At 66.2% G+C, this 54,938-nt stretch carries 55 protein-coding genes, 3 tRNA genes, 1 pseudogene and 1 riboswitch (1 of these 60 running past the window's edge); of the genes and pseudogenes, 43 read left to right on the top strand and 16 right to left on the bottom strand.

Annotated features, from left to right (window positions below):
• The 5 genes in view from LK10_RS17145 to LK10_RS17125 are tightly spaced (at most 55 nt apart) and all read right to left on the bottom strand, a layout consistent with a single transcriptional unit that may run on beyond the window.
• Positions 1-282, bottom strand: the 5' end (the start) of a protein-coding gene (locus tag LK10_RS17145; RefSeq protein WP_043126320.1) for a VOC family protein. It extends 357 nt beyond the left edge of the window; only the first 282 of its 639 coding nucleotides appear in the window; the start codon lies at positions 280-282; the stop codon falls past the left edge of the window.
• Between the two features lie 47 nt (positions 283-329).
• Positions 330-1,352 carry a sensor histidine kinase gene (locus LK10_RS17140; protein WP_043126317.1) on the bottom strand — a complete coding sequence of 341 codons (1,023 nt, stop codon included), beginning with the start codon at positions 1,350-1,352 and terminating at the stop codon, positions 330-332.
• Positions 1,349-2,017, bottom strand: coding sequence for a response regulator transcription factor (locus tag LK10_RS17135; protein WP_231567814.1), 669 nt, complete (start codon positions 2,015-2,017; stop codon positions 1,349-1,351). Before LK10_RS17135 ends, LK10_RS17140 begins: the two co-directional genes overlap by 4 nt.
• Positions 2,018-2,072: 55 nt before the next feature.
• Entirely contained in the window at positions 2,073-2,729 is a 657-nt protein-coding gene (locus LK10_RS17130; protein WP_052207511.1) for a DedA family protein, read from the bottom strand.
• An 18-nt stretch (positions 2,730-2,747) separates the two neighbouring features.
• Positions 2,748-3,485, bottom strand: coding sequence for a phosphatase PAP2 family protein (locus tag LK10_RS17125; RefSeq protein WP_052207510.1), 738 nt, complete (start codon positions 3,483-3,485; stop codon positions 2,748-2,750).
• Between the two features lie 232 nt (positions 3,486-3,717).
• On the opposite strand from LK10_RS17125, the gene LK10_RS17120 reads away from it, so the two are divergent.
• The 5 genes from LK10_RS17120 to LK10_RS17100 all read left to right on the top strand — a co-directional run bounded on the left by LK10_RS17120 (position 3,718) and on the right by LK10_RS17100 (position 8,803).
• Positions 3,718-3,942: a helix-turn-helix transcriptional regulator gene (locus LK10_RS17120; protein WP_043126313.1), complete on the top strand. Its 225-nt coding sequence runs from the start codon at positions 3,718-3,720 to the stop codon at positions 3,940-3,942.
• Positions 3,939-5,159, top strand: a complete 1,221-nt coding sequence (locus tag LK10_RS17115; protein WP_043126311.1) for a type II toxin-antitoxin system HipA family toxin — start codon at positions 3,939-3,941, stop codon at positions 5,157-5,159. The genes LK10_RS17120 and LK10_RS17115 overlap by 4 nt, the downstream gene beginning before the upstream one ends.
• 60 nt (positions 5,160-5,219) lie before the next feature.
• Positions 5,220-5,332: riboswitch (SAM riboswitch) on the top strand.
• Positions 5,333-5,344: 12 nt separating this feature from the next.
• Complete coding sequence (locus LK10_RS17110; RefSeq protein WP_043126308.1) at positions 5,345-6,715, top strand: bifunctional o-acetylhomoserine/o-acetylserine sulfhydrylase; 1,371 nt, start codon at positions 5,345-5,347, stop codon at positions 6,713-6,715.
• Positions 6,712-7,869, top strand: a complete 1,158-nt coding sequence (gene metX, locus LK10_RS17105) for a homoserine O-acetyltransferase MetX (RefSeq protein ID WP_052207509.1) — start codon at positions 6,712-6,714, stop codon at positions 7,867-7,869. The genes LK10_RS17110 and metX overlap by 4 nt, the downstream gene beginning before the upstream one ends.
• A gap of 28 nt (positions 7,870-7,897) precedes the next feature.
• Positions 7,898-8,803 carry an FAD:protein FMN transferase gene (locus LK10_RS17100; protein ID WP_052207508.1) on the top strand — a complete coding sequence of 302 codons (906 nt, stop codon included), beginning with the start codon at positions 7,898-7,900 and terminating at the stop codon, positions 8,801-8,803.
• 6 nt (positions 8,804-8,809) lie between these two features.
• Here the strand turns inward: LK10_RS17100 and LK10_RS17095 are convergent, their stop codons facing one another.
• Complete coding sequence (locus LK10_RS17095) at positions 8,810-9,391, bottom strand: hypothetical protein (RefSeq protein ID WP_043126306.1); 582 nt, start codon at positions 9,389-9,391, stop codon at positions 8,810-8,812.
• Between the two features lie 9 nt (positions 9,392-9,400).
• Positions 9,401-10,285, bottom strand: a complete 885-nt coding sequence (locus LK10_RS17090; RefSeq protein ID WP_052207507.1) for an SGNH/GDSL hydrolase family protein — start codon at positions 10,283-10,285, stop codon at positions 9,401-9,403.
• Positions 10,286-10,417: 132 nt separating this feature from the next.
• Here LK10_RS17090 and LK10_RS17085 point away from each other — a divergent pair, with 132 nt between their 5' ends.
• Positions 10,418-11,107, top strand: a complete 690-nt coding sequence (locus LK10_RS17085) for an alpha/beta hydrolase (protein ID WP_043126303.1) — start codon at positions 10,418-10,420, stop codon at positions 11,105-11,107.
• Between the two features lie 22 nt (positions 11,108-11,129).
• Here the strand turns inward: LK10_RS17085 and LK10_RS17080 are convergent, their stop codons facing one another.
• Positions 11,130-11,345: an RNA-binding S4 domain-containing protein gene (locus tag LK10_RS17080; RefSeq protein ID WP_043126301.1), complete on the bottom strand. Its 216-nt coding sequence runs from the start codon at positions 11,343-11,345 to the stop codon at positions 11,130-11,132.
• 85 nt (positions 11,346-11,430) lie between these two features.
• On the opposite strand from LK10_RS17080, the gene LK10_RS17075 reads away from it, so the two are divergent.
• From LK10_RS17075 to LK10_RS17065, 3 genes are read left to right on the top strand one after another with little or no spacing between them, the layout of a single operon-like run.
• Positions 11,431-12,816 carry a glycine--tRNA ligase gene (locus LK10_RS17075; RefSeq protein WP_043126300.1) on the top strand — a complete coding sequence of 462 codons (1,386 nt, stop codon included), beginning with the start codon at positions 11,431-11,433 and terminating at the stop codon, positions 12,814-12,816.
• A 52-nt stretch (positions 12,817-12,868) separates the two neighbouring features.
• Positions 12,869-13,870, top strand: a complete 1,002-nt coding sequence (locus LK10_RS17070) for a GNAT family N-acetyltransferase (protein ID WP_043126298.1) — start codon at positions 12,869-12,871, stop codon at positions 13,868-13,870.
• A gap of 3 nt (positions 13,871-13,873) precedes the next feature.
• Entirely contained in the window at positions 13,874-15,202 is a 1,329-nt protein-coding gene (locus LK10_RS17065) for a YibE/F family protein (RefSeq protein ID WP_052207506.1), read from the top strand.
• Positions 15,203-15,208: 6 nt separating this feature from the next.
• Here the strand turns inward: LK10_RS17065 and LK10_RS17060 are convergent, their stop codons facing one another.
• A complete protein-coding gene (locus tag LK10_RS17060; RefSeq protein ID WP_043126294.1) occupies positions 15,209-15,856 on the bottom strand; it encodes an NADPH-dependent F420 reductase in 648 nt (215 codons plus the stop codon).
• Between the two features lie 68 nt (positions 15,857-15,924).
• Between LK10_RS17060 and LK10_RS17055 the strand changes: the two genes are divergently transcribed.
• The 13 genes from LK10_RS17055 (at position 15,925) to LK10_RS16995 (ending at position 26,992) form a co-directional block, all read left to right on the top strand.
• A complete protein-coding gene (locus LK10_RS17055; protein WP_052207505.1) occupies positions 15,925-16,782 on the top strand; it encodes an ATP-grasp domain-containing protein in 858 nt (285 codons plus the stop codon).
• A 151-nt stretch (positions 16,783-16,933) separates the two neighbouring features.
• Positions 16,934-17,881, top strand: coding sequence for a hypothetical protein (locus LK10_RS17050; RefSeq protein ID WP_156144232.1), 948 nt, complete (start codon positions 16,934-16,936; stop codon positions 17,879-17,881).
• Complete coding sequence (gene dusB, locus LK10_RS17045; protein WP_231567812.1) at positions 17,878-19,071, top strand: tRNA dihydrouridine synthase DusB; 1,194 nt, start codon at positions 17,878-17,880, stop codon at positions 19,069-19,071. Before LK10_RS17050 ends, dusB begins: the two co-directional genes overlap by 4 nt.
• On the top strand, positions 19,055-20,356 hold the full coding sequence (locus LK10_RS17040; protein WP_081998634.1) for a deoxyguanosinetriphosphate triphosphohydrolase: 1,302 nt from the start codon (positions 19,055-19,057) through the stop codon (positions 20,354-20,356). The genes dusB and LK10_RS17040 overlap by 17 nt, the downstream gene beginning before the upstream one ends.
• Before the next feature lie 26 nt (positions 20,357-20,382).
• Positions 20,383-22,260 carry a DNA primase gene (gene dnaG / locus LK10_RS17035; protein WP_043126286.1) on the top strand — a complete coding sequence of 626 codons (1,878 nt, stop codon included), beginning with the start codon at positions 20,383-20,385 and terminating at the stop codon, positions 22,258-22,260.
• A gap of 65 nt (positions 22,261-22,325) precedes the next feature.
• A tRNA-Asn gene (locus LK10_RS17030) sits at positions 22,326-22,398 on the top strand.
• Positions 22,399-22,436: 38 nt separating this feature from the next.
• A tRNA-Asn gene (locus LK10_RS17025) sits at positions 22,437-22,512 on the top strand.
• 22 nt (positions 22,513-22,534) lie between these two features.
• On the top strand, positions 22,535-22,945 hold the full coding sequence (locus LK10_RS17020; protein WP_043126284.1) for a hypothetical protein: 411 nt from the start codon (positions 22,535-22,537) through the stop codon (positions 22,943-22,945).
• Between the two features lie 149 nt (positions 22,946-23,094).
• Entirely contained in the window at positions 23,095-24,024 is a 930-nt protein-coding gene (locus LK10_RS17015) for a phage holin family protein (RefSeq protein ID WP_043126282.1), read from the top strand.
• Between the two features lie 31 nt (positions 24,025-24,055).
• Positions 24,056-24,715: a CDP-alcohol phosphatidyltransferase family protein gene (locus tag LK10_RS17010; protein ID WP_043126280.1), complete on the top strand. Its 660-nt coding sequence runs from the start codon at positions 24,056-24,058 to the stop codon at positions 24,713-24,715.
• Positions 24,715-25,632: a DMT family transporter gene (locus LK10_RS17005; RefSeq protein ID WP_043126278.1), complete on the top strand. Its 918-nt coding sequence runs from the start codon at positions 24,715-24,717 to the stop codon at positions 25,630-25,632. The genes LK10_RS17010 and LK10_RS17005 overlap by 1 nt, the downstream gene beginning before the upstream one ends.
• 23 nt (positions 25,633-25,655) lie before the next feature.
• Positions 25,656-26,864, top strand: a complete 1,209-nt coding sequence (locus LK10_RS17000) for a glycosyltransferase (RefSeq protein WP_043126275.1) — start codon at positions 25,656-25,658, stop codon at positions 26,862-26,864.
• Positions 26,865-26,918: 54 nt separating this feature from the next.
• A tRNA-Ile gene (locus tag LK10_RS16995) sits at positions 26,919-26,992 on the top strand.
• Positions 26,993-27,393: 401 nt separating this feature from the next.
• Here LK10_RS16995 and LK10_RS16985 read toward each other — a convergent pair.
• Positions 27,394-27,891 carry a hypothetical protein gene (locus LK10_RS16985; protein ID WP_043126272.1) on the bottom strand — a complete coding sequence of 166 codons (498 nt, stop codon included), beginning with the start codon at positions 27,889-27,891 and terminating at the stop codon, positions 27,394-27,396.
• 662 nt (positions 27,892-28,553) lie between these two features.
• Here LK10_RS16985 and LK10_RS16975 point away from each other — a divergent pair.
• The 4 genes from LK10_RS16975 to LK10_RS16960 all read left to right on the top strand — a co-directional run bounded on the left by LK10_RS16975 (position 28,554) and on the right by LK10_RS16960 (position 32,120).
• On the top strand, positions 28,554-28,814 hold the full coding sequence (locus LK10_RS16975) for a hypothetical protein (protein ID WP_043126266.1): 261 nt from the start codon (positions 28,554-28,556) through the stop codon (positions 28,812-28,814).
• A 22-nt stretch (positions 28,815-28,836) separates the two neighbouring features.
• The gene (locus tag LK10_RS16970) at positions 28,837-29,628 is read left to right on the top strand and encodes an ABC transporter ATP-binding protein (protein ID WP_052207503.1); all 792 of its coding nucleotides are present in this window, start codon (positions 28,837-28,839) and stop codon (positions 29,626-29,628) included.
• A 268-nt stretch (positions 29,629-29,896) separates the two neighbouring features.
• Positions 29,897-31,390 carry a hypothetical protein gene (locus LK10_RS16965; RefSeq protein WP_043126265.1) on the top strand — a complete coding sequence of 498 codons (1,494 nt, stop codon included), beginning with the start codon at positions 29,897-29,899 and terminating at the stop codon, positions 31,388-31,390.
• 226 nt (positions 31,391-31,616) lie between these two features.
• Positions 31,617-32,120, top strand: coding sequence for a hypothetical protein (locus LK10_RS16960; RefSeq protein WP_156144231.1), 504 nt, complete (start codon positions 31,617-31,619; stop codon positions 32,118-32,120).
• A 2-nt stretch (positions 32,121-32,122) separates the two neighbouring features.
• Here the strand turns inward: LK10_RS16960 and LK10_RS23085 are convergent, their stop codons facing one another.
• On the bottom strand, positions 32,123-32,428 hold the full coding sequence (locus LK10_RS23085) for a protease inhibitor I42 family protein (RefSeq protein WP_197061973.1): 306 nt from the start codon (positions 32,426-32,428) through the stop codon (positions 32,123-32,125).
• A 112-nt stretch (positions 32,429-32,540) separates the two neighbouring features.
• Here LK10_RS23085 and LK10_RS16955 point away from each other — a divergent pair, with 112 nt between their 5' ends.
• Positions 32,541-33,719 carry an acyl-CoA dehydrogenase family protein gene (locus LK10_RS16955; protein ID WP_043126259.1) on the top strand — a complete coding sequence of 393 codons (1,179 nt, stop codon included), beginning with the start codon at positions 32,541-32,543 and terminating at the stop codon, positions 33,717-33,719.
• A 21-nt stretch (positions 33,720-33,740) separates the two neighbouring features.
• Here LK10_RS16955 and LK10_RS16950 read toward each other — a convergent pair whose 3' ends face one another.
• Positions 33,741-34,343, bottom strand: coding sequence for a M23 family metallopeptidase (locus tag LK10_RS16950; RefSeq protein WP_043126257.1), 603 nt, complete (start codon positions 34,341-34,343; stop codon positions 33,741-33,743).
• A 435-nt stretch (positions 34,344-34,778) separates the two neighbouring features.
• On the opposite strand from LK10_RS16950, the gene rpsB reads away from it, so the two are divergent.
• The 6 genes from rpsB (at position 34,779) to LK10_RS16920 (ending at position 39,801) form a co-directional block, all read left to right on the top strand.
• Positions 34,779-35,660 carry a 30S ribosomal protein S2 gene (gene rpsB / locus LK10_RS16945; protein ID WP_043126254.1) on the top strand — a complete coding sequence of 294 codons (882 nt, stop codon included), beginning with the start codon at positions 34,779-34,781 and terminating at the stop codon, positions 35,658-35,660.
• Between the two features lie 123 nt (positions 35,661-35,783).
• Positions 35,784-36,620 (top strand): translation elongation factor Ts, encoded by an 837-nt coding sequence (gene tsf, locus LK10_RS16940; protein ID WP_043126252.1) that lies wholly within the window; start codon positions 35,784-35,786, stop codon positions 36,618-36,620.
• Between the two features lie 166 nt (positions 36,621-36,786).
• Positions 36,787-37,554, top strand: coding sequence for a UMP kinase (pyrH, locus tag LK10_RS16935; protein ID WP_043126248.1), 768 nt, complete (start codon positions 36,787-36,789; stop codon positions 37,552-37,554).
• 76 nt (positions 37,555-37,630) lie between these two features.
• A complete protein-coding gene (gene frr, locus LK10_RS16930; RefSeq protein ID WP_043126247.1) occupies positions 37,631-38,188 on the top strand; it encodes a ribosome recycling factor in 558 nt (185 codons plus the stop codon).
• Positions 38,188-39,168, top strand: coding sequence for a phosphatidate cytidylyltransferase (locus LK10_RS16925; protein ID WP_081998632.1), 981 nt, complete (start codon positions 38,188-38,190; stop codon positions 39,166-39,168). Before frr ends, LK10_RS16925 begins: the two co-directional genes overlap by 1 nt.
• Before the next feature lie 54 nt (positions 39,169-39,222).
• The gene (locus LK10_RS16920; RefSeq protein ID WP_043126246.1) at positions 39,223-39,801 is read left to right on the top strand and encodes a DivIVA domain-containing protein; all 579 of its coding nucleotides are present in this window, start codon (positions 39,223-39,225) and stop codon (positions 39,799-39,801) included.
• A gap of 9 nt (positions 39,802-39,810) precedes the next feature.
• Here LK10_RS16920 and LK10_RS16915 read toward each other — a convergent pair whose 3' ends face one another.
• Positions 39,811-41,445, bottom strand: a complete 1,635-nt coding sequence (locus LK10_RS16915; RefSeq protein WP_156144230.1) for a sensor histidine kinase — start codon at positions 41,443-41,445, stop codon at positions 39,811-39,813.
• Positions 41,446-41,520: 75 nt separating this feature from the next.
• Positions 41,521-41,994: an Lrp/AsnC family transcriptional regulator gene (locus LK10_RS16910; protein WP_043126462.1), complete on the bottom strand. Its 474-nt coding sequence runs from the start codon at positions 41,992-41,994 to the stop codon at positions 41,521-41,523.
• 163 nt (positions 41,995-42,157) lie between these two features.
• Here LK10_RS16910 and pdhA point away from each other — a divergent pair, with 163 nt between their 5' ends.
• The 3 genes from pdhA to LK10_RS16895 are packed head-to-tail and all read left to right on the top strand — an operon-like array spanning position 42,158 to position 45,680.
• Positions 42,158-43,306, top strand: a complete 1,149-nt coding sequence (gene pdhA, locus LK10_RS16905; RefSeq protein WP_156144239.1) for a pyruvate dehydrogenase (acetyl-transferring) E1 component subunit alpha — start codon at positions 42,158-42,160, stop codon at positions 43,304-43,306.
• Positions 43,306-44,328 carry an alpha-ketoacid dehydrogenase subunit beta gene (locus LK10_RS16900; RefSeq protein WP_043126241.1) on the top strand — a complete coding sequence of 341 codons (1,023 nt, stop codon included), beginning with the start codon at positions 43,306-43,308 and terminating at the stop codon, positions 44,326-44,328. Before pdhA ends, LK10_RS16900 begins: the two co-directional genes overlap by 1 nt.
• Positions 44,325-45,680: a dihydrolipoamide acetyltransferase family protein gene (locus LK10_RS16895; RefSeq protein ID WP_043126239.1), complete on the top strand. Its 1,356-nt coding sequence runs from the start codon at positions 44,325-44,327 to the stop codon at positions 45,678-45,680. Before LK10_RS16900 ends, LK10_RS16895 begins: the two co-directional genes overlap by 4 nt.
• Here LK10_RS16895 and LK10_RS16890 read toward each other — a convergent pair.
• A complete protein-coding gene (locus LK10_RS16890; RefSeq protein WP_052207502.1) occupies positions 45,664-46,305 on the bottom strand; it encodes a TetR/AcrR family transcriptional regulator in 642 nt (213 codons plus the stop codon). The two genes, LK10_RS16895 and LK10_RS16890, sit on opposite strands and share 17 nt — an antisense overlap.
• A gap of 105 nt (positions 46,306-46,410) precedes the next feature.
• Between LK10_RS16890 and LK10_RS16885 the strand changes: the two genes are divergently transcribed.
• The 7 genes and pseudogenes from LK10_RS16885 to LK10_RS16855 all read left to right on the top strand — a co-directional run bounded on the left by LK10_RS16885 (position 46,411) and on the right by LK10_RS16855 (position 54,173).
• On the top strand, positions 46,411-48,018 hold the full coding sequence (locus LK10_RS16885) for a carboxyl transferase domain-containing protein (RefSeq protein ID WP_043126238.1): 1,608 nt from the start codon (positions 46,411-46,413) through the stop codon (positions 48,016-48,018).
• Positions 48,015-50,134, top strand: a pseudogene (locus LK10_RS16880) (ATP-binding protein). The gene LK10_RS16885 and the pseudogene LK10_RS16880 overlap by 4 nt, the downstream one beginning before the upstream one ends.
• Positions 50,135-50,144: 10 nt before the next feature.
• Positions 50,145-51,320, top strand: a complete 1,176-nt coding sequence (locus LK10_RS16875) for an acyl-CoA dehydrogenase family protein (protein ID WP_043126236.1) — start codon at positions 50,145-50,147, stop codon at positions 51,318-51,320.
• A 49-nt stretch (positions 51,321-51,369) separates the two neighbouring features.
• Complete coding sequence (locus tag LK10_RS16870; protein ID WP_043126233.1) at positions 51,370-52,161, top strand: CoA transferase subunit A; 792 nt, start codon at positions 51,370-51,372, stop codon at positions 52,159-52,161.
• Positions 52,161-52,823, top strand: a complete 663-nt coding sequence (locus LK10_RS16865; RefSeq protein ID WP_043126230.1) for a CoA transferase subunit B — start codon at positions 52,161-52,163, stop codon at positions 52,821-52,823. The genes LK10_RS16870 and LK10_RS16865 overlap by 1 nt, the downstream gene beginning before the upstream one ends.
• The gene (locus LK10_RS16860) at positions 52,813-53,355 is read left to right on the top strand and encodes a MaoC family dehydratase (protein WP_081998631.1); all 543 of its coding nucleotides are present in this window, start codon (positions 52,813-52,815) and stop codon (positions 53,353-53,355) included. The genes LK10_RS16865 and LK10_RS16860 overlap by 11 nt, the downstream gene beginning before the upstream one ends.
• An 8-nt stretch (positions 53,356-53,363) precedes the next feature.
• Entirely contained in the window at positions 53,364-54,173 is an 810-nt protein-coding gene (locus LK10_RS16855; RefSeq protein WP_043126453.1) for an HpcH/HpaI aldolase/citrate lyase family protein, read from the top strand.
• Between the two features lie 110 nt (positions 54,174-54,283).
• On the opposite strand, the gene LK10_RS16850 is transcribed toward LK10_RS16855, so the two are convergent.
• On the bottom strand, positions 54,284-54,938 hold a 655-nt coding region (locus tag LK10_RS16850; RefSeq protein WP_043126227.1), incomplete at its 5' end, for an HNH endonuclease signature motif containing protein.

Here is a 54,938-nt window from a genome sequence, read left to right as displayed (position 1 = left end):
GAGGTCCTGAACCTCGACGCACCAGCCCATCCAGCCACCGCCCGCAGCGGACCGCGCCCGGACGGCCTGGCCGAACGGTGCCTTGTCCGAAGCGGGGTGATCGAGGACTTCGACGACCTCGAGGTAGTGGTGCTGCGTGAGCGGGATGATCATATTGCGGGTGCCGAACCGAGGGTGGACGCCGCCCTTGACTGCCTCGACTCCGAGAGCGCTGGCAATCCTCTCCGTTGTGGCGGCCAGGCCGTCGGGCTCGCAGGCATAAGAAACATGGTCCATACGCATGCAGTCATCTTGGCACTTTGTGACAGGGCTCTCAGCTTAGGGTTGCCTTACTTGGAAACCGCGAGCGGAAGTGCCACTTCCATCGTTGTTCCTCCGGCCCCGGTCTCGGCAATCCGGACCGATCCGCCGTTCCTGACGGCGATCTCCCGGACCAGTGCGAGCCCGATTCCGTAGCTCCGGCGGGCATCGAGCCGGGCGGTCGTACCGCCGCGAGAGAACCGTTCGAAGACGCGCTCGGGGCTGGGCCCGGAGATTCCTGGGCCGGTGTCGGCGACCGTGAGCAGCGCCGTCGTACCGCGCCCGGGCGTAGCGGCGGTCCGCACGCCGACCGTCACGCGTCCGCCCTCGGGCGTGTACTTGAGGGCGTTGTCCGCGAGGGCGACGACGACCCGGCGCACAGCTGGAGCCGCAACCGCAACGGGCACCGGCTCAGCCGGAGTCTCGGCGGCGAGGACGATGCGCCGGTCCACGGCCATGACCCCCAGGTCGGCGACGACGGCGCGGGCGAGTTCGGCAAGGTCGGTCGGGCTCTCAGTGAGGTCCGGGCCGGAGCCGGCGATGCCGTGGAGTAGGTCTTCGATGACGGCTGCGAGGGAAGCAGAGTCGCTGCGCAGCTGGGCGAGGACCGGGGCGGCCTCGCTGTCAGGCCCGAGTCGCTTCTGCGCTAGCTGGATGCGCGTGTCGAGCACCGCGAGCGGGGTCCGGAGTTCGTGGCTCGCATCCTGGACGAACCGTCGCTGGAGCGCCAGGGCCTCGCCGAGAGGGCGAACCGCCCGGCGGGCGCTCAGGACCCCGACGATGCCGCCGAGCACAATGCCCGCAATTCCGCCGACGACGAGGATCCCGAGCACATCGACCGTGTCCAGCACGACCTGCGGCTCCGAGCGCTGGAGATGCGAGAGCACCTCTGCGGGCTGCGACTTGGCCCACAGGAAGACGGCGGCTCCCGCGAGGAGCAGGACAACGACGACGGCGACCGCTCCCGCGATCTGCATCCCGACCCGGAGCGCGGCACGGCGGAGCGCCACCTCATCCGAGTTCCGCGCGCGGCGCTGCTTGCCCCAGCTCATTCGAGGCCGCCGAGCTGGTAGCCGACGCCGTGGACGGTCCTGATCACTGACTTGTCCGTCTTCTTCCGGAGATAGTGGACGTAGGTATCGACGACGCCGGGCGTGTCCCCGGCGTCGAACGCATCGGCGAGGAGCTCAGCGCGCGAGTGCACGCGCTCGGGGTCCCGCGCGAGGACGGCGAGGAGCGTCGCCTCGGCGCCCGAGAGCTCGACGCGATGCCCGTACGGTGAGGAGAGAACGCGGGATGCGGGGTCGAGCTCCCACGAGCCGACTGCGAGGAGCTCCGGCCGGTGTGGCGCGTAACTCCGCGTCATCGCCCGTAACCGGGCGGCGAGCTCCTCCGCGTCGAACGGCTTGACGAGATAGTCGTCGGCGCCGGCGTCAAGGCCTTCGACCTTGTCCGGCACGCTGCCAAGGGCCGTCAGCATCAGGACGGGCGTTGGGATTCCCCTGGACCGCAGGGACTTCACGAGGTCGACGCCGTCGATGTGCGGCAGGCCGCGGTCGACGACGAGTGCCTCCCAGTCCTGGCCGGTCGCCAGGCGGAGGCCTTCGCGCCCATCGGCTGTGAGGGTGACCTCGAAGTCCGGGGCGAGGAGCTCGGCGACGAGAGGGCCTAGCTGGCGGTCGTCCTCGACGAGGAGTACGCGGGGTCGGTGGTCCATGGGAGCCATTCTCGCAAGGACCTCCGATCCCGTCCCGTCAGCGCTGCTCCGGCGCCTAGTCCGCTGCCTCCGCGTACTGGGCGTCCTCGTCTGCTGCCTGCTCGGGCTGCCCGGACGCGGCATTCTTCGAGGCGCGCCGGTGGCGCAGCGCCTCGATCCCGATCGGCACGACGGATGCGACCACGATGAGCACCGAAAGGACATCGATGTTGTTCTTGATGAAATCGACGTGCCCGAGCCATACGCCGAGCAGGGTCACCGAAACCGCCCATGCGATGGCACCCAGCACGTTCCAAGCGAGGAACTTCCGGTACGGGTATCGGGCCGCGCCTGCCACAAGCGGCGTGTAGGTGCGGACGATCGGCACGAAGCGGGCCAACACGAGCGCCCGCCCGCCGTATCGGGCGAAGAACGACTCCGCGCTCTCGAGGTGGCTGAGCTTGAGGATCCTCGCGTCTTCCTTGAACCATCGCCTCCCCACGGCCTTGCCGAGCATATAGCCCGCCTGGTCTCCTGCTACAGCTGCGACCGCGACCACGAGGATGAGGGCGGGAAGTGAGAGGCCGAGCTGAGCGTGCAGAAGTCCCACGGTGAAGAGCAGCGAGTCACCGGGGAGGAACGGGAACAGGAGTCCGGATTCGATGAAGACGATGAGGGCGACGACGCCGAGCACCCAGGGGCCCGCGCCGACGAGGAGTGAGGTGGGGTCCATCAGGAGGGTCCTTCGGGGTCAGCGGTACTCGAGGCGCGTCACGAGCGGGACGCGGGCGAGCACCGGGGGAGCGAAGCGGTTCCATAGGCCGCACCACAGCAGGATGCCGGCGATCGAGGCGGGGAACGAGGCGATGACGTCGATGGGGTAGTGCACGCCGACGTACACGCGTGAGATTGCGACGAGGCCCGAGAAGACCATGCCGACAATGAGGACCCACTGCCCCCAACGCTTGTCCCGGAACAGGAAGTAGAGCGCGATCGTGAGCGAGACGGCGAAGCACACGTGGCCGCTCGGGAAGCTGTTGGGGTCCATGTCGGGGGAGATCGGGTTTGCCAGAAGGCTCGAATCGGGACGCTGACGGTGGACGGCGTACTTGAACAGCAGGCTGAAGACCCAGCCGAATCCCGTTATCGACGCGACCGCGAGGGCATCGATCGGGGTCCTTCGGACGAACCACAGGATCGCGATAAGCACGACGAGGATGACGACGGCGCCCGATGGTCCGAGGATCTTTTCGACCGCGAGGGCCAGAGTGTTGAGCCAGCCGACGTGCTCGGTGCTCATCGACTGGTCGATCGCGAGCTCGGCGCCCGTGATGGTCGAGGTCTTGGCGACGAAGCCACCGACGAGCACGATGACGCTGAGCACCACGGGGGCGAGGATCCAATGGCGCAGGCTCGGCAGCGTGGCCAGGCGGCTGCGCGGGGTGCGGTTCACGGGGGCGCTCTGCCCCGCGAAGTCGTATGAGGTCATGGTCCTATCCTGCCTTGTGAGATCTAAGACCGTTCTAAGAACCCCCGAGAAGGTGACGAGGTCAACTCGGGCCATGCGTCGTGGGAGGAGGCATCCATGCGGAGCGGCGGTACGAACGTGCCGATCAGGGGGTGAGTTAGTGGCTTGACGCACAGGGATCCTTCTGAGGATGATCAGATCGGAACGATCGTACCGAGACCTATCCCGTCACTTGAGGGTGGGAGGACCCGAGATGAGCCAAGCGATGGAGGCGATCGCCGCACAGGTGCGCGACCGCCGTCGTGCGTTGGCCCTCACCCAACAGGATCTGGCGGACCTAGCCGGAGTGTCCGAACGCTTCGTGCGCTTCGTCGAGCAGGGCAAGCCGAGCGTCCGCTTGGACGCACTCATCGCGGTGCTGGACGCCCTGGGGCTGGGCCTCGGCGTCGTCTCCCGGACAGCAGGCAGCCCGAGATGAGCCGGCACCGCATTGCGGATGTCTACAAGGCCGGCATTCTCGCCGCACGACTCGAACGGGTGGACCACGGAACGCGCTTCTCCTACATTCCGGCCTATCTGGCTCGAGGTGGCGACCCTGTTGCCACCACCTTGCCGCTGAGCCGCCGTCCGGTCGAAACCCCGGCGGGGGCTGTCCCGGCGTTCTTCACAGGGCTCCTCCCCGAAGGGAGGCGGCTCGCCTCCCTCCGCCGCGCCGTCAAGACGAGCGCTGACGATGAGCTCGGCCTCCTCATGGCTGCCGGCGGCGATCCGGTGGGGGACGTCCAGATCGTCCCCCACGGAGAGCCGCTCTCGAGCCATTCACGCGACCTGGACCACGCAGTCGAGTTCGACGCGCGGCAGCCCCCCGACTTCGCCGCTCTCATCGACGATCCTTCGCTCGTCGACCCCAAGGCGCTCGCAGGAGTCCAGGACAAGGTGAGCGCAGGCATGATCTCGCTTCCAGCCGCGGAAGCCGGCCGCCGCTACATCCTCAAGCTGAACGCCCCCGAGTTTCCGCACGTGGTCGAGAACGAGTACCTCATGTATCGGTACGCCTCGCGGCTCCGGCTCCCGCTGAGCCCCGTGCGGCTCGTCCACGACGTCGAAGGCCGGGCGGGGCTTCTCGTCGAGCGCTTCGACCGGCCGGTGCTGCCGGGGGGAGGCAACGCGCGCCTCGCGGTCGAGGACGGCTCGCAGCTCCTCGGCCTGTATCCGGCGGACAAGTACAACGTCAGCTACGAGGAGCTCTGCACCGCGATCGCCGCGCATTGCGCCGCAGAGCTGCCGGCGCTGCGGAACCTCGCGCTCCAGGGCGCCTTCGCCTGGCTCGTGGGCAACGGTGACCTGCACGCGAAGAACGTCTCGGTGGTTCGCGGGGCCATGCTCGGGGGAGAGTGGACCGTCGCCCCGGTCTACGACATCCCCTCGACAGTCCCCTACGGCGATCGCTCGCTCGCCCTGCCGCTCGGCGGAAAGCGTACTGGGATCTCCCGCCGGCACTTCCTTGCGTGGGCCGTCGAGCTTGGTCTCCCGCCGAGGGCGGCAGTTGCCGTGGTCGAGTCCGCGCTGCGGGCCGCGGGCCCGCTTGTCGCCGCGCTCGAGGCGGACGACGGCGGTCCCTCGCCTTTTGCTCCTGCCCAGACGCGGGCTTGGGTGAAGGAGCTGCGCCACCGCCGGCGGTTGATGGAGGGCTAGCGCTTCACACACGGTCACACACTTGTCCACGCGAATCTCTGGACTCTTAGACTCATAAGAGGTCATGAGCGCCAGCGTCAAACCCCGGTTTGCTGGCCGGCAACCCTCCCGCTGCGGTGGGGTGCCCCGGGTGAGGACCTGGTCCGGCGAGAGCCGCCGGTCAAAGCAGCGCAAAGGAGATTGCTATGTCCGGCAACCCTCAGTGGTCCTTCGAGACCCGTCAGATCCATGTCGGCCAAACCCCCGACGCCGAGACCGGCGCCCGGGCGCTGCCGATCTACCAGACCACGTCGTTCGTCTTCCCGAGCGCCGAGAGCGCGGCCAACCGCTTCGCGCTCGCGGAGCTCGCCCCGATCTACACGCGCATCGGCAATCCGACCCAGGATGCGGTTGAGCAGCGGATCGCGAGCCTCGAGGGCGGCGTCGGAGCGCTTCTGCTCGCCTCGGGGCAGGCCGCAACGACGTACTCGATCCTGACCGTCGCCGAATCGGGAGATCACGTTGTCGCGAGTGCCGCGCTGTATGGCGGCACGTACAACCTCCTCAAGCTGACGCTGCGGAAGTTCGGCATCGAGACGACCTTCGTGGAAGACCCGGACAACCTCGAAGAATGGAAGGCCGCGGTCCGGCCGAACACGAAGGCGTTCTTCGCGGAGTCCATTTCGAATCCGCGCCAGAACATCCTGGACCTCGAGGCCGTTGCGGCGGTCGCGCACGAGGCCGGTGTGCCGTTCATCGTGGACAACACGGTCGCGACGCCGTACCTCCTGCGGCCGCTCGAGCACGGCGCCGATGTCGTCGTGCATTCCGCCACCAAGTACCTCGGCGGCCACGGGACGGCTATTGCCGGCGTCGTGGTCGACGGCGGCACGTTCGACTACGCGAAGGACCCCGAGCGCTTCCCCGGCTTCAACACTCCCGACGAGAGCTACAACGGCCTCGTCTTCGCCCGCGACCTGGGCGTGAACGGCCTCCTCGGGGCGAACCTCGCCTACATCCTCAAGGCGCGCGTCCAGCTGCTCCGCGACCTCGGCTCGGCAGTGTCACCGTTCAACGCGTTCCTCATCGCGCAGGGCCTCGAGACGCTGAGCCTGCGGATCGAGCGGCACGTCGAGAATGCGCTCAAGGTCGCCGAGTGGCTTGAAGCGCGCGACGACGTCGAATCGGTCGCGTACGCCGGGCTCCCCTCGAGCCCGTGGTACGGCCTCGGGCAGAAGTACGCACCGAAGGGGGTTGGGGCCATCGTGTCGTTCGAGCTCGCTGAGCGAGACGGGGTGTCTCGGGCCGAAGCGGGAAAGGCCTTCGTCGACGCGCTGTCACTCCACTCGCACGTGGCCAACATCGGCGACGTGCGATCACTCGTGATTCACCCGGCGTCGACCACGCACGCCCAGCTCTCTCCCGAGCAGCAGCGCGCCGCCGGTGTGACTCCTGGCCTCGTGCGTCTTGCCGTGGGCATCGAGAACATCGCAGACATCCTGGGTGACCTCGAGGAAGGCTTCGCCGGCGTCGCTGCCGCGCAGGGTGCTCCAGCCGCCGTCGAGCCGGTCGCATGACGCTGGTGGATCGTTTCGGAGCCGCCCCGGCCGACTTTCCCGTGGCGGCCCCGGCCGCCGAGGAGGCGCTTGACGGGGTGCTCCGCACGGTCGCAGTCGGCGCGCTCCAGCTTGAGGCGGGAGGCGCTCTGCCCGAGGTCGAGCTCGCGTACGAGACCTGGGGCAAGCTCAACGCGGATGCCTCGAACGCTGTGCTGATCCAGCACGCCCTCACCGGCGACACCCACGTGGCTCAGGGTTCGGGCGCTGAGCCCGGCTGGTGGGATCCGCTCGTCGGCCCTGGCAAGCCGGTCGATACGGACAAGTACTTCGTCGTTTCGGCCAACATCCTTGGCGGCTGCTACGGGAGCACGGGCCCCGCCTCACCGGATCCCGAGGGCCGACCGTGGGGATCGCGCTTCCCATTCGTCACCATCCGTGATTCGGTCCGTGCCGAGGCACGTCTCGCGGACCGTCTCGGGATCCGCCGGTGGCACGCAGTCCTCGGCGGTTCTATGGGAGGGGCACGCGCGCTCGAGTGGGCCGCGACCTATCCGGACCGGGTGCGGCACTGCGTCGTCGTCGCAATCGGCGCGTACAGCACGGCCGAGCAGATTGCGCTCGCGCAGGCGCAGGTCCTCGCGATCCGGCAGGACCCGAACTACCGGGACGGCGACTACTACGACGGCCCCCAACCGGAGGCCGGGCTCGGTCTCGCTCGGCGGATTGCCCACATCAGCTACCGCTCCGAGGCTGAGTTGGGCTTCCGCTTCGGGCGCCGCGGCCAAGGTGCCGAGAATCCGTTCGAGGCTGCAGACGGAGCGGCTTCGCGTGGGCGGTATCAAGTGGAGAGCTATCTCGACCATCAGGCTGAAAAGCTCGTCGGCCGGTTCGACGCGAACAGCTATGTCATCCTGACCGAGGCTCTCATGAGCCACGATGTCGGACGCGGACGCGGAGGGGTCCAGCGCGCGCTGTCCTCGGCGACCGCCGAGTTCTTCCTCGCGGCCGTGAACTCGGATCGCCTCTACTTCCCGGAGCAGAGCGAAGAACTCGCGAAAGCGCTCCCGGGCGAAGTGCCCGTGCATATGATCGACGCGAAGATCGGCCACGACGGGTTCCTCACGGAGATCGGACAGCTCGGGCCCGAACTCAGGCGGCGCGTCTTCCCGTGACCGGAGGCCGGTGAGAGGGAGGCCAACAATGGCTCGTGACATGCCGGTCTCAGCTGATTTCGAGGCCTTTACCTGTGCTTGCCGTCTCGCGGTCGCCGACAAGGGCGTGCTGGGGCCAGCCTTGGCAGACCTCAAGGCGTTCCTGGACCGAGTGGACGAGGCCTGCAGCAGGTTCCGCCCGGACTCGGAGCTGAGCCGCCTCCAGCGCAGCGGGGGAGGTCAAGCAGGGCCCCTTCTGGCGGGTCTCGTCCGAACGGCGCTCGATGTCGCGCAGCGCAGCGACGGCGACGTCACGCCCACGCTGGGGAACGAACTTTCTGACCTCGGATATGGCCCTGCATCCGGATGCAGGCAATTGTCGCCCGGCACATCAGCTCCGCTCATCGCCGAGCGCGTCCTGCCGAGCGAAAGCTGGCGAGGCGTGCGGATCGACGACGGCGTGCTCATCCTCCCGCCGGGAGTCTCCCTTGATCTGGGTGCGACGGCGAAAGCCGCAGCCGCCGATCTCGCGGCGAGGGAACTCCACGAACGATTCGGCACATCGGTGATGGTCTCCCTCGGAGGCGACCTTGCAACGGCAGGACCGGAAGCCTGGGAAGTCTTCGTCCAGGATCTCCCCGACGACCCACACACGCAGGTTCGACTGACCGGCGGGTGGGCCATGGCGACGTCGAGCACTCAGAAGAGGCGCTGGCGCTCAGGCTCCCTCGAACTCCACCACATCCTCGACCCGAGGACCTCTCTTCCGGCTTCACCCGTATGGCGTAGCGTGTCCGTCGCGGCCCCGGACTGTGTGAGCGCGAACATGGCGAGCACGGCTGCAATCGTGCGCGGTGAGGGCGCTCTGCCCTGGCTCCGCGCTCTGGGCTACCCCGCTTGGCTCGTCCGGGATGACGGCCGCGTGCTGGAGATCAACGGCTGGCCCGCCGAGTGATGCAACTCAGCCGCGCATGACCTCGTTCCGGGCCTTCATGTACTCCTCGAGCGAAATCTTCTGATCAGTGAACTTCCGGTCCAGCTCTGCGAGCTTCCGGGCGCGGTAGCCCTGGGGTTCCGAACTCTCCGGCATCGGTGGCGGTTCGGGGAAGGCCTGCCCGGGCATGGTCTGCCCAGACATGGTCTGGTCGGGCAGCCGCGGAGGAACCGGGACGCTTTGTCCCGGTGCCGGCTGTCCCTCCGCGGGCGAGGGCTCCGGGATCGTCTGCCCAGGGAAGCTCCCGGGCGGAATGGGCTGCTGCCACCAAGCGCCCTCGCCGAGAGGCGGCGGGACGCTCTCGCCGGGTGGTGGACCCACGGGCGGGCCCTCCGGCTGTTGAGGGCTGCCCTGCTGATTCGGTCCCTGCTGAGGCGGCGGCTGCATGCCGGGGAAGCCCCGTGGGTATGGGTTTCCGGGATAACCGCCGTAGCGGTTGTAGCCGCGGTCGCGCGGTGGAATCTGCCTGCGGCGCGGATCTTGGCTCATTCGCCGGATGACAATGGGGATCACCCAGCCGAAGACGACGACCAGCCAGAAGAAGCTCACGGCCGCCTCCTACTTTCCCTGACTTTGGTGGTTCAGAATCGCGCCGCCCGTCAATGCGTCGCCCGAGCCCAAGGGTACGCCTATCCCGAACACAGGTGCCGCCGTCGGGCGCTTCGCCGAGACGCCGTCGCCGCTCGACTTGTGACGGATCCTTCTGATCACCCACGGGACAAAGTACTCACGCGCCCACACGAGGTCCTCCGCCCGTGCGGATCGCCACGAACGGTTGGGCAGCGGAGCAGGCTCCATCGGGGAAAGTTCGTGCGGGACGTTGAGCGCCTCGAGCGCCATGATGGCGATCGTGTGATGTCCAAGGGGCGAGAAATGGAGCCGGTCGCTCGCCCACATGCGCGGGTCGGAGAGCTGGCGCAGACTCCACATGTCCGCGATGATCGCGTCGTGGCGGGCGGCGATCGTCCGGAGATGCTCGTTGTAGACGGCAACCTTGCTACGGATGGCGCTGAGCACGGGGGTCGAGCCGACGTCGGGGCCGTTGAAGAGGAGCACGGTCGCACCGCTTTCGGCGAGGCGCCCGACGGCGGTGTCGAGCTTCACGGCGAGGTGGTCGGGATCGGCCCCGGGACGGAGCAGGTCGTTTCCGCCTGCCGAGATGGTCACAAGGTCGGGTGCGAGGGCGAGCGCAGGCTCGAGCTGTTCGTCGATGATCTGCTGCAGGAGTCGGCCGCGAATCGCGAGGTTGGCGTAGGCAAAGTCTTCCTGGCTGCGCGAGAGCTCCTCCGCGAGCCGGTCGGCCCAACCACGGTACCCGCCTGGCGAGTCAGGGTTGGGGTCGCCGATACCTTCGGTGAAGGAGTCGCCCAAAGCGACATACCGATGCCAGGGGTGCGGCTCGGCGTCCATGAGTTCAAGTTCGCGTTGACTGGTCTGAGTCATCTCGCTTCTCGTTTCGCTGCTGATCCCTCTTTTGGAAGTTAACGCGAATAAACCGCAGTCTGTGCCCTCCCGCAATAGTTGACTCTTTAACGTCAACGCTTGAAGCTTCAATAACATGCGAGAATGGTCGTCATGACTGAGGCCTCGACTGTTTCCCGCTACATCGAAAGCTACCCCGAGCCCTATGCCGTCTGGAGCCGCCCAGAGGGGGAGCGCGCGGGGACGCCGCTCGTCGTGCTCCTGCACGGGTACGGCGCCAACGAGGCAGATCTGATGGGCCTGGCCCCGCTTCTTCCCGAGGAATTCACGCTCGTCTCGCTGCGTGCGCCGCAGGTCCTCGCCCCGGGCGCCTACCAGTGGTTCCCGCTCGTCGCGGCTGCCGACTTCGACCTCGCCCAGGTCGAGGCGACGAGCGAGTATGTCCTCAGGTGGCTCGACGAAATCCGCTCAGACCACCCGTCGGTCACGCTCCTCGGATTCTCGATGGGCATGGCGATGGCGACGACTCTCCTGCGCCGCCGCCCCGACGAATTCGCCGCCGTCGTGGGTCTCTCAGGATTCGCGATCGATCCAGCAGCCCAGAACGGCTCCGGTTCATGGGGCTATGTTCGTGACGACGAGCTCAAGGGGACGGTGCCGTTCTTCTGGGGCCGTGATCAAGCGGACCCGGTCATCACTCCGGACAAGGTCGCGTACACCCTCGGCTGGGTCCGGGACCACGTCGACCTCACAAAGGTCGTCTACGAGGGAATCCGGCACAGCATCAGCGGCCCCGAAATGGGCCACGTCGCCGAATTCCTGCGGCTCAAGGTGCTTGCCTGAGCCCGGGCGTCAGGTCTGGGCGTCAGGTCTGGGCTACCAGGCGGACCTTCTCGCCGTTGACCTCGACGACATCGCCCTCTGCGAGCTGACGCCCGCGGCGCTCCTCGATGTCGCCGTTGACCTTGACGAGGCCGTTGCGAATGAGCTCGGCGGCTTCGACGCCGTCCTCCACGAGCGAGGCCAGCTTGAGGAGCTGTCCCAGACGGATGGTGCCTTCGCGGATTTCGACATCGTGCATGGCACTCACTTTAACCGCCGGTAGGCTTGACTGGAGGACATTGCCGGACCGCACCCAGCGGCCTGATCACTACGGAGGACTTCCTTTGGCACCCAAATCCCAACTGGACGCGATCGTCTCCCTGGCCAAGCGCCGCGGATTCGTATTCCAGGCGGGTGAGATCTACGGAGGCTCCCGCTCAGCGTGGGACTACGGTCCGCTCGGCGTCGAGCTGAAGGAGAACATCAAGGAGCAGTGGTGGCAGACCTTTGTCCGCGGCCGTGAGGACATGGTGGGCCTCGACTCCTCCGTCATCCTCCCCAAGCAGGTGTGGGAGGCGTCAGGCCACGTGGCGACGTTCACCGACCCTCTCGTCGAGTGCCTCAACTGCCACAAGCGCCACCGTCAGGATCACCTCATCGAGGCGTACGTCGCCAAGAAGGGGCGCGACCCGGAGAACGGCATGGAATCGATCACCTGCCCCGACTGCGGCGTCACGGGCAAATGGACCGAGCCCCAGATGTTCTCAGGCCTCATGAAGACCTTCCTCGGCCCCGTCGACAACGCTGAGGGCCTCCACTACATGCGGCCCGAGACGGCGCAGGGCATCTTCGTGAACTTCAACAACGTCGTCACGGCCTCTCGGAAGAAGCCACCGTTCGGCATCGGCCAGATCGGCAAGGCATTCCGCAACGAGATCACCCCGGGCAACTTCATCTTCCGCACCCGCGAGTTCGAGCAGATGGAGATCGAGTACTTCACAGCGCCTGCCGAGGCCGACGAGTGGTTCAAGCACTGGGTCGACGCGTGCTGGAGCTGGTTCGTTGACCTTGGGATCAACCCGGACAACATGCGGAAGTTCGACGTGCCCGAGGACGAGCGCGCCCACTACTCTGCGGGCACGATCGACATCGAGTACCGTTTCGGGTTCCAAGGCAACGAGTGGGGCGAGCTCATGGGTGTCGCCAACCGGACGGACTTCGACCTCGGCAGCCACTCGAAGGCCTCTGGCCACGAGCTGAGCTACTTCGATCAGACCACGAACGAGCGCTACACCCCGTACGTGATCGAGCCGTCGTTCGGCCTCACGCGCTCGATGATGGCGTTCCTTGTCGACGCCTACTCGGAGGACGAGGCCCCCAACACCAAGGGCGGCGTCGACAAGCGCACGGTGCTGCGCCTCGACCCCCGTCTGGCCCCCGTAAAGGCAGCGGTCCTGCCACTCAGCCGCAACGAGGACCTTTCCCCGAAGGCCCGTGGTCTCGCGGCGGAGCTTCGGAAGCACTGGAATATCGACTTCGACGACGCCGGCGCGATCGGCCGGCGGTACCGCCGTCAGGACGAGGTCGGCACCCCATTCTGCATCACGGTAGACTTCGACACTCTCGAGGACCAGGCCGTGACCATTCGCGAGCGCGACACGATGTCCCAGGATCGGGTGTCCCTCGACAAGGTCCAGGGCTACCTGTTCGAGCGTCTTGCGAAGAACTGAGACCACGAACTGATCGCGAAGAACCGAAACGGCGAGGAGCGAGGCGAACTGCGTGGCTGAGCTGACCTACCGTCCGTGGCGCGCGGGCGACGACCAGACGCTCCTACAGGTGTGGGGCGATGCCGAAGGGCCGGCTGCGGAGCAGTTCCGTGGCCAGCTCGTTCCGGATGCGGATCGTGACGAGGCGACGGGTACCGTGTGGCGCCGTTCTCTCGTGGCTGAGGACCAGGGAATCCCCGTTGCCGCGGGTGTGGTCTATGAGAGCACCCTTCACCCGGAACGGTTGTGGGCCTACGTCGAGGTCGCGCGGGATCACCGCGGGCGCGGCGTGGGCACGGAGCTGCTCCGGCGCGTCCGAGAGGCCGCGCTGCTGGCCCCAGAGGGCGCAAGGCCGCTTCGGACCAAACTGGCCTCCGGCGGGACGGGGGAGGCATTCGCGGTCGCGCGCGGTTTCGCCCCGCTGCAACGCTCGCGCCACGTTGTCGTCCGCCCCGGCACCCTCAAGCTCCCCGTGTTCGGGGATGGCTCTGAGGAGCAGAGCTCTCAGCTCATTCAGGATCTGGCGACCGGATCGGTCGAGCTGAGCGACGCCGTCGCACGCTACTACACCGCCGTGCACGGGTGGGACCCGCCAGCGCCTCTGAGCGTTGGGAAGGCGCAGCAGCTCTTCCTCTCAGATGCCTCTGGTGCGCACGGGGCCGTCGTGCTGCGCGCTCCGGTTCAGAGTGCGTTCGGCGCAGGCGTACCCGCCACGAAGAAGGGAAGGCTGCGCGCCTTCGCGGTCAGCTACGCCTCGCCGATCCCGGCAGCCTCCGCTGGCGAGGCCGACGACGGCGAAGAACCCACCGAGGTCTTCCTTGGGCACAACGCGGAGCTCGATCCGGGGGATGCACGTGACGCGGTGCGAGGCTTGCTTGCGCTGATCGCCTACCAGCACCCGGTGCTGCTCGAGGTGGACGACTCCATGGAGGCGGTCCGAGCCTCCGTCGATCCCCTTCTGGAAACAGGGGCAGCAGTTCAGCTCGGCCCCGACACGCTCGTGCTCGGCGACTGACGCATGGGCGCTGTACACGGCAGCGCTGGACACGGCAGCGCTGGACACGGCAGCGCTGGACACGGCAGCGCTGGACACGGCGGCGCGGGGCATGGCGAGGATGCGCTCACGCCCGCCGCGGCGGTCGCACGACGGCGGGCGACGTGGATCCTCGCAGCGATCCTCGTCCCACTGGGGCTTACGACCATTGCGGCGATGATCGTCCTTTGGCCCTCGGGCGATCGGGGCGACCTCAAGCTCTCAAACCCGTATGCCGTCGCGGAGGGGGTATCGGTCGACATCGGTACCGTCCAGACGGTCGGGCAGTCGGGGTGCGCCAACGGGCAGCCGGCCTCCCAATGCACTGTCGCCGTGACGCAGCCGGAAGCCGGGGGCGCCCCCGTGCACGTCGCGATGAATCCGGACGTCATGGTCTCCCATGGCGTGAAAGCGGGAGATCGGATCCGGTACCTCAACCTCTCCCGGTTCCAGCCGCCCTCGGCTACGCCTGCAGCGGGCGCACCAGCCGCGCCGTCGTACGTCTTCGTCGACTTCGTGCGCACGGTTCCCGTCCTGCTGCTCGCTGGACTGTACGCCGTCGTCGTCATTGCGGTGGCCCGGTGGCGGGGCCTGCGGGCCCTCGTCGGGCTTGCCGGGGCCTACGCGGTGCTGGCCCTCTTCGTCCTCCCCGGCCTGGTCGAAGGAAGGCCGCCGCTCCTGCTCGCCCTGGTGGGTTCGACCGCGATCATGATGGGCGTGCTCTACTTCGCACACGGCATCTCGGCCAGGACTTCCACCGCGCTGCTCGGGACGATCTTCGGGCTCGGGGTCACAGCCGTCCTTGCCTCATGGGCGGTCGACGTCGGCGACTTGACCGGCGTCGGCTCGCACGACGCCGCGTCCCTCGTGAGCCTCGGAGGCAGGCTCTCGATTTCGGGGATCATCCTGACCGGTCTCGTCATAGCCAGTCTCGGCGCGCTCAACGACGTCACCATCACCCAGGCCTCCGCGGTCTGGGAGCTGTACGAACTCGCCCCGTGCACGCCCGCGCGCAGCCTGTTCTCGTCGGCCCTGAGGATCGGCCGCGACCACATCGCCTCGACCGTCTACACGATCGCGTTCGCTTACGTTGGTGCAGCCCTCCCGGCGCTCCTGCTCGTCATGCTGTACGACCGCCCGCTGCTTGAGGCGCTCACCGGGCCGGAACTCGTAGAGGAGGTCGTCCGGACGCTTGTCGGCTCGATCGGGCTCGTCCTCGCGATCCCACTGACAACTGCCGTCGCGGTGGCGGTTGTCAAGGCCACGGGGGCGGCCCGGCTCGCGCCCGCGGCCGCCCCCGTAACCGTGAGGTGACGTGGGCTACATGTCGCGGTAGCGCTTTGCCGACGCGAGCGCCTTCTCGAGGCCGGCCTTGTCGAGCCGTGGGCCGTACCCGGGCGTGTCCCTCTGGATTCGCCAGCCCTCAGCTAGCGGACCGGCGTCGACCACGTCGAAGCCGAATTCGTCGATGAGGCGAGCGACTTGGGCCTTTGCCCCCTCGTCGTCGCCCGATATCGAGAGGGCGCGGCGGTCGGGCGATCCCGCCGGAAGCGAGTCCGCCGTGAGATCGCGAGCGTAGATGTGGTTGAAGGCCTTCACGACGTGCGACGTTGGCAGATGCGCTTGGAGCAGCTCCGCGGTCGTCGTCTGCTCGGAGTCCAGCTCAGGGATCGAGCCGTCACGTTGCGGGTAGTAGTTGTTCGTGTCGATGACGATCTTGCCAGCCAGCTCTTCGACCGGCACCTTGGCGAGGTTCTTGAGCGGGATCGTCACGACGGCGATGTCCGCCGCGCGGGCGGCCTCGCTGGCGCTCGCTGCCCGAGCGTGGGATCCGAGCTCGGCCACGAGCCCGGAGAGGGTCTCGGGGCCGCGCGAGTTGCTCACGACCACGTCATAGCCCGAGCGCACGGCAAGGCGCGCGAGCTGGGAGCCGATGTGTCCGCTGCCGATGAATCCAATCGTTGTCATGACGGGTGCAACCGCCAAGGACCCGAAGTATTCCCGTTGGACAGGCTTCGGGCAGTAAAATTTTGAGAATGAATCTCAATAGTGAATGGCCCACGCTCCTGCTCGCGTCGTGGCGGGGAAGGCCGGACGGGGAGAACGGGGGAGGGAAGCTCGTCGAAGCCCTCCAAGCCCAGTGCATCGACGCCCGGTGGGTCGTATGGGACGACCCCTCTGTTGACTGGGCGCAGGCGGACGCCGTGGCCATTCGATCCGCATGGGACTACCACGAGCGACTCCCCGAGTTCCTTCGCTGGGCCCGCGGCATCGCAGGCGTGACACACCTGCTGAACGGGGCCGATGCCGTGGCTTGGAGCTCGGACAAGGCGTATCTCCTGGACCTTGCTCGCGTTGGCGTGCCCATCGTGCCGACGATGCAGCCTGAGCGAGTGAGCGCCGGTCTCGCCGAATCTTTCGCGCGCTGGGGTTCGGTCGTCGTCAAGCCGAGGGTTGGCGCAGGCGGGAGCGGCGTGACGGTCCTCGATGCTCCCCCGAGCCTGAACGCGACGCGCGCCGGATGTCACGAGAGCGGCTGCCGGACGTACGACGACGGGACATGGCTTGCACAGCCACATGTCCCTTCTGTTCACACGCTGGGCGAATCCTCTGTATTCGTCTTTGGCGGTGTTCCGGTCACGCAAGTGGACAAGACCGCCCGGAGACGTGCGGTAGCCCTCGATGCGGACCGGGCTGGCGTCGCCGCCGCCGCGGTGCAGGCGGCCGCGTGGAGCATCGGCCGCTTGCCCGACTATGCGCGAGTGGACCTTCTGAACTGGCAAGGCCGCTGGTGCGTCAGCGAACTCGAACTCATCGAGCCGAGCCTCTACCTCGACGTAGAGCCTTCGAATGCCCAGCATTTCGCCGCCCTCGTCCGGGAGTGCCTTCTGTAGGAGTTATCCACATACGACGCCGCTGGACAGCCGGAGGGCCCGGCGTTCCCTTAGCGTCGAAGCAGCGGGGGAGACGCCCCCGCTGACGGTGACTTGGGACGCTCCCGCTGACTGCCGAGATGTCGGGGACGAGCTATCCGGGACTGGGGAAATGGGGGAGACCATGGGCAAGGCGGCGAGGCTGAGAAGTGCGCGGGCGAACGAGACGGACACGGATTCCGCGGACCGCTACATCGAGGGATTCACGGTCGGGCGCGCCGATCGGCTGAGGAGTCACTGCGTCGACGCAATTCGGGGCCTTGGCTACCGCGCATGGGACCGAGAGAGCCACATCGTCATCACTGGGGGTCCTTTCCGGCCCCCGGGGGCGACTCTTGGATTCGCGACCATTGCCCGAGAGGCAAGTCGCGTGGGCGAGGAAGCATGGCCGGGACTCGTGGCGGACATCGTCGGGCACCTCATCGAAAGTGCCCTCGCTGCTCCGCCCCATCTCGGCCGCGAGGAATTGCGCAAGGGGATCTTCCCTCGCTTCTCCGCACCGGGACGCATCCCCGAGGCACGGCTCGTGGATGACTACAGCTATGCCCGCTGGCTCGGCGACATGCCGCTCCTTCTCGCCGTCCGGCACAGTCACGCTTCAGCGTTCCTCGCTGACATCCACCTCTCGAAGGCCGGGGGAGCAGAGAGGGCGTGGAAGGTCGCCGAAGCCAACCTCTTCGAAGCCGGGCTCGGCGAGCTCACTGTTTACACCTCGCCCTCCGGAGCCAACGTCCTTGTGTGCGAGTCCGAGCATCCGCGACAGGCTGCATGGCTCGCGTACCCGGAACGCCTCATGGACGTGCTCGGTCTTGAGATCGGCCCCAGAGGAGTGCTGTTCTGCGCTCCAGCCCATCGGATCCTCGGCATCCACGTCCTCGGTCCGGGGGCGAGCGTAGAGGACGCACGAAGCGTCATCAACCTCGCAGGAATCCTCGGCGAGGACGAGATCGCTCCGCTCACTCAGGAGCTGTTCTGGTGGCGTCCCGGCCACCCGGTGCTCCCTGTCTCACCCGAGGGAGTCATCGAGGGGATCTCCGCGTTTGACACAATAGACGGGTGAATGCCGTGCCCACCGCTCTTCCCGAAGCCCCAGCGCCTGCCCGCCTCGAGCTTCCACCGCTCCGGCTTGGCCGCCTCTCGATCACGACGCCCGTGGTCCTCGCGCCGATGGCAGGCATCACGAACACGGCCTTCCGTCGGCTGTGCAGGGAGTTCGGCGGCGGACTCTACGTGTCGGAGATGGTTACTTCCCGCGCTCTCGTCGAGAGGCACCCGGAGTCGCTCCGGATCATTTCGCACGACGACGACGAGAAGGTCCGCTCGGTCCAGCTCTACGGTGTCGATCCCGTGACCGTCGGCCGTGCGGTCCGGATGATCGTCGAGGAGGACAGGGCCGACCACATCGACCTCAACTTCGGGTGTCCGGTGCCGAAAGTGACCAAACGGGGAGGAGGGTCAGCTCTTCCATGGAAGACCGACCTCTTCACGTCAATCGTCACAACAGCTGTTCGCGAGGCCCAGCGCGGCGATGTCCCCTTGACCATCAAGATGCGCAAGGGCATCGACGACGACCATCTGACGTACCTCGAGGCGGGCCGCATCGCGCGTGATTCGGGAGTGGCGGCGGTTGCCCTTCACGGCCGCACCTGCGCACAGTTCTACTCCGGCACGGCAGACTGGGGCGCCATCGCCCGGCTTCGGGAGGCGCTCCCCGACATCCCCGTCCTCGGCAACGGCGACATCTGGAGCGCCGAGGACGCGATCCGGATGGTGCGGGAGACGGGCGTGGACGGGGTCGTCGTCGGGCGCGGTTGCCAAGGGCGCCCGTGGCTCTTCGGGGACCTGCAGGCGGCATTCGAGGGCAGGGCCGAACGCATCCGGCCCGGACTTGGGGAAGTGGCCGCAGCCTTCTACCGTCACGCAGAGCTTCTCGTGGACTATTTCGAGGACGAGGACAAGGCCCTGCGAGACATCAGGAAGCACGTCGCCTGGTACTTCAAGGGTTACACGGTGGGCGGCGAGCTTCGGGCCAAGCTCGCTCAGGTGCCCACCCTCGCCGTCCTTCGCGGTCTCCTCGACGAGCTCGATGAGGACGCCCCGTACCCGGGCATCGACGCTGAAGGACCACGCGGCCGGGCAGGTTCGCCGAAGCGCCCTGCGCTTCCCGACCGATGGCTGGAAAGCCGGTCGATGAACAATGACCAGACGCGGGACATCGCCGCCGCCGAGCTGGATGTGTCCGGTGGCTGAGGCCCTCAAGGACGGGCGGAACTTGCTGGGCGTCTATACCGAGGACGACAGCAGTCGCTGGGTGAGCGAACCGCCTAAGACGAGCTATCGCAGCGACTTCGAACGGGATCGCGCGCGGGTACTCCACTCCTCCGCACTCCGCCGCCTTGGCGCCAAGACCCAAGTCGTCGCGCCGGACACCGACGACTTCGTCCGGACCCGGCTGACACACTCGCTCGAGGTCGCACAGGTGGGACGTGAGCTCGGGCGTGTCCTCGGGTGCGATCCCGACGTCGTCGATGCGGCATGCCTCAGCCACGACCTAGGGCACCCGCCTTTCGGGCACAACGGCGAAAGCGCCCTCAACGAGATCGCGCATCGAATCGGCGGCTTCGAGGGCAACGCTCAGACGTTGCGGCTCCTCACCCGGCTCGAGCCCAAAGTGCTCGACGCGAATGGACGTCCGGCCGGGCTCAACCTCACGAGGGCTAGTCTCGACGCCGCCTGCAAGTACCCCTGGACCGTGCGGGACGCCCCGCTCGTCCACGGCCAGCGGACGAGCAAGTTCGGGGCCTACGAGGATGATCTGGAGATCTTCGAGTGGATCCGCGAAGGCGCTCCCGCGGGCCGGAGCTGCATCGAGGCTCAGGTCATGGACCTCTCGGACGACATCGCCTATTCGGTCCATGACGTGGAAGACGCCATAGTGGCGGGAAAGTTTCAGCTCCGCTGGATGGCGAACCCGGATCACAGGGCTCGGGTCATCGGCTACACGCAGCAGTGGTATCTCCCGCACAGCGACGCTGGCGAGATCGATGCCGCCCTAGCACGTCTCGAGTCGACGCCCGTGTGGGTTCTCGAGGCGGACGGTTCGCGCAAAGCGATGGCCGCTCTCAAGAACATGACGAGCCAGCTCATCGGTCGGTTCTGCGACAGCGCGCTCAAGCTCACGCGCGCAGCGTACGGTGACTCTCCGCTCACGCGCTACGCGGGCGAGGTCGTCGTGCCCCAGGAGACGGTCATCGAGATCGCAGTCATGAAGGGGCTTGCGACGACGTTCGTCATGACGACGGATCACCGACAGCCGATCTACGAGCGCCAGCGGGAGGTGCTTCACTCCCTCGTCTCCGCGCTGAGCGCTACGGACGACAGGCATCTTGAGCCAATGTTCGCCGCCGACTGGCGAGCTGCCTCCGATGATTCGGCTCGCCTCCGGGTCGTCATCGACCAAGTGGCGTCGCTGACCGATGCGTCCGCGCTTGCCTGGTATGAGCGCCTCGTTGGCAGCCTCCCCAGCCTTTGGTAGGGGCGAGAAGCAACTAAGGTGGTGGAGTGGCAGGCCTGATCAAACCCGACGACATCGCAGAGGTGCGCTCGCGGACTGATATCCGCGAGGTTGTGGAGGGCTACGTCACGCTCAAGGGCGCCGGTATCGGCTCGTGGAAGGGATTATGCCCGTTTCACGATGAGCGCACTCCGTCGTTCCATGTGCGGCCGCAGGTGGGCACGTATCACTGCTTCGGCTGTGGCGAGAGCGGGGACGTCATCAGCTTCGTCATGAAGCTGGACCATACGGGCTTCGCGGAGACGGTTGAGAAGCTCGCAGCCCGGATCGGCTACGAGCTCCATTACGAAGAGGGCGCCGGGCCGCGTCGCGAAGAAGTGGGCCGCCGGCAGCGGCTGCTCGATGCGCACAAGATCGCCGCCGAATTCTTCCGGGACCAGCTGTTGACCCCGGCCGCTGCCGCTGGTCGCGAGTTCCTCTTCGAGCGCGGCTTTGACCGCACCGTGGCTGAACAGTTCGGCGTTGGCTTCGCGCCCCGGGGCTGGGACGGATTGCTCAAGCATCTGCGCGGCAAGGGCTTCCGAGACGATGAGCTCAAGCTCACGGGAATGTTTTCGGAGGGCAATAGAGGCATCTACGACCGCTTCCGGGGGCGTCTCGTCTGGCCCATCAAAGACATTGCGGGGGACGTCATCGGCTTCGGTGCGCGGCGCCTGTTCGACGACGATCAGGGGCCGAAGTACCTGAACACCCCCGAGACGACGCTCTACAAGAAATCGCAGGTCCTCTACGGCATCGACCTCGCGAAGCGCAGCATCGCGAAGAAGCGCCAGCTCGTTGTGGTCGAGGGCTACACCGACGTCATGGCCTGCCACCTCGCCGGAATCGACACCGCTGTCGCCAGCTGCGGCACTGCGTTCGGAAGCGAGCACATCAAGATCGCCCGCCGCCTCCTTTCGGACGACGGGACCGGGGGAGAGGTGGTCTTCACGTTCGACGGTGACGCCGCTGGGCAGAAGGCAGCGCTCAAGGCCTTCGAAGAGGACCAGAGGTTCGTGGCGCAGACGTTCGTGGCGGTGGAGCCGAGCGGGATGGACCCGTGCGAGTTGCGGCAGCATCGGGGTGACGCCGCAGTACAGGCCCTCATCGAGTCACGTCGGCCGCTCTTCGAGTTCGCAATCCAGGCGACGTTGCGAAAGCACGACCTCAACACCGTCGAGGGACGCGTTTCGGCCTTGCGCGAGGCGGCTCCCGTCGTCGCCCAGATCCGGGACCACGCGATCCGCCCTGCCTACGCTCGGGAACTCGCCAAATGGCTGGGCATGGCGCCCGACGACGTCTCCCGTGCGGTGGGCGCCGCAGCCCGCCACGCGCCGTCGCCCGTGTCGGCTGGACCGGCTTCGGGTGGGGCTCCCAGCGCGGGCCTCCCCGCAGCCCGAACGCTTCGGCCCGATCCTCGGGACCCGGTCGCGACGATGGAGCGGCAGGCGCTCGAGGTGGCTCTCCAGTATCCGGAGACGCTCGACGAGGAGGCCTGGCACCACTTTGGCCAGGCCCGCTTCACGGCGCCGGCGTATCAGGCGGTCCATGCTGCCATGGCCGCCGCGGGGCGCTCGCCCGAAGGGAAAGAGAGCGCCGCGCAATGGATCGAACGGATCCGTGGGGAAGCGCCCGAGCCATTGTGGCCGTTGCTGGCCGAACTCGCTGTGACACCGCTGCCGGCATCGACCCCCGAATCGCTCGAACGCTACTGCCGGGACATCCTCGCTGGGCTTTTCGAGCTCCAGATCACCGCTCGGAAGGCCGAGCTGATGGGGCAGCTTCAGCGGATGGACTCGGGCGCCCCCATCGAGGAGCATCAACGTCTCAATCGCGAGCTCATGGAACTGGAGTTGCGGCGTCGCAGGCTTCGCCAGCGGGACTGACCTGACCCGCCCACCCGATTTCCGATCAGCCCCGGCTGCCTGCTAATCTGGACCGCGTTGCGCCTTCCCCCGTAGCTCAATTGGCAGAGCATTCGACTGTTAATCGAAGGGTTACTGGTTCGAGTCCAGTCGGGGGAGCTTGGAGCCGTGCTGCCCGAAATGGGCGGCCGGCCCATTCCCCCGTAGCTCAATTGGCAGAGCATTCGACTGTTAATCGAAGGGTTACTGGTTCGAGTCCAGTCGGGGGAGCCATCCCGCGGAATATCATTGATCCATGGCCGCGCGGAAGGTCGACTTGCCCGCCGGATGGACCCGCTACGAAGGGCCTCTGCTGACGATCTGGCGAGTCCGTTACGAGCGGATCTACGGCGACGGATCCGCCGAGCACTACGCTGACGGAATGTTTGTCCGCGACCATCGTCGCCCGATCGCCCAATGGATCAACTACGCAGCCAAATCGGCGGTTCTCGTCGCTCCAGAGACCCCGGCAGGCTGGCCGGTCCAGCGATTCGCCATCTACTACGCCCCACCTGGCGACGGTCTTGAGCCCGTGCTGACCGCTAGGCACGAGTGGCAGCCGCGTGGTCCTCGAGGTTCGGCAACGGACGTGGACGCCTTCGCGGCCGCCGTCGAGGCTGCGGAGCAGTTCCTCGTAGCAGAGACGGCGTTCGGCGCCATCGGCTGAAACATCGCTCCACCGACTTCGCTGACGGACGCCTTCCTTGCTTGGCCCGTGACGGTCGGGGGCAATGGTAGCTTTGGTGACGGACCGCCATGCGGTCACGCCGGAGAAACTGGCTGCCGAGATACGGCTGAAGGGGAAGGGGCCCAGCGATGAGTGGACGCCACACGGTTGCCGGGAGGCGACCGCGCCTCGCAGCACTGCCGGACCTGATGGGCCAGGCAGCGCGGCTGGCACCCCGCCAGCTCAATGACGAGATTGCGCTCGCGAAGTACGAGCTCAAGGACCGGGGCGTCCAAGCAGGCATCGGCGCCGCGCTCTTCGCGGTTGCCCTGGTCTTCCTCGGCCTGCTCGTTATCGCGCTCGTGGTCGCCGCCATCCTCGGCCTCGCAACGATCATGCCCGGCTGGCTCGCCGCCCTTATCGTCGGTGCGGCATGTCTTCTGATCCTGCTCGTCGCCTCGCTCATCGGCATGGGACGCATCAAGAAGGCGATGCCGCTCTACCCCGCCGACGCCGTGCGGGGACTGCGGTACGATCTCGCCATCATCAAGGACGGTCGCGACTTCGACCCCCGCGTCCTCGACCCGTCGACTATTCAGTACAAGCGCGCGCAGGCGGAAAAAGAAGCAGCAGCGGCGCGCGCGAAGATGGAGAAGGCAGCCGAGGACCGTGCCCACGGGCGCGTCAAGCCTCCGACTCCCAGCGAGGCGGAACTGCGAGACCGTATCGCGAAGCGCCGCGACCACATGCTCGATGTGCGTGATGGGCTCGTTGAAGAGCTCGACGTCAAGCGCCAGGCTGAGGGACTCGCCGAGGACGCGCGAGCAGCCTTCTTCCGCGTTCGTGCGGCCGCCTTCGCAAGGGCGCGTGATGCTGCCCGGACGGCTCAGACTCGGACGGCCGAGACTCGGACGTCCCAAGGCCAGCGGGCCCTCCCGTCGGCTGAGGAACGGGCCCAGGATGCCGCGGCCTCGAATCGGATGGGCGATGCCGTCAAGGACCGGTGGGCGCCGATCGCTGCGTTCGCTGTGTCGAGCACGGCCTTCGTCGTCTTCCTGCGCAAGCTGGTGAAGAGCTGAGGCGGTCCAAGACCGCAATACGGGGCTGCTGATGAGGATGTTCGGCGCTGGTTCCCGGCCCGGACGGCCGTCGGTTCACCATGACCGCGTACTCACTGTCCCCAATGTCCTGACGGTCGTCCGATTCATGGGCGTCCCCCTCTTCATGTGGCTCGTACTCGGAGCGCGCGAGTACGGCTGGGCGGTGCTGGTGCTCGCGATCATGGGTTGCACCGACTGGGTAGACGGCTACGTCGCCCGCCGCTTCAACCAGATGTCCGAGCTGGGCCGGGTCCTGGATCCGGCGGCGGACCGGCTCGCTCTCCTCGCTGTCGCCTTGACGCTAGTGCTTGCCGGTGTGGTCCTGTGGTGGTATCTGCTGGCCCTCGTGGTGCCGGACCTCGTGCTCGGCACAGCTTCGGTGTTCTATTTCCGCAATCATCCGGATCTTCCTGTGAGCCGCGTAGGGAAGGTGCGCACAGCCCTCCTGCTTCTCGGGACTCCGCTGCTGGTCCTCTCAAGGCTGCCGATTGCCGGGGCCACCGGCTACCTCGTCCTGGCCTGGGTCTTCCTGGCGTTTGGACTCGTCGGCCATTGGATCGCCGCTTACAACTACTTCTGGGCCATCGTGCGAAAGGGCCAAGGCGTGCGCAGCGTGCGGAGGGCTGAGGACGACGGCGATGCACGCGACTCGGGCGAGGTGCACCCCTGATGGTGTGGTTCGCCGTCGTCCTCGCGCTCTTAGGAGCCCTCTTCCTCGCCCTCGGTGCCCAGCGGCAGGGAAGCGCCGTCAAGTTCGACACCGGCGGACTGGGCCTCAGCTCCAACGGATTCCTGCGGCTCCTGCGCAATCCACGATGGCTCTTCGGGCTGCTTCTGCTGGGCCTCGGCATGGTCTCGAACATGATGGCCCTCGTCACGGCACCCCTCACGGTCGTGCAGCCGATCGGAGCGATCGCCCTGGTCATCACGACCGTCGTGAACTCGAAGGACCAGGGCATCACCCTCAATCGGCCAACTGTCGTCGCCATCTCGTCCTGCGTCACCGGCTCGGCTCTCTTCGTGCTTCTGGCCGTGAACGCCACCGAGGAGAACAACAATGTGACCGCGGGGGAGGAGCTAACGATCGTGCTGCTTCTCGCTTTGGCCATCTGCGTATTCGGAGGCCTCGCGGCGGCCTTCCGGCACCGGCTCAACGCCTTCGTGTTCATCCTGGGCGCCGGCGTCCTGTTCGGGTTCGTCGCCGTGCTCACACGGATCATCGGCCGCCAGATCCTTGACCCGAATGGCTTGTTCCTGCTGAACGTGCAGTGGTACTCGATCATTGCGATTGCCGCCGCGGGAGGCTTGGGGTCCTGGTTCGTGCAGAACGCCTACTCGTCCGGACCACCCGATCTGGTGATCGCAGGGCTTACCGTCATCGACCCAATGGTTGGAGTGGCAATCGGCATCACGATCCTGCACGAACTGCGGCCGCATGTACCGCCTGTCGTGTCGATTGCCATGGCTGCTGCCGCTCTCATTGCTATCGTGGGTGTCGTTGCCCTGTCCCGGCATCACCCTGAGGTCACGAGCCGACGGAACGAAGCGGCCCGTGAGCTCCGAGGCTCCGCCGAGCCGGGGCAGTGACCGGCCGACCAGGAGAGAGATCCGTGACCCTGCCCGACCTCGAGGCACAGAGCCAGAAGCCGCTGACGATCCTGATCGGCGCCGATACCTACCCGCCCGATGTCAACGGAGCAGCGCAGTTCGGCTACCGCTTGGCAAAAGGCATGAGCGCGCGGGGCCACAATGTGCACGTGCTGTCGAGCCGTTCGGAGAAGGGCAAGAGCTTCAGCGAGTTCCGGCCGGAGGCGACAGTTCACCGCCTCCGCTCCCATTCAGTGCCGACCCATCCGTATTTCCGGGTGGTGTTCCCCTGGGAGATCAAGAAAGAGATCTCGCTTCTCTTCGATCGGGTGCAGCCGGATGTGGTGCATATCCAGAGCCACTACATGATCGGCGAGCATGTTCTGTACGAGGCGGTCAGGCGTGGGATCCGGGTCGTGGCGACCAACCATTTCATGCCGGAGAACCTCAACCCGTTCCTTCCGTTCCCGCAGTGGCTCAAGGACATCATCGGCCGTGTGTCCTGGAAGGACATGGGGAAGATCATGGGCCAGGCGAACGTAGTCACCACGCCCACTCCGCTCGCGGCGAAGGCGATGCGCGATCATGCCTTCCTGCACGAAGTGATCCCACTCTCGAACGGCATCGACTCGCCCGCATACGAGCTGCGGCCTGAGGAGCAGCTCACGAAGAACCCGTGGCCGACGGTGCTCTTCGCAGGGCGCCTGGCCGAGGAGAAGAACATCGATGTGCTCATTGACGCCGTAGCGAAGCTTCCCCAAGAGCTCGACGCCCATTTGGAGATCGTGGGCGACGGCGAGATCCGTCCTCGCCTTGATGCCCAAGTCGCTCGGCTCGGGCTCGGCGACCGGGTCCGTTTCCTCGGTCTGGTCCCCGATGATGAGCTTCGCGAGGCCTACCTCCGCGCCGATGTCTTCTGCATGCCGGGAACGGCCGAGCTCCAGTCGCTCGTGACGCTTGAGGCAATGAGCGCGTCGACGCCGGTCGTGCTTGCCGACGCGATGGCGCTCCCGCACCTGGTACGCGACGGCGAGAACGGCTTCCTCTTCCGACCCAACGATAGTGACGACCTCGCGGGCAAGCTCGTCGGGATCCTCAGGCTTCCCGAGTCGGAGCGGATCGCCATGGGGAAGGTTAGCCACGAGATGGTGCAGAAGCACAGCATCCAGTACACGCTGGACACTTTCGAGGCCTTCTATCGCGGAGCCGACGGGGTTCCGCAGAACGTCTGACCTCCGCTTTCACGCTAGGATGGAGGGGCCCGCACGGCTCCGGCCGTGCGGCGAGGGGCTATAGCTCAGCCGGTTAGAGCAGGGGACTCATAATCCCTTGGTCCTGGGTTCAAGTCCCAGTAGCCCTACACATTGCAGGTGGACCTGTCTAGGGTTGCCGCAGGTGGGCAACCAATAACCGAATCGGGCGGCAGTTCGCACTCGGGGCGTGAGACCGGGAGGGCCGGTGGCTGACCAGAGGGGTTTTCCTCGGTGGCACCTTTGGATCGGTGCCGCCCTCGCACTGTGCGGCTTGGTTCTCGGGTTTGTGCTGCCGGTGGGCCCCCACTGCGGTGCAGCCTTCCCCACTGCCTACAGCCCGGTGCCAGCCAGCGCCGTCGCTCCCCCCGGGACCGATTGGGTGGCCGAGTGCCGATCCGCAGCGCAGGACGAGTCCCACCTGTACGGGGGCTTCGTCCTTCTGGGGCTGGGGCTCGTAGCCTTGGGCCTTCTCCTGCGCTTTTTCAGTCGGAGGAGTGGGTCTCGTTAGTTAGACCTGCGGCTCTTCGCCGCGCTTCGCCCAGGCGCGTTCGCGGTCGAGATGCTCTTTGGGGCCCTCATACGCAGCAAGCGAGTTCCAGTTTCGGGGAAGCGCCTCGTCGCTGGCCTCGCTGACTTCGCTCACTTCACCGAGATTCCCGCCGACGAGGGCCGAGACTTCTCGCCCGAGGGCGAGCAGGGCTTCTCTCGTCGAATCAGGAATGCTCGAAATGCCGGGGATGTGCAGGGCATCGGGGTCGGAATCGGCTACGTCCAGGCCCAACGAGCGCGCGGCTGCCATGACGATTTCCGTGGCGCCTACTCCCGTGGCGCGTTGGAGGCCCCTGATCGTGTCTGGGTCAGGGAAGTTCTTGAGCGGCGAGTTGATGAGCTGAAACAGTCGTTTGCCCGTCGGGACACCGCCGCACGCCCGCGACATAGCCTCATACGACCAGTGGCGGTTCGCCTTCACGTCGGCGAGCAGCGACCCAAGGTCCTGCTGGCTCATCCACGCTCCCTCCATTTGTCCTGCAAGGCCGTCCTGCCAACCCCTGAATCTTAGGCGGCTCAGGGCCTCGTTTGCTCCCATGTGCCCTGCGTTTGCCTAACAACCGCCTAACTTTCGTTCGGCCCAAGACCTGCTATCAGAAGGAGTGGCCGAGTTCGCGCCTAACTTTTGCCTATCTTTGCTTCTTGTAGCATTACCCTTGCCTTGACGCCGCTGGACCCTCCCGATTGAATGGGAAACGCAGGCGGGCCTCGGACGTACCGAAGGGGGGTGGCGCGTCGGATGCGCATGAAGCTTGTCGCACGCGACATCCTGCTCCATCAGATGGCGCGCAAGGGCTGGTCGAATCGCGCCTTGGCGGAGTTCGCCGGCTGTGCGCCAGGGACAATCGACAACCTCGTCGCTGGGAGGACGCAGTCTCTCAACAGCCGGCGCACCGCGCAGCTTATCAGCGAGGCTCTAGGCCTGCCCGTTGAAGTCTTCTTCGTCCCCGTTTTATCTAGCAGTGCTACGCGGGACGGGAAGAGTGAGTCCCCATCAGATGGAGGAGGTGTCGCCCACCGCAAGAGAGCCGAGTGAGCTTGCCCCACAGTCTTAGAAAAGCCGACCCCAGGAAAACCAAGAAGTAACCCATAACCAAGTAACCCAAGAATGGGGGAGCCATGAACCTGCTTATAACAAAAGGCGCCGCTGCGGGCGCTGCGCTGTCGACGACCCTTCGCGAGCGGGCGGAAGTCGCTGCATCCTCTCAATACCGCACTGATCGCTGGGCGATTTTTATCGTCGTCCCACTCGCGCTCATTGTGGTATTCGGGGTCCTGACCGCGTGGTGGATTGCTTGCCAGCAGAGGGGAATGTATCCGGCCTTTGATTTCCCGAACTGGAACACCGGCGGGACGTTCAAGGCCTACTGCAAGGCCTGACGGCAATGACGTGGGGGCTGGAATGACTTTCGCTCTGGAGGTAGATGGCGTCCTTAAGCGGTATGGGAAGCGGCTTGCGATTTCCGATTTCACCCTACGGCTTGAGTCGGGCATGGCCTATGGCCTTCTGGGACCGAATGGGTCGGGAAAAACGACCGGCCTCCACGTCATTACCGGGCTCGTGACCCCGACGGAAGGCTCCGTTCGTATCGCCGGAGTTCCGATCGCCGAGAAGCGTTCCCGCGAATTGTTCGGATTCGCCCCCGATGACCTCCCCTTGCCTGTTGCGCTGACAGGCCAGGAATACCTGGATTTCCACCACGCCATGAGGAGGCGCGAGGACCGCGCGCGGGCGCGTGAACTCGCTGACATCTTCGATTTGACGGGCGACCTCGACAAGCAAGTGGGACAGTACTCACATGGGATGAGGCGGAAACTTCAGGTGATCGCGGCATTGAGCCACGAACCGCGGATCGCCATCCTCGATGAACCGTTCAGAGGCTTAGATCCGGATGCCGCTGCTGTCCTCAGGAGCGTCCTCGCCGGCTTCAGGAGGAGTGGACGCACCGTTTTGATTGCAACCCATGATTTGTTGCGAGCGGAACGCGAGTGTGACGAGGTAACTATCCTCAGTCGGGGCCGGATTGTCGCAGCAGGTGCGCCTCAGGCGCTGATCGAGGGCCGCGAGGGGTGCTCAAATTTGGAAGAGCTATTCTTGGCCGTCACCGGGCTCGGTGCGGCGGGCGGTCGGCGTGAAGTGCGCATCTCATCCCTCTTTTCATCGGATGTTCTGCCAGGAGGAGTGCTGTCATAATGACCCGAATTGTCCTTTCCGCATTAGGCGGAATGCTGATCGGATTTTCCGTGCTCACAATAATGTTGATCGGGTCACTGGCAGTCGCGTTGGCAACTGGCGTTCGGGTCTATCTGCCCGGCATCTTCGACGCTTGGATCACTGAGGAGAACGGGATGCCAGCAGTCAATTTCACGCCCAGTCCTTGGGGAATGCTTGCCGTCGTTTTGATCGTTTCCTGTTGCTTTGTCTGGGCTTCCTCCAGGAGCCGTCGATAGGGTGCGATAAAATGCTTCCCACCCTTGGCGCCGTCGCGCGCGTTTCGACGCTGCTGTGGCTGCGAGATCTTGCCGCCCTTTTCCATTTATCGAGCAAAGCAGTGATTGTAGGTGTGCTGGGGGCGTTTCTGAGCGCTGTTGCGCTCGGCCTGGTTCTTGCTGCCGCGGCGACTCAATCATCGATCGGCGTCTACCCGCCGGAATTGAAGGAGCTGTTGTTGCGGACGGCGTTCTCGTCGAGCTCAGTCATCGGCCTCCTGACTATCCTTGCCCTGGCCGTCTCATTGCCGCCGAGAACATCCTTCCAGTCGCTTGTCGACCTCCTTCCAGTGCGGCAGCTGGCGTCTCAGGTCGGCCAGCTCGTACCTGTTCTTGGCCTCGCCGCCACCTTTGGCCTCGCGCTCTCAGGGGTGGTGGTTGCCGTAGCGCGCCAAGTTCTAGAGCCCTTGGCGTTCGTGGCTGCGCTATTCGCCATCGCGGGGAACATGTTGGCGTTGCAGATGGTCGCGCTCGGGGCCTTCCTGGCCCTGTCTTCCTTGCTCAGCCGGCGTCTGAGGATTCCTCATCAGTACGCTGTCACCACTGCCGCTGCACTCGTGATGGCGGTGGGCCTCGGCGTCTTCTCCCGGGATGTCTTCACCCTCAGCAGCGATCTTCCGCTTGGCACAGCCCAACCATGGGGCGTCGCAGACCTTCTCGTGACACGTCTGGCTGTCGCGGCCATACTTCACGGGGGCCCTTTTCAACTCCTAGGAGTCGGACTGTGGTGGGCGGCCGGGCTTGTGGCACTGCTCACCGCCGGTCGCCTCCGTCATTCCAGCGGGTCCACGGGTGGGATCAGGCTCCTGACCGGTACACGTCCACCGCAGGGAGCGTTCCTCTCCTCGATTTGGTTCGAGGCCTTGATCGCAGTCCGCACGCCCCAGTTCATCGTCACCTCGCTCATGGCGGTGCTTCTCGTCGTCGGCGTTCGTTGGCTCGGGACACTCAGCGGAATGGGGCCTACTGCGGAGCAGCTTGCGTCGGGACTTCCCGCGGTGCCGTTTGCACTGTCGATGTACGCCGTGGGCAGGACGTTGAAGTACCGATGGCTCGGGGCCGTGGTCCACGGATCATGGTCGTGGTGGATCGCCCCGAAAGCTGTCGCGTACTTCGTCGTCGGGGCTTCGGTTGCGATACTCCTCTGGATCTTCGAGCTAGCTCTCGGAATGGTGAGTGCAAGCGATGTGCTCTCCGTTTCCATCCGCGCCGCGTTGGTTCTGGGGGCAGCGCTGCTCGGAGGAACGCTGGCTCCCTACTCAGACGAGCAGGGACTGTCCGTCGCCGCGTCCGGATTCTTGACTGGCCTGCTGGTGGTCGGTTCTTCGATGTTCGTAGCCTGGGCAGGTTCGGCGGCATCAGCCACGATGGGTGTGCTTGCGGAGCTCTCCTTGGCGGGGCTTTTCTTCGCACTGTATGCCCTGATCGCGTCCGTGCAGATCCCTAATGCGGCGCGATATGTCTGACGGCCTCAGTCGTTTCACCATCACAGAGGGGGTGACCGTTCGAGAAGAAGGACTCGTGCACCGTTCCCTAGGGATTGAAACAGTTCGTTCCTCAGATCGATTCGTTCAGGACACGCTTGAGCTCGGGCTGGCCAGTGAAGAGGACATCCCTGCTTGGCGATCGCTGATAGGTCCGTCACCGTTTCGGGCGCGAGTGCTTCCGCGAGGTGTAAGGCGCTCGGTATGGGTGGTGTCTTCCCACTGGGCGAAGGGCCAGGCCCGCTGGGCAGCTGTTGTATCGATGAGCCTCGTCATCGGAGTCGTCACCGGGCTCCACTCGCTCGTAGCCGTTGCCACGGGTGGCCTGCTCTTTGCGCTCGCGGTGCTGGTGCACGAGGCGGGCCATGTAGTCGCATACCGTGCTCTCGCCCCTCTGGACGCCCCGGCGATCTTCGTCGTGCGGGGGATGCGGTGCCATCTCGTCCGGATGAGGCTCGTGCCGGTGTCTGACGGCGCGGTTGCCCTTGCTGGGCCGTTGGCCCCGGCTGCCATGGCTATCTTCTTTGTGCCGCTGCTGTTCGCTGACCGCGTCGCACCCTGGCTGCCTCTGGTCTGCTTCGCCTGGCTCGCACTGGCCCTCAGCCATGCGCTTTGCGCGGCACTGCCGTTCGGCGATGGCACGACTATTAGAGAGAGTTGGAGCCTCGCGCGGGCCGAACGATCCACCCGGCAGCGGTCCTCCACCACCTAGGTTCAGGGGTGAACCCTGATATCCACCGCGTGAGTTCTCACGGGATGCGGTTCCCACGGGCGCCGGAGTTGGAAGGTGACGACCCCAGACTCGGCTCCCGCTCTGAGGACGAATCGTTGGAGGCGGCCTGAACCCGGAGTGGCGCTTGATGAAGGTTCTACCGGTCGCTCGGTGACGAGCTCCGTTCCCCTGCCCAACTCGGCGAGCTCCCACCGGTAGCCGGACCCGCCGGGCGACGACAGTGCGACCTCGAGCTCTGCGCCAGCATCGACTGCTCGTACTTCGTGGGTTTCGGGTGTCCTCTCCACTCGCCCGATTGTCGGAGTCGGCCAGTCTGCTCACAAGGGGCCTCCCTTGTTTCGTGGACAGATCCCCTGTATGTTACTAGCGAGTAACAAAGGTGCCCAGGAGGATAGAGAGATGCCCGAAGCAACCGAGCTGCCCTATGCGGATGGCGATTTCTTCGCGTTCGAAGCGCTTCTTTCTGAGAAGGAACGTGACCGACTTCACGAGGTGCGGGAGTGGCTTGAGGCCAACGTCCAACCGATCGCAGTGGACTTCTGGAACAGAGGAGAGTTTCCGCACGAGCTGATTCCCCGGCTCGCCGAACTCGACATCGTGAGCCCTGTCCGGCGCCAAGGCCGTTCGAACCTTCTCGCAGGCCTGCTCCACGCGGAGTTCACGCGCGCTGATGCCTCGATTGCGACCTTCATGGGCGTACACGACGGACTCTTCACCGGTTCGCTCGAACTACTGGCCTCGCGTGAGCAACAGGAGGAGTGGCTTCCTGACGTCTACGCGCTCAAGAAGATCGGGGCCTTCGCCCTCACTGAACCTCTGGGCGGGAGCGACGTCGCGGGTGGCACTCGGACGACGGCACAGAGGGATGGGTCGTCTTGGATCCTCAACGGCGCCAAGCGGTGGATCGGCAATGCGACGTTCTCGGATTGGGTCGTCGTCTACGCCCGAGATGTCGAGGACAACCAGGTCAAGGCCTTCCTCGTCGACACGCGCCTCGAGGGCTATAAGGCGACAAAGATCGAGAACAAGATCTCGCTCCGAGCGGTCCAGAACGCGGACATCACCCTCGAAGACGTCGTCGTTCCGGACGAGTTCAAACTTGCCCACGGAAACAGCTTCCGCGACACGAACAAGGTGCTCAGGGCCACGCGGCTCTCAGTTGCCTGGCAAGCCGTCGGGCTCATGATGGCTGCATTCGACGTCGCGCGCCGATACGCTGTCGAGCGCCTCCAATTTGGCCGTCCGATAGCTTCCTTCCAGCTCGTCCAGGACCATCTCGTCACGATGCTCGGGAACACGGTCAGCTCTCTGGGCCTCATGGTCCGCGTGTCCCAGCTCGCGGAGGAGGGGCAGGCGCGAGACGAGCAATCGGCCCTCGCGAAGGCTGTTACGACTGCTCGCATGCGTGAGTCGGTCGCCCTTGGCCGGGCCATTCTCGGGGGCAACGGCATCGTCACCGACTACGGGATGGCCAAGGTCTTCGCTGATGCGGAGGCAGTTTTCTCCTACGAGGGGACCCACGAGATCAACACCCTCGTGACGGGACGAGCCATAACGGGCATCTCCGCCATCGTGTGAGGCGCTCGGTCGTCCTGAACCCTACGGGTCTTGCCATGGCAGAAGGATCGACGGCCTGGTGTCGACGAGGAAGCGCAGCGGACTGACGTAGTCGTCGTCCTTTCGGACGCCCCAGTGGAGGCATGCCCCTTCGCAGTGCAGCGGGGCCGCCGCGATCCGCCCTATCGGCTGGCCCGGGGTCACTAGGCTGCCGGCATCTAGGTCTGTCTCCACGGGTTCGAAACTGCTTCGGAGGCCGTCCCCATGGTCAATGGTGAGCACAGGGCGGTCGACGACCCAACCTGCGAACGCAATCACGCCGTCGTCCGGTGCCAAAAGACCCTGCCCAGGCTGGGCGGCGAGGTCCACACCCCGATGTCCGCTGAGCCAAGGGCGCGCGGGAGGGTCGAAGGCACGCACGACGGCGGGCCGGGGCTCAAGCGGCCAAAGCCAGCCCCGCGCTGGTGCCGGCTGGCTCCTGGCGCCGTTGACCGCGGCGGCGCTGACCGCGCCCGCATAGGCTGCGACTGCGTTGACTGTTGCTGGCTCCGTCGCGCCGCCCGAGACTGCAGGATGCTGCGCAGCAGCCCCTGAGAGGGGGACTGCGAAGAGGAGGGCGACTGAGAGCCGCACCAGGCTGAGCATTCGGACCATGCTTCGAACATCGCCCTCGTGGGCGCCAGTCCCCGGACGACTGCAGCCCGATGTGGATGACGCGCCGTCGCCTGTTCTGTGGAGGCCCAATGACTGCAGGAACGCTGTAGTACACTGGCAACTGCGGCTTTCCGCGCTCTCTTGTCATGCCATATGCCTGAGTCACGCTCACGTGCCTCGTACGGTTTGCGGCAGGCATCGAAGGGCATGGAAGCCGACTCCGCGCATTCAGAGCTCGTCGTCCTGCGATGGGCACTGCGTTCCTGACGGTCCGCTCGGTTGCTTCAACCGGACGGCTCGGGTTCGCAGGGGATGCCAGGGACGTTGGCCGTCCGGTCTTCGTCGAACAACCGTCAACATCAAGGGCAGGGGCAAGGGCAGCCAGAACGGCTCCCTCGTGAAGGACCTGCCGGAAGGAGCGTCGGCATGCCCGTCGTCACCATGCGCCAGCTGCTCGACAGCGGCGTCCACTTCGGTCACCAGACCCGCCGTTGGAACCCGAAGATGAAGCGCTTCATCTTCACCGAGCGCAACGGCATCTACATCATCGATCTTCAGCAGTCGCTCTCGTACATCGACCGCGCATACGAGCACGTCAAGAACACGGTCGCCAAGGGCGGCACGGTGCTCTTCGTCGGTACCAAGAAGCAGGCCCAGGAGGCCATCGCGGAGCAGGCGACCCGCGTCGGCCAGCCGTACGTGAACCAGCGCTGGCTCGGTGGCATGCTCACCAACTTCTCGACCGTTGCCAAGCGCATCCAGCGCCTCAAGGAGCTCGAGGAGATCGACTTCGAGGATGTGGCCGGTTCGGGCCGCACCAAGAAGGAGCTCCTCATCCTCGAGCGCGAGAAGGACAAGCTCGAGAAGACCCTCGGCGGTATCCGCAACCTCTCGCGTACGCCGTCCCTGCTCTGGGTCGTCGACACGAAGAAGGAGCACCTCGCCGTCGACGAGGCCAAGAAGCTCGGCATCCCGGTTGTCGCGATCCTCGACACGAACTGCGACCCCGACGAGGTCAACTACCCGATTCCGGGCAATGACGACGCAATCCGCTCCGTCAATCTGCTCACCCGCGTGGTTGCTGACGCCGTTGCCGAGGGCCTCATCGCGCGCACCAACCGTGCCGCTGGCTCCGAGGGCTCATCCTCTGCCGAGCCGCTGGCAGAGTGGGAGCGCGAGCTTCTCGAGGGCCAGAACGCTGAGCAGGCCCCGGCTGAGCAGGCGGCTCCGGCCGAGCAGGCCCCGGCTGAGCAGGCGGCTCCGGCCGAGCAGGCTGCGCCCGCCGAGGGCGAGCAGGCTCAGGCCTAGTCAGTCAGAGACATGAACCCAGCCGGGATACCCGGTCAGGGGACGACGGCAGGATGGCGCCGCCCAAACGGGGCCATCCTGCCGATGTGTGAGAAGTGCTAAGAACGAGACAGAGGGGTTCACATGGCGAACTACACCGCTGCTGACATCAAGGCCCTGCGCGAGCGCACGGGCGCGGGCATGATGGACGTCAAGAAGGCTCTCGACGAGGCCAACGGCGACGCCGAGAAGGCCGTCGAGATCATCCGTATCAAGGGCTTGAAGGGCGCGACCAAGCGCGAGGGCCGCTCGACCGCCGAGGGCCTCGTGGCTGCCAAGGTGGAGAACGGCGTCGGCGTCATGGTCGAGGTCAACTGCGAGACCGACTTCGTCGCCAAGTCCGCCAAGTTCATCGAGCTGGCCGACAAGGTCCTCGGTGCTGCGGTTGCTTCCGGCGCTGCCGAACTCGATTCCCTCCTCGCCGCTCAGATCGACGGCAAGCCGGTGAGCGAGTTCGTCGTCGAGGAGGGCGCCGTGCTTGGCGAGAAGGTTGCCATCCGCCGCGTTGCCCGCATCGAGGGCAAGACGGTCGATGCGTACCTTCACAAGACGTCCAAGGACCTCCCGGCCCAGGTGGGCGTTCTTTTCGCGGTAGACGGCGAAGGCGAAGCCGCTGAGGCTGCCGCCCACGACGTCGCCGTCCACATCGCCGCAATGGCGCCGAATTACCTCAGCCGTGAGGACGTTCCGGCCGACCTCGTCGAGTCCGAGCGCCGCATTGCGGAGGAGACGGCCCGTGCCGAGGGCAAGCCGGAGGCTGCGCTCACGAAGATCGTCGACGGTCGCGTGACCGGCTTCTTCAAGGGCGAGGTCCTGCTCGATCAGGCATTCGCGAAGGATGCCAAGAAGAGCGTCGGCCAGGTCCTCAAAGAGGCTGGCGTCGAGGGTTCTGCCTTCGCGCGGTTCCGCGTCGGCGCCTAAGCAGGCTCATTCCGGGCCCGCCATCCCGCTTGCATGAAGGGGCGGCCACCGCCGGTGGCCGCCCTTTCGTGTGCCAGCAATTTCGTGTGATGGCAATGCCGATAATCTAGACCAAGGCCAACACAGCCACCGCCCTACCCACCGGTTCGAGGGGACAGATTCACACATGGAAACCGTAGAGACCGACGTGCAGACCGCGACGCTCCCCGTGACTGGCGACCCTATTCCGGAACATCGCCGGCGCGTGCTGCTCAAGCTCTCGGGAGAGGTGTTCGGCGGCGGCAAGCTTGGGGTGGACCCGGGTACCGTGCGCGGAGTTGCCGAGCAGATCGCAGCAGCGGTCGACGACGTCGAGGTCGCCATCGTCGTGGGCGGCGGCAATTTCTTCCGAGGCGCGGAGCTCTCACAGAGCGGGATGGATCGCTCGCGAGCTGACTACATGGGGATGCTGGGCACCGTCATGAACTGCCTCGCACTCCAGGATTTCCTTGAGCAGGCCGGCGTGGAGACTCGGGTTCAGAGCGCCATCACCATGGGGCAGGTGGCGGAGGCCTACATTCCGCGGCGCGCGATCCGGCACATGGAGAAGGGCCGCGTGGTGATCTTCGGTGCTGGGGCCGGCCTTCCGTACTTCTCGACCGACACGGTGGCCGTGCAGCGCGCGCTCGAGGTGCATGCCGACGTCGTCCTCATGGCCAAGAGCGGCGTTGACGGTGTCTACACGGCCGACCCGAAGAAGGACCCCGAGGCGCGCAAGCTCGAACGGCTCACCTATGACGAGGCCCTTCGCCGTGACATCAGGGTCATGGACCAGACCGCGATGACGATGTGCAAGGACAACGGCGTGACAATGGTCGTCTTCGGAATGGAGGGCGCGGGTAACGTCACGAAGGCCATTCTGGGCGGCGAGCTTGGAACCGTGGTGACCCCGTAGTCCCGCTAGGATGGCAACAGTTCAACAAGCAACAGGCCAGCATTCAGCAGCCCAGCCAGTCAGGAGCCAAGCAACCGTGATCGAAGAGACTCTTCTCGAGGCCGCCGAAAAGATGGAGAAGGCCGTCGAGGTGGCCAAGGAGGACTTCGCCTCGATCCGTACCGGCCGGGCCAATCCTGCGCTGTACGCCAAGGTCATGGTCGAGTACTACGGCTCCCCGACGCCGCTTCAGCAGCTCGCTTCCTTCCAGGTCTCCGACGCGCGCACCATCCTCATCACGCCGTTCGACAAGACGGCACTTCGCGACATTGAGCGCGCGCTGAGCGATTCCGAGGTTGGCGCGAACCCTTCCAACGACGGCAGCGTGATCCGCGTCGTCCTTCCCGAGCTCACCCAAGAGCGCCGCAAGGAGTACGTCAAGATCGTCAAGGGCAAGGGTGAGGACGCGAAGGTGTCCATCCGCAGCATCCGGCGGAAGGCAAAGGAGTCGCTCGACCGCCTCGTCAAGGACGGCGAGGTGGGCGAGGACGACGGCGCCCGCGGTGAGAAGGAGCTCGACGGCCTGACCAAGCAGCACACGGACAGCGTGGACGAGCTCGTCAAGCGCAAGGAAGCCGAGCTGCTCGAGGTCTGATGGCCGATCCTCAGTCCGAGGCCGCCGGCCCGCCCCCTGATGCGCCCGGGGCGCCGGCTTCCAGACGTGCCCGGCGGGAGGCTGCGGTGGCTCATGCCAACGCGGCGGCCCAGGCTGCGTCGTCGTCGAAGACCGGCCGCAACCTTCCTGCCGCCATCGTCGTCGGCCTCGCCCTGCTCGCGGCAGTCCTCGCGGGTCTTTTCGTCTGGCCGCTCGGTTTTGTGCTCGTAGGAACCGCGGCGGGAGTCCTCGGCGTCTGGGAAGTCTTCCGTGCGCTCCAGACCCGCAGGACGAACATCCCGATCGTGCCTGTCCTCGTGGGCGCAGTGGCCATCCCGATCTCGGCTTTCTTCGGCGGCCAAGAGGCCCAGCTGTTCGTGCTCATCGCGGCGGCGGCTGCGGTCCTCCTGTGGCAGAGCCTCGAGCGAGCCGAGGGAGCTGTGACGAACGTCGTCGGAGGCGTCTTCGTACTGCTCTGGATCCCGTTCCTCGTGGGCTTCGCGGTCCTTCCCCTGCATGACACCGGGCTCCCTGCTCCACCACTCGGCCTCTGGCCCGGCCTCACAGTGCCTCGCAGCGTTCTGCAGCTCGTTGTCACACTTCTGCTTGTCGTCGCGAACGACACCTTCGGCTACATCGTCGGCGCAAGCCTAGGCAAGCACCCCATGGCCCCGAAGATCAGCCCCAAGAAGTCGTGGGAGGGGTTCGCAGGGTCCGTCGCCGGAGCCGTCGTCATCGGCGTTCTCGGGACGGTCTTCCTCCTCGGCCGCCCCTGGTGGGTCGGGGTCATCCTCGCAGTGGCGATGGTCGGGGCTGCGACTTCGGGTGATCTCGCCGAGTCGATGGTCAAACGCGAACTCGGCATCAAGGACATGAGCAGCATCCTGCCCGGCCATGGCGGCATGATGGACAGGCTCGACTCGCTTCTGTTCGGCGTGCCCGTCGCGTACATCCTGTTCAGCCTGCTGCCGTCGGCCTAGACAGCGGCAGCGGGACGGCAGGTTATTCTTGGCAAACAACAGGACGGAGGCACGGTGGCGCGCACTGATTCGGGAGCCGCGGCGGGATTCAAGAGGGTAGCCCGCGGGGAGCTGGGGTACAGCCCCAAGCAGGTCGAGAAGTTCATGGAGGCTGCCCGTGCCTACCTGCGCGGTTCCCGCTCGTCGGAGGTCGTAACGAGCCACGAGGTGCGTACCGTCGCATTCGACGCAGTCCGGGGAGGGTACGACGCCAGTCAGGTCGATGCCGCCTTGGATCGCCTCGAGGATGCTCTTGCCCGCCGTGAGCGCGATGAACTCATCGACAGCGAGGGAGAGGACGCGTGGCTGCATGAGGTCGGCTATCTCGCGGGGATCCTCCGGAACCGCCTCCTCCGCCCGGACGGGGACCGTTTCCGGCGCCCTTCCAGAAGCGGTTCGCCAAGCTACAGCGTGAAGGATGTCGACGATCTCTGCCACCGTCTCCTCGACTACCTTGAGCACGACGCGACGATGAGCGCCGACGATGTGCGCACCGCCGTATTCCGCACCGTCACCGGTGCTGACGGCTACGAGGAGACGCAGGTTGACGCGTTCCTGGACCGCTGCGTGGAGCTCATCGCCAAGATCGCCTGAGCGGGAAGGCTAGGCCTGCCAGAGTGGCAAGCGGAGTGTGAAGACGCTTCCGACGCCGAGTTCGCTCGTGACCGCCAACTCGCCGCCATGCTGCTCGGCGACCTCCTGTGCGAGAGCGAGCCCAAGGCCAGTGCCCGGGATCCCTGAGCGCAATGCCGCTGAGCTCCGCTGGAACCGCATGAACACCCGATCCAGATCCTCTGCGCCAATCCCGATCCCTTCGTCCTCGACCGAGAGGACCGCCCACGTGCCGTCCTGCCGGGCGCGGAGCCTCACCTTTCCGCCGTCGTCGGAATACTTGAGGGCGTTCGAGACGAGGTTGTCGATCACGCGGACGACGCCGGTTCGGTCGCCCAGGATGGGAAGGTCGGCGTCGGCGTCGACCTCCAAGGAGATATTCCGGCTTGCTGCCTCGGGCGCGGAGGCGACCGCCTGCTCCCGCACGAGCCGGGCCAAGTCCAAGGGCATCCGGTAGTCCTCTGTGGCACCGGAGGTCGCGGCGGCGAGGATGTCGTCGACCATTTTGTTGAGGTGCCGGGCGTTGCGCGCCATGACCTGGGTGTCCGAGCGGGCGGCGGGGCTCAGCGACGGATCGTCCTGGAGGAGTTCCGCGTAGCCGATGAGGCTCGTGAGCGGAGTTCGGAATTCGTGGGACATCGCTGCTACGAACGTCTCCCGCGCGCGCACGGCAGCGACGACCTCGGTCACGTCCGAGAAGGCGAGGACCGATCCGCCCCTGCACCCGTTGGCATCGAGGTACGCACGTGCCGAAACCGAGACGATGCGCGACTTCGGTCCGCGCCCCAGCCGGTACACCTCGTGTGAGAAGGTCTCACCGTTCATGGCCCTGTGCCGAGGACGATCAGCAGTCGGAACCGGCTGCTGGGAACTGTCGCGGAAAATGAGGAGATCGGGCTCACGGGCGTCCTCTACCCCGGGGGGAAGGGCCACCGCGTGGAGCTCCCGCTGCTGAGAATTCATGAGCAGGAGTTGGCCCTCGGTGTCGAATACGCCGACCCCGACGTCGACGGTGTCAAGGATCGTGTCGAGCAGATGCCCTCGTATCTCGCTGCGGTCGAGGAGCTCTTGGACGCGCCGCTGCTGGGCTTTCGCGCTCTGGGCCATGACGGCGGTGACCATGCCGATGGCAAGCATCATGAACGGCGTGAGGAATTCGGCCGCGAGAGTCGATGGGCCCGCCGTCCCGTTCATGAAATGCGGAACCCACACCATGAGGAGGCTCGCGACGCCTCCGAATGCCACCATGAGGCGAGGCCGATAGCCCGAGCCTGCGAGCCAGATGATGGGGAAGGCCGCTAGCAGCGCGAGCCCTTGGAGAACGTCTTGGGATGTGAAGCGAAGGAGCCCGATCACGTAGAAGTCGAGCACGGGAATGACGAGATGCGACCACCGGGGGAGACGGCTCCAGGGAACGGCTGCGCAGGATGCGAGAAGCAGGAGGGCGCCGGCTTGGCTTACGAGGAAGCCCGGCTCTGAGAATTCATCGGAGCGCACCACCCCGGCAATGACCATCACCAAGAGCATCGTGAGGTTGAGCGGCAGCTGATTCAGCACTACGCGTGTGCGGAGAGTGAGTTCGTGGAAGCGGACGTGCCCCAGCAGGATGTCCAAGAGCTGTTCCAAGGGCGGCCTTCCCCCTAAGCGATGCGGCTTGGTCAATTCTGTGACAAGTATGGTCGCTTGGGCGAGAGCGCTGCGTCAGTTGGGCGTTCTCGGGCCCCTTTCGAGCAACGGATCCATGCGGAACGGGATGAGTTCTCCCATCGCGAGCGCCGTGTCGGTGCGGTCGACTCCCTCGATCGCGAGGATCTTTCCGTGAATGCGGAAGAGGTCTTCGGCATCGACTGCGACGACCCGCAAGAGGAGGTCGGCTGTACCCGTCAAGCCGTGGCCTTCGAGCACTTCGGGGATGCGGGCGATCTCCTCGGTGATCTCGGCGAGCTGCCGCTGCTGAACGTGGACCGTGATGAACGCCAGGAGCGGGTAGCCGAGGGAGGCCGGGTTGATCCGGCGGTCAAACGGAAGGAAGGCGTGCTGTTCGAGGCGCGCGAGGCGTGCCTGCACCGTGTTTCGAGACAAGCCGAGCTCCTGCGCCAAGGCGACGACGGTCCGGCGCGGATCGACGGCGAGCGCCCGGAGGATGCGGGCATCGGTTGCATCCACGGAGTGCATGCTGCGCAGGCTAGCACGACGCCGAAGCCTCAGATAGGGCATTGTGCTCAATTTCAGTGCGATTGGTTGTACGCCTTGTTCGATGTGAGTATGGTCACAAATAACGGGGGCCTACAGGCCTCCCGCGAGCGAAAAGGATGCGTACCCGGTGTCCACATATCAAATGACCGCCGGACACGGCGGCTCTCCCATTCAGCTGCTCTCGCCGGACGGCGTTCGCCATCCGCACGAGCGCTATGACCGCTTTCTCGCCGACGTCGACGGCAACGTCGAAGGCGTCGACAGGGCCGCGCTCCTTGTCTCCATCTACGAGGACATGGTCGTCGCCCGCCGCGTCGACGCCGAGGGGACGGCCCTGCAGAGGCAGGGCCAGCTTGGCCTGTGGCCGCCCTTTGTGGGCCAGGAGGCCGCCCAGATCGGGTCAGCGCATGCTATTGGTGCAGACGACTTCATCTTCCCGAGCTATCGCGAGATCGGTGTCGCCTACGCCCGGGGAGCCGAGCTCCCTGATCTGGTCAGGCAGTGGCGTGGCAATGCGCACTCCGGCTGGGACCCGTTCGTGATGAACATGGCACCCTCGCAAGTCGTGATCGGTGCCCAGACCTTGCATGCCGTCGGCTACGCGATGGGCGTCCTGTTCGACGGCGCCGAGACCGCCGTCGTCACGTACTTCGGCGACGGCGCTACGAGCCAGGGCGACGTCAACGAGTCCATGGTCTTCGCCGCGAGCTTCCAAGCGCCCGTGGTCTTCTTCTGCCAGAACAACCAGTGGGCCATTTCCGAGCCCGTCGGTATCCAGGCCCACGTGCCAATAGCGCGGCGCGCTCCGGGGTTCGGCATCTCGAGCGTCCGCATCGACGGCAACGACGTCCTTGCGTGCCTCGCGGCAACCCGCGAGGCGCTCGAAAGGGCGCGCTCGGGGAATGGTCCCTCTTTCATCGAGGCGGTCACCTACCGTATGGGGCCGCATACGACGGCGGACGATCCCACTCGTTATCGGGACGCCAACGAGCTAGAGGACTGGAAGGAAAAGGACCCCATCGCACGGTTCGAGGCATACCTTGCCTCGATCGGCGTCGTCGACGACGCCGTGCGTGCGCGGGCCGCGGAGAAGGCCGACGCCGTCGCCGCAGCCCTGCGCGAGGCGACGATCCATATGCCCGATCCGGAACCGGAGTCCCTCTTCGAGCATGTGTACGCCGGCCCGCAGCCCGTGCTCGAGCGGCAACGGGACCACTTCGCCCGTTACCGCCACGGCATCGAGGGTGGCCTTGGTGCTGGCGCTGAGACGACAGCAGAGGGAGGACGCTGATGTCCGAGATGACTTTCGCCAAGGCTCTCAACGCGGGTCTTCGCAAATCAATGGAGCGTGACAGCAAGGTCGTCCTCATGGGCGAGGACATCGGCAAGCTGGGCGGCGTCTTCCGCATCACCGACGGATTGCAGAAGGACTTCGGCGCTCACCGTGTCATCGACACTCCTCTCGCGGAGTCCGGGATCATGGGGACCGCGATTGGCATGGCCTATCGAGGGTATCGGCCGGTGATCGAGATCCAGTTCGACGGTTTCGTCTACCCGGCGTTCGACCAGATCGTCTCCCAAGTGGCCAAGCTCCACTTCCGCAGCCTGGGGCGGATCAAGGTTCCCTTGACGATCCGCATCCCCTTCGGAGGGGGGATTGGCTCTCCCGAGCATCACTCGGAATCGCCCGAGGCGTATTTCGTGCACACGGCTGGGCTCCGTGTCGTCGCCGTCTCGAATCCACAGGACGCCTACTCGATGATTCAGCAGGCCATCGCGTGCGACGATCCAGTGGTCTTCTTCGAGCCCAAGCGGCGGTATCACGACAAGGGCGAAGTCGACGAAACGGCGGGTCTCGAGGGGCCGGGCGGTCTCGATCTGGGCGCTGCGCGCGTGCTCACTGAGGGCACGGACGTGACGCTCGTGGGGTACGGCCCCCTCGCCAAGACCTGTGCGGATGCCGCGACCGCGGCTTCGGACGAAGGAATCTCGGTCGAGGCCATTGATCTCCGTTCCCTCTCGCCGATTGACTACGCGACGCTCGAGGCGTCCGTCAGGAAGACAGGCCGCCTCGTCATCGCACACGAGGCCTCGCAGACAGCCGGGCTCGGCGCCGAAATCGCGGCCAGCATTACCGAACGCTGTTTCTACTTCCTCGAGCACGCCCCTGTGCGTGTCACGGGATTCGACGTGCCATACCCGCACTCAAAGCTCGAGTTCTTCCACCTGCCCGATCTCGACAGGATCCTCGACGGCGTCGACCGAGCAATGGGGCGGCCGAATTCCCTCAGCGGGACTGAGGAGGGCGAATGACTGCAACAGCAGATGCTCAGACCCAGACGCGCGAGTTCCGGCTGCCGGACCTCGGCGAGGGGCTCACGGAGTCGGAGATCGTAGCGTGGCGCGTCGGCGTCGGAGACTCGGTCGAGCTCAATCAGGTGATCGGCGAGGTGGAGACGGCCAAAGCCGTTGTCGAGCTCCCCAGCCCCTTCGCGGGCAGGGTCACCGCGCTGCTGGCTGAGCCGGGGCAGGTCGTCGCCGTTGGGGCCCCGATCGCGGAGTTCGAGGTGACAGGAACCGCCGCGCCGAGGCGAGAGCCCAACCTGGTCGGATACGGGGCGATGCCTGAAGCAGCCGGCCGCCCTGCTCGCAAGGCCAGGAGCTGGGCGACAGCGGTGCCAAGCGCCGGATCAGCCGCCGGTCCGGCTGCCGCCGCCGCTACGGTGCCGGCCACGGGTCCGGCTGCGAGCGCGGCCACGAGTCCAGCTGCCGAACCTCGCCCGGAGCGTCCTCGCTCGACCCCGCCCGTCCGAAAGCTCGCGAAGGATCTCGGGGTGGACCTCGCCGTCGTTCATGGAACCGGGCCGAAGGGCCTGGTGACGCGCGACGACGTACTCGCCGAGGTGGGTACGGTGGAGCCCTCAACTCCGGGTGCCCCACCGGCGACCTCGTCTGGCGCCAGCGAACGCGAGACCCGCATCCCTGTCCAAGGGGTGCGCAAGCAGACTGCAGCGGCGATGGTGGCGAGCGCCTTCACGGCGCCGCACGCGAGCGAGTTCCTCACGGTCGATGTCACTCCGACAATGGAGCTGTTGGCCAGGCTCAAGGCGTCGAAGGCGTTCTCCGACGTGAGGCTCACGCCCATGACGCTGGCCGCGAAGGCCGTCCTCGTAGCGCTGCGCCGGCACCCGTCCCTCAACGCCAAGTGGGACGAGAAGGCCCAGGAGATCGTCCAGTATCACTACGTGAACCTCGGCTTCGCGGCAGCGACGCCCCGCGGGCTCCTCGTGCCGAACGTCAAGGATGCCGAGATGCTCGACCTGCGCGAACTCGCCGATGCGATCGCAGGCCTCGTGGATGCTGCCCGAGATGGACGCATCGGGCCGAGTGACCTGACCGGCGGAACGATAACCATCACGAACATTGGCGTCTTCGGGGTGGACGCGGGGACGCCGATCCTCAACCCGGGCGAAGCTGCCATTCTGGCCTTGGGCCAGGTCCGGCGCATGCCGTGGGAGTATCGCGGGGAGATCGCGCTGCGCGAGGTGCTCACGCTCTCGCTCTCGTTCGACCACCGGATTGTTGACGGCGAGCAGGGGTCCCGGTTCCTCGCGGACGTCGGGGCGATCCTCGGGGACCCGGGCATGGTCATGACGATGGTGTAGCTGAAGGCGCCGTGAGCGCCGCCAGCGCCATTGACTCGAGCAGCTTACGGGCGGGCGCGGCGGGGACCCTTCCCCCGTCGCGCCGAGTGCGTCCTACTGAGTGCGGCGTCGAGTTGATGAGCCCGAACACCGCCTGGGCCCGGAGCCTCAACTCGGCTCGGGAGGCCTCGGGCTGCAAGCGGCGGAGCGCCTCAACCCACACGTCGACGTACGCGAGCTGGAGGGTCCGCACGGCGTTCTGGTCTTCCGGCGAGAGGCTCGTGAAGTCCCTGTCCTGCACGCGGATGACGTCAGGTTTGGAGAGCGCGAAGTCCACATGGAAGGCCACAAGCGCGCGGAGCGAGGTTCCGCCGTCGTCGGCCTCCCCGCCTGGGGCGAGCCCTGCCGCACGGCTGCCGCCGGTGAGGAGCTCCTCGCTCACTCCCACGAGCAGGGCCCCGAGCACAGCCTGCTTTCCACTGAAGTGGCGGTAGATGGCAGGTCCGCTGACGCCGACAGCGGCCCCCAGGTCGTCGAGGGAGACTCCTGCGAAGCCTTGAGCAGCGAACAGGGCCGCGGCCGCGTCCAGAAGGGCTTGACGCCGTACGGCCTTTGCCTCACTGCGGGGGCTGGCGGTCTCGTTCACATGATCTCCGAAAGAGTGGCGGCAGGGGAGTGGTGGACATCACAGTTAATCCAGACTAACTTGGTTTTCAGTTAATCGTCACTAACTGATCAGGCCGGAGGTTCGATGGAGACTCTGCTCACCCGGGCCGACCCTGCGAGTGCGGAATTCGCGGAGAACGAGGCCGCCCAGCGGGCGCTTGCCGCCGAGCTCGCCGAGCGTCTTGCTGCTGCGGCGCTCGGCGGCCCGCAGCGATCGCGGGAGCGGCATGTCGCCCGTGGGAAGCTGCTCCCGCGGGAGCGGATCGAGATGCTCCTGGACGAGGGATCGCCGTTCCTGGAGATCGCGCCCCTGGCCGCCAACGGGATGTATGGGGACGAGAGCCCCGGTGCCGGGGTGATCGCGGGGATCGGGCTGGTGCACGGACGGCAGGTTCTCGTGATCTCGAACGATGCGACAGTCAAGGGCGGGACGTACTACCCGATGACGGTGAAGAAGCATCTGCGGGCGCAGGAGATCGCGCTCGAGAACCGGCTTCCGTGTGTCTACCTCGTGGATTCGGGCGGGGCGTTCCTGCCGCGGCAGGACGAGGTGTTCCCGGACCGGGAGCACTTTGGGCGGATCTTCTACAACCAGGCGCGGATGTCGGCGGCGAAGATCCCGCAGATCGCCGCCGTGCTGGGCTCGTGCACCGCCGGGGGTGCGTATGTGCCGGCGATGAGCGATGAGACGGTCATCGTGCGGAACCAGGGGACGATCTTCCTCGGCGGCCCGCCGCTGGTGAAGGCCGCGATCGGGGAGATCGTGAGCGCCGAGGAACTGGGCGGCGGCGAGGTCCATGCCAAGATCTCCGGCGTCGCGGACCACCTCGCGGAGAACGACGAGCACGCCCTGGACATCGTCCGCGGCATCGTCGCGACGCTCCCGCCGCCGTCCTCCCCGCCTTGGGAGGTCCTCGCCGCCGTCGAGCCCAAGGCGGACCAGGGCGAGCTGTACGGCGTCGTGCCCACGGACGTCAACGCCAGGTACGACGTGCACGAGGTGCTCGCGCGGATCGTCGACGGAAGCGAGTTCCACGAGTTCAAGAAGGACTACGGGCAGACGCTCGTCACGGGGTTCGCGCGGATCCACGGCCATCCTGTGGGGATCGTGGCGAACAACGGGGTGCTGTTCTCCGAGTCCGCGATGAAGGGCGCGCACTTCATCGAGCTGTGCGACCAGCGCGGCACCCCGCTCGTGTTCCTGCAGAACATCTCCGGCTTCATGGTCGGCCGGGACTACGAGCGAGGCGGGATCGCCAAGCACGGTGCGAAGATGGTCGCCGCCGTCGCGACGACGCGCGTCCCCAAGCTGACCGTGGTGATCGGGGGATCGTTCGGCGCGGGGAACTACTCGATGTGCGGGCGCGCGTACTCGCCGCGCTTCCTGTGGATGTGGCCGGCGAGCCGGGTCTCGGTCATGGGCGGGAACCAGGCGGCCAGCGTCCTTGCGACGGTCAAGCGCGAGCAGCTCGAAGCCCGCGGCGAGGAGTGGAGCGCCGAGGACGAGGAGGCCTTCAAAGCCCCGATCAAGGCGCAGTACGAGGAGCAGGGGAGCCCCTACTATTCGACGGCCAGGCTCTGGGACGACGGCATCATCGACCCGTCGGACACCCGGCGCGTGCTCGGCATGGCGCTCGACGTCGTCGCCCAGGCGCCGCTGCCGGACACCTCGTTCGGCGTCTTCAGGATGTGAGGAAGGTGAGCCATTTGAAGGAAGCCCCACTCTTCACCAAGGTCCTCGTCGCCAACCGCGGGGAGATCGCGTGCCGCGTCATCCGTACCCTGCGCAGACTCGGCATTGCGTCCGTTGCCGTCTACAGCGACGCCGATGGTGGCGCGCGGCACGTCCGTGAGGCGGACGAGGCCGTGCGTATCGGCCCTGCGGCCGCTCCGGAAAGCTACCTCAACATCGCCGCGATCGTTGAGGCCTGCCGTGCCACTGGGGCCGACGCTGTCCATCCCGGCTATGGCTTCCTCAGCGAGAACGAGGCCTTCGCCCGGGCGCTGGGCGAGGCGGGGATCACGTTCGTGGGCCCGGGGGTCGAGGCCCTCGCGGTCATGGGGGACAAGATCCGGGCCAAGAACCACGTGGCGGGCTTCGGTGTGCCGGTGGTGCCCGGCATCGCCCGCCCGGGGCTCACCGACGCTGAGCTAGTGGAGGCGGCCGACGGCGTGGGGTACCCGCTGCTGATCAAGCCCTCCGCCGGGGGCGGCGGGAAGGGAATGCACGTCGTCGAGTCGGCCGACGAGCTTCCTCGAGCGCTCGCGACGGCCCGCCGGGTCGCCGCCGCCGCGTTCGGGGACGACACGCTGTTCCTCGAGCGGCTCATCCGTGCGCCGCGGCACATCGAGGTCCAGGTCCTCGCCGACCAGCACGGCAACACCATCCACCTGGGCGAGCGTGAGTGCTCCCTGCAGCGGCGCCACCAGAAGGTCATCGAGGAGGCACCTTCGCCCCTGTTCGACACGGCGCTGGGCGCGCAGACGCGGGCCAAGATCGGCCAGGCGGCGTGCGACGCCGCGCGCAGCGTCGGCTACACCGGCGCCGGGACGGTGGAATTCCTCGTGAGCGACGAGGCACCCGACGAATTCTTCTTCATGGAGATGAACACGCGCCTGCAGGTTGAGCACCCCGTCACCGAGATGGTCACGGGGGTGGACCTCGTCGAGCAGCAGCTCCGCATCGCCGCTGGGGAACCGCTTGGGCTCGTCCAAGACGATCTCCACCTCGATGGCCACGCCATCGAAGCGCGCGTCTACTCCGAGGCGCTGGTCGAGACCGGAGCCGGACGGCGGGAATTCCTCCCCGCGACGGGAACCATCGAGTTCCTGCGAGAGCCCGTAGGGAGCGGGATCCGCGTCGACAGTTCGCTCCTCGAGGGCCTGAACATCAGCGCCGACTACGACCCGATGCTCGCCAAGACCATCGCCTGGGGCCGCGATCGGAACGAAGCCCTCACCCGGCTCGATGCTGCGCTCGCGGACTACGCCGTTCTGGGCGTCGCGACCAACATCGAGTACCTGCGGCTGCTCCTCGAGGACCCGGATGTGCAGGCAGGCAAGCTCGACACGACACTCATCGAGCGGAGGCTTGAGCATCTCGAGTTCCGGGCCCCGGAAGAGGCCGAAATGGTCGCCGCAGCCCTCCTCGCCGAGCACACACGGGAACGGCACGACGGCGCCGGCGCTTGGCGTCTGGACGGGTGGCGCTCCGGCGCCGCGGCTGCGAGACGCGTGACGCTCGGAACGCCGGACGGCGGCGTCGTCACCGTGCGCGTTTCCGCGCCTCAGGGCGATCGCGGTACTCCACCCGACCTCTGGCGCGTCGCCGTCGAGGCGGGCAGCGAGCGCAAGGTGAGCTTCGCCGTCGTCGGCCATTCAGTGCAGCTTGAGCTCGATGGCGAGCCGCACACGTACTCGTGGGCCGTGGGCCGGGCTGGCGAGGGCCAGCGGATCTTCTTGGGCGACGGCGGATGGTCGATCGCGTTCCCGGTGCTCGGCCGCGCGGAGCGACTCGAGCGAGTTCTCGCCGCGATCCACCGGAACGAGGGCGAGGCCTCACCCGAGGTGCGCTCTCCCATGCCGGGTACCGTCGTTTCGGTCGCCGTCGCGCCGGGCCAGAGCGTTGAGCCGGGCAGCCGCTCGTGAGCGTCGAGGCGATGAAGATGGAGCACCAGCTCGTCGCCGGCGTCGCTGGGACCGTCCAGCTCCATGTCGGCATCGGCGCGCTCGTCAAGGCAGATCAGGTCGTGGCCACCGTAACGCCCGCATCAACTCACGCCGCCCCCGAACCTTCCCCCCAATCCTGAGGAGCTGCTCATGGTCGACTTCCAACTCGACGACGAATACCAGGAGCTCAGCGATACCGTGCGCGAGTTCGCGGACGAGGTCGTCGCGCCCGTATCGCAACGGCACGACGAGGAGCACAGCTTCCCCTACGAGATCGTGGCGCAGATGGGTGATCTCGGCCTCTTCGGCCTGCCCTTCCCCGAGGAGTACGGCGGCATGGGCGGCGACTACTTCGCCCTGGCCCTCGCGCTCGAACAGCTCGGGCGCGTCGACCAGTCGGTCGCCATCACCCTCGAGGCCGGAGTTTCGCTTGGTGCGATGCCCGTCTACCGGTTCGGAACCAAGAAACAGAAGGAGACTTGGCTGCCGGATCTCGCTGCCGGGCGCTCGCTCGCAGGCTTCGGGCTCACGGAGCCCGAAGCTGGCTCGGACGCGGGCGGGACGAAGACCTACGCGCGCCTACAGGATAGTGCCGAGGGGCGCGAATGGGTGATCAACGGTGCGAAGGAGTTCATCACGAACTCCGGAACGGACATCACCAAGTTCGTGACCGTGACGGCGGTGACCGGCACCGAGCAACGGGACGACGGAACTGCCCGCAAAGAGATCTCCACGATCATCGTTCCGTCCGGTACCCCCGGGTTCCGGGCGGAACGGCCCTACAACAAGGTCGGCTGGAACGCCTCGGACACCCACCCGCTCTCCTTCAAAGACGCTCGAGTGCCTGAGGAGAACTTGCTCGGGGTGCGAGGCCGCGGGTACGCCAACTTCCTCTCGATCCTCGACGAGGGCCGCATCGCCATCGCCGCGCTCGCGACCGGCGCGGCTCAAGGGTGTGTTGACCTGTCGGTCAAGTATGCGAAGGAGCGCAGTGCGTTCGGAACGGCTATCGGCAAGTACCAGGCCATCCAGTTCAAGATCGCCCGGATGAAGGCCCGCGCTCACACCGCACGGCTCGCCTATTACGACGCTGCCGCCCGGATGCTCGCAGGCAAGCCGTTCAAGACCGAGGCGGCGATCGCGAAGATGGTTGCCGGAGAGGCGGCGATGGACAACGCCCGCGATGCGACCCAAGTGTTCGGCGGTTACGGGTTCATCAACGAATTCACTGTGGCGCGCCACTACCGCGATTCGAAGATCCTCGAGGTGGGGGAGGGGACAACCGAGGTGCAGCTCATGCTGATTGCGCGGGAGCTGGGGCTGTAGCTTGGGTGCCAGGGCGTAAATCTAGGAGTCGGATTCTGGAGGAGGGGCTGTGATCGACAAAGTGGTGGCCACTGTCGAGGAGGCCGTGGCTGACATCCCGGACGGGGCTTCCCTCGCCGTCGGTGGCTTCGGGCTGTGCGGAATTCCCGTTGGCCTCATCGACGCGTTGTTCCGCCGAGGCACGAAGGACCTCGAGACGATCAGCAACAACTGCGGCGTCGACGACTGGGGCCTCGGCGTCCTCCTCTCCTCAGGCCGAATACGGCGCACAGTGAGCTCCTACGTAGGCGAGAACAAGGAGTTCGCGCGGCAGTTCTTGGCAGGGGAGCTCGAGGTCGTCCTCACGCCGCAAGGGACGCTCGCGGAGAAGCTGAGAGCCGGAGGAGCTGGCATCCCGGCGTTCTATACCTCGGCGGGAGTCGGAACGCAGGTCGCCGAAGGCGGCCTGCCGCAGAAGTACGACGCCGAAGGGAACGTCGCGAAGGCTTCCTCACCAAAGGAGGTGCGCACGTTTCACGGCGCCGAGTACGTCCTCGAGGAGTCGTTGACCCCCGACTTCGGTCTTGTGCACGCCCTCAAGGGAGACCGGCACGGGAACCTCGTCTTCCACGAGACCGCAATGAACTTCAACCCGCTCTGTGCCATGGCGGGAAGGGTCACCATCGCCGAGGTCGAGGAGCTCGTCGAGCCGGGCGAACTCAACCCGGAGCACATCCATACCCCCGGGATCTTTGTCCAGCGCATTGTGCACGTGCCCTCCGATAGCCCGTTGGGGGAGAAGAGAATCGAGAAGAGGACGGCCGCGACGGGTGCCGGCCAGTCGAGAGGGGAGGCTTCCTGATGCCCTGGTCGCGGAACGAGCTGGCTGCGCGAGTGGCCCGCGAACTCAAGAACGGTCAATACGTGAATCTCGGCATCGGAATGCCGACCCTCATTCCGAACTACATCCCCGACGGTGTCGAAGTTGTGCTGCACTCGGAGAACGGCATCCTCGGAACCGGCCCCTATCCTGCCGAGGATCAAATCGATCCGGACCTCATCAACGCCGGCAAAGAGACGGTGACGGTCAATAAGGGTGCGGCCTTCTTCGATTCCGCCACCTCTTTCGGAATGGTCCGTGGCGGTCACGTCGACGTAGCGGTATTGGGCGCAATGGAGGTGTCTCAGAGCGGCGATCTGGCGAACTGGATGATCCCCGGCAAGATGGTCAAAGGCATGGGCGGCGCGATGGACCTCGTCTTTGGCGCAAAGAAGCTCATCGTGATGATGGATCACACGGACAAGACGGGGAAGCCGAAGCTGCTGCGCGAATGCACGCTCCCGCTCACCGGGACTGGCTGCGTGGATCGCATTATCACCGACCTCGGAGTGATCGACGTCGTCCACGATGGGGAGCGCTCCGTCTTCGTGCTCCGGGAGCTTGCCCCGGGCGTAACGGAGGACGAGGTCGCCGCAAAGACCGATGCCGAACTCGATGTGGAGATCCACGACAATGAGCCCTGAGGCGAGGGAACAGCCGAACGGGAACCAGGTGAACGGGGATCAGCCGAACGGGGATCAGCCTCGCATTGTCGAGCAACGAGGGCTGTACTACGACGAGATCGAGCAGGGCGTTGTCTACGCTCACCGCCCCGGGCGCACCGTCACTGAGGCCGACAATGTCTTCTTTACCGCGTTGACGATGAATACTCAGGCCCTCCACCTCGACGCCGCGTGGAGCGCTAGCCAGCCCTTCGGCCAACGGCTCGTCAATTCGATGTTCACGCTGGCGACGCTGGTCGGGCAATCGGTCGCCCAGCTCACCCAAGGCACTATCGTTGCGCAGCTCGGCCTCACCGACGTCTCGTTCCCGCACCCCCTGTTCCACGGCGATACGCTCTACACGGAAACTGTCGTCCTCGAGAAGCGGCTGTCATCGTCCCGTCCCGGTCAGGGGATCGTGACGATGGAGCACATCGGCCGCAATCAGGACGGCGTCGTCGTCGCCCGTGCCAAGCGCACGTGCCTGATGTGGACCAAGGATGCTCATCGATGACCTTCGCAGTGCCCTTCTCTATGGGCCCCGCTCTCCTTTTCTGCCCGGCTGACCGCCCCGAGCGCTTCGCCAAGGCAGCCGACCGTGCCGACGCCGTCATCCTCGATCTGGAAGACGCAGTCGCACCGGATGCCAAGCAGAGCGCCAGAGAGAACCTCGCCGCGCACCCCCTCGACCCTGCGCGGACAATCGTGCGCATCAACGCCGCCTCGACGGCCGATTTTGAAGCGGACCTGGCGGCCCTCGCGACAACGCCATATCGCACTGTCATGCTCGCCAAGGCCGAGAGCGTCGAACAGGTGCGCCAGCTCCCTGATCTTGACGTTGTTGCACTCTGCGAGACGGCGCTTGGCGTACTCAACTGCGGTGGGATTGCTGCTGAGCCGAACGTCGTCGGCCTCATGTGGGGTGCAGAGGATCTGATCGCTTCCTTGGGCGGCACGTCGAGCAGGGCGGACGACGGCGGTTATCGCGCCGTGGCTCTCCACGCCCGTTCGACCGTGCTGCTCTCGGCGGGGGCGTTCGGCAAGGCGGCAATAGATGCCGTCTACACCGCGATACCTGATCTTGCTGGTCTTGCCACCGAGTCGGTCGACGCCGCAGCCTCTGGATTTACCGCCAAGGCATGCATTCACCCCAGTCAGGTGGCGGTTGTGCGAGAGGCATACGCGCCTAGCGAAGAGGCTGTTGTTGCCGCCCGCGAGCTGCTCGCCGCGGCCGAGACCGCTGGCACCGGAGTTTTTCAACATCAGGGGCGAATGATCGACGGACCGATCCTGAGGCACGCCGAATCCGTGCTGCGGCGCGCGGGTGTCTAGCGTGGACTTCGCAGGTGGGAGTCAAGCGGGGGGACGTTAAGCGAGGAGGATCCCGTCCGACGTTTCCGAGTGGGCTTGAACGCTGAGTGCGCTTTGAACGCTGAGTGCTCTTAGAACGGCGGCGGTTCTCCTTGGCGTGGCCGTTGGGTAGCAGGCTCGCTTCCCGATGGTGACTCGCTCGGCGCGATGGACCGGTTGTCGGGAGGGGCCGACCGAAAGCCGTCCCAGGCAGGCCGAAAGTCGTCGCAAGCGGACGAGCCGGCTTCGGTGCCGGGCGATTCAGGCACGCACGTGTGTGCGCCGGGGTCCTTCGCGTCTGCAGGCCGGTCTGCGGGCTCGCTGATGTAGGTGCGCCCGAGCGGTGATGTCCATTCCAGACTTCCCGGCGCTTTCGAGCGGCCCGACGGGTTCAGGTGTCCCGGCGGCGTAGCGCCCCCGCTCGATTCCTCGGCCTCGGGTTGGCGGTGGCCGTCTGGAGGCAGGTGGCTGTCTGGTTGGTGGTGGCTGTCTGGTGGGTGGTGGTAGGTCCAGGCGCCGATGGATTTGAGGGCGTGGTGTTTCCGGCACAGGAGGGCGAGGTTGCGGGGGTCGGTGGTGCCGCCGTCCTGCCATTCGGTGGTGTGGTCGGGTTCGCAGGCGTGGGCGGGGCGGGTGCAGCCGGGGAACCTGCATCCGCCGTCGCGGTGGGCGAGGTAGCGGCGCAGTGCCTTGGGCGGGCGGTAGGCGGTGCGCCCGACCCCGAGCGCGGCCCCGGTGTCCCAGTCG

Origin of the sequence: Sinomonas humi (genome assembly GCF_000802235.1) — a bacterium.
Lineage (GTDB): Bacteria > Actinomycetota > Actinomycetes > Actinomycetales > Micrococcaceae > Sinomonas > Sinomonas humi.
This window is presented reverse-complemented; position numbering and strand designations above follow the sequence as displayed.

What these genes read in the sequence shown, in the direction of transcription:
- LK10_RS17135 (WP_231567814.1), bottom strand. Translation starts at nt 2,017, where the DNA reads ATGGACCACCGACCCCGCGTACTCCTCGTCGAGGACGACCGCCAGCTA.
- LK10_RS17040 (WP_081998634.1), top strand. Translation starts at nt 19,055, where the DNA reads ATGTGTCCGGTGGCTGAGGCCCTCAAGGACGGGCGGAACTTGCTGGGC.
- LK10_RS16875 (WP_043126236.1), top strand. Translation starts at nt 50,145, where the DNA reads ATGGTCGACTTCCAACTCGACGACGAATACCAGGAGCTCAGCGATACC.
- pdhA (WP_156144239.1), top strand. Translation starts at nt 42,158, where the DNA reads ATGACCGCCGGACACGGCGGCTCTCCCATTCAGCTGCTCTCGCCGGAC.
- LK10_RS17140 (WP_043126317.1), bottom strand. Translation starts at nt 1,352, where the DNA reads ATGAGCTGGGGCAAGCAGCGCCGCGCGCGGAACTCGGATGAGGTGGCG.
- LK10_RS17120 (WP_043126313.1), top strand. Translation starts at nt 3,718, where the DNA reads ATGAGCCAAGCGATGGAGGCGATCGCCGCACAGGTGCGCGACCGCCGT.
- LK10_RS16860 (WP_081998631.1), top strand. Translation starts at nt 52,813, where the DNA reads ATGAGCCCTGAGGCGAGGGAACAGCCGAACGGGAACCAGGTGAACGGG.
- LK10_RS17010 (WP_043126280.1), top strand. Translation starts at nt 24,056, where the DNA reads ATGAGGATGTTCGGCGCTGGTTCCCGGCCCGGACGGCCGTCGGTTCAC.
- LK10_RS16970 (WP_052207503.1), top strand. Translation starts at nt 28,837, where the DNA reads ATGACTTTCGCTCTGGAGGTAGATGGCGTCCTTAAGCGGTATGGGAAG.
- LK10_RS17125 (WP_052207510.1), bottom strand. Translation starts at nt 3,485, where the DNA reads ATGACCTCATACGACTTCGCGGGGCAGAGCGCCCCCGTGAACCGCACC.
- LK10_RS17015 (WP_043126282.1), top strand. Translation starts at nt 23,095, where the DNA reads ATGAGTGGACGCCACACGGTTGCCGGGAGGCGACCGCGCCTCGCAGCA.
- LK10_RS17005 (WP_043126278.1), top strand. Translation starts at nt 24,715, where the DNA reads ATGGTGTGGTTCGCCGTCGTCCTCGCGCTCTTAGGAGCCCTCTTCCTC.
- LK10_RS17115 (WP_043126311.1), top strand. Translation starts at nt 3,939, where the DNA reads ATGAGCCGGCACCGCATTGCGGATGTCTACAAGGCCGGCATTCTCGCC.
- LK10_RS16965 (WP_043126265.1), top strand. Translation starts at nt 29,897, where the DNA reads ATGCTTCCCACCCTTGGCGCCGTCGCGCGCGTTTCGACGCTGCTGTGG.
- metX (WP_052207509.1), top strand. Translation starts at nt 6,712, where the DNA reads ATGACGCTGGTGGATCGTTTCGGAGCCGCCCCGGCCGACTTTCCCGTG.
- LK10_RS16925 (WP_081998632.1), top strand. Translation starts at nt 38,188, where the DNA reads ATGGCCGATCCTCAGTCCGAGGCCGCCGGCCCGCCCCCTGATGCGCCC.
- LK10_RS17020 (WP_043126284.1), top strand. Translation starts at nt 22,535, where the DNA reads ATGGCCGCGCGGAAGGTCGACTTGCCCGCCGGATGGACCCGCTACGAA.
- LK10_RS16900 (WP_043126241.1), top strand. Translation starts at nt 43,306, where the DNA reads ATGTCCGAGATGACTTTCGCCAAGGCTCTCAACGCGGGTCTTCGCAAA.
- LK10_RS17080 (WP_043126301.1), bottom strand. Translation starts at nt 11,345, where the DNA reads ATGCACGATGTCGAAATCCGCGAAGGCACCATCCGTCTGGGACAGCTC.
- LK10_RS16975 (WP_043126266.1), top strand. Translation starts at nt 28,554, where the DNA reads ATGAACCTGCTTATAACAAAAGGCGCCGCTGCGGGCGCTGCGCTGTCG.
- LK10_RS17130 (WP_052207511.1), bottom strand. Translation starts at nt 2,729, where the DNA reads ATGGACCCCACCTCACTCCTCGTCGGCGCGGGCCCCTGGGTGCTCGGC.
- LK10_RS16895 (WP_043126239.1), top strand. Translation starts at nt 44,325, where the DNA reads ATGACTGCAACAGCAGATGCTCAGACCCAGACGCGCGAGTTCCGGCTG.
- rpsB (WP_043126254.1), top strand. Translation starts at nt 34,779, where the DNA reads ATGCCCGTCGTCACCATGCGCCAGCTGCTCGACAGCGGCGTCCACTTC.
- LK10_RS16955 (WP_043126259.1), top strand. Translation starts at nt 32,541, where the DNA reads ATGCCCGAAGCAACCGAGCTGCCCTATGCGGATGGCGATTTCTTCGCG.
- LK10_RS17065 (WP_052207506.1), top strand. Translation starts at nt 13,874, where the DNA reads ATGGGCGCTGTACACGGCAGCGCTGGACACGGCAGCGCTGGACACGGC.
- LK10_RS16950 (WP_043126257.1), bottom strand. Translation starts at nt 34,343, where the DNA reads ATGCTCAGCCTGGTGCGGCTCTCAGTCGCCCTCCTCTTCGCAGTCCCC.
- tsf (WP_043126252.1), top strand. Translation starts at nt 35,784, where the DNA reads ATGGCGAACTACACCGCTGCTGACATCAAGGCCCTGCGCGAGCGCACG.
- LK10_RS17100 (WP_052207508.1), top strand. Translation starts at nt 7,898, where the DNA reads ATGGCTCGTGACATGCCGGTCTCAGCTGATTTCGAGGCCTTTACCTGT.
- LK10_RS17050 (WP_156144232.1), top strand. Translation starts at nt 16,934, where the DNA reads ATGGGGGAGACCATGGGCAAGGCGGCGAGGCTGAGAAGTGCGCGGGCG.
- LK10_RS17060 (WP_043126294.1), bottom strand. Translation starts at nt 15,856, where the DNA reads ATGACAACGATTGGATTCATCGGCAGCGGACACATCGGCTCCCAGCTC.
- LK10_RS17055 (WP_052207505.1), top strand. Translation starts at nt 15,925, where the DNA reads ATGAATCTCAATAGTGAATGGCCCACGCTCCTGCTCGCGTCGTGGCGG.
- LK10_RS16885 (WP_043126238.1), top strand. Translation starts at nt 46,411, where the DNA reads ATGGAGACTCTGCTCACCCGGGCCGACCCTGCGAGTGCGGAATTCGCG.
- LK10_RS17090 (WP_052207507.1), bottom strand. Translation starts at nt 10,285, where the DNA reads ATGACTCAGACCAGTCAACGCGAACTTGAACTCATGGACGCCGAGCCG.
- LK10_RS16865 (WP_043126230.1), top strand. Translation starts at nt 52,161, where the DNA reads ATGCCCTGGTCGCGGAACGAGCTGGCTGCGCGAGTGGCCCGCGAACTC.
- pyrH (WP_043126248.1), top strand. Translation starts at nt 36,787, where the DNA reads ATGGAAACCGTAGAGACCGACGTGCAGACCGCGACGCTCCCCGTGACT.
- LK10_RS16910 (WP_043126462.1), bottom strand. Translation starts at nt 41,994, where the DNA reads ATGCACTCCGTGGATGCAACCGATGCCCGCATCCTCCGGGCGCTCGCC.
- LK10_RS17110 (WP_043126308.1), top strand. Translation starts at nt 5,345, where the DNA reads ATGTCCGGCAACCCTCAGTGGTCCTTCGAGACCCGTCAGATCCATGTC.
- LK10_RS16985 (WP_043126272.1), bottom strand. Translation starts at nt 27,891, where the DNA reads ATGAGCCAGCAGGACCTTGGGTCGCTGCTCGCCGACGTGAAGGCGAAC.
- LK10_RS17085 (WP_043126303.1), top strand. Translation starts at nt 10,418, where the DNA reads ATGACTGAGGCCTCGACTGTTTCCCGCTACATCGAAAGCTACCCCGAG.